We start from the raw sequence: 52,941 nt of genomic DNA, 5'->3' as shown, positions 1-52,941 counted from the left end.
ACCGAGCTGGGCACGCCCCAAACGGTGGCCGTGGCATAACTACGTCTGGGGTTTGGGGAGACTCAGTCTCAAACCGATTTATGCAACAAAGCCCATACAAAGACTAAACGCGATGTACTTCCAACTACCGATGTAGTCTTTATTGATATAACACCAGATGTTGAGAAAATGAAGCTACCGCCTTGCTTGCCACAGCCTCTCGCCAAGCCCAATTGATTTTGAGTGATTGGCATACTGGTTATTGAGAGCCGCCAACATAACCCAGCAATTCGTAGATTTGGGATTGAGGCGAGGCGTCGGGGCGCCATCAGGCAAAGCCGTAGGCAGTATAAAAGTACGACAAGGCTGTGGGCGCCCCCGACTAGGTGCCCCCAGACGAAGCAACGACGTATCAAGCGTTGAGTATGGGGCTTTACTCCAACCGAAGGACAGCATCTCCTGTAGAGCCCCTGCCTCGACTATTTCTTGAGACCTTGCAGTTTGGCAAATGCCGAGGCCATGGCGCCCTGCTGTGCTGGCTGGCTGCCGCGTTGGGGCTGGGCATAGGCGTCTCGGCCGCCACGGCCACCGCCGTAGCTGTTGCCCCGGCCCGCGCTTTCAAAGCGGTTGTCGCGCGGGCCGTCGCGCCGGGCGGGCGCGGCGTCGAGTTTCATGGTGAGGCTGATGCGCTTGCGGTCCACATCGACTTCCAGCACCTTGACCTTGACGATCTGGCCGGTCTTGACGACTTCGCGTGCGTCTTCGATGAACTTGTGGCTCATCTGGCTGACATGGACCAGGCCGTCCTGGTGCACGCCCAGGTCGACAAAAGCGCCAAACTGCGCCACGTTGCTGACCGTGCCTTCGAGCGTCATGCCTTCGCGCAGGTCTTTGATGTCTTCCACACCGTCGTTGAAGCGGGCCACCACGAAATCAGGGCGCGGATCGCGGCCGGGCTTTTCCAGCTCGCCCAGGATGTCCTTGATGGTGATGGCGCCAAACTTTTCATCGGCAAACTGCTCGGGTTTGAGCGATTTGAGCACCTCGCCACGGCCCATGATCTGGTCAATGGGCTTGCCGGTCTTGACGATGATCTGCTCGACCACCGGGTAGGTTTCGGGGTGCACGCCGGTCACATCGAGCGGGTTGTCGCCACCGCGGATGCGCAGAAAGCCCGCCGCCTGCTCGAAGGTCTTGGCTCCCAGGCCCGCCACTTCCATCAGTTGCTTGCGACTCTTGAAGCTGCCGTTGGCATCGCGCCAGCGCACCACCGACTTGGCCACCGAGCCCGAGAGGCCCGAGACGCGGGAGAGCAGCGGAGCGGACGCCGTGTTCAAGTCCACGCCTACGGAGTTCACGCAGTCTTCGACCACGGCATCGAGCTGGCGCGCGAGCTCGCTCTGGTTCACGTCGTGCTGGTACTGGCCCACGCCGATGCTTTTGGGGTCGATCTTGACCAGTTCGGCCAGCGGATCCTGCAGGCGGCGGGCAATGCTTGCCGCGCCACGCAGGCTCACGTCGATGTCGGGCATTTCCTGGGCAGCAAATTCACTGGCCGAATAGACCGATGCGCCCGCCTCGCTCACCACCACCTTGTCGATCTTCTTGTCGGCCTTGGCGGCGATCTTGATCAGGTCGGCGGCCAGCTTGTCGGTTTCTCGGCTGGCGGTGCCGTTGCCGATGGCAATCAGGTTGATGCCATGCTTTTCCACCAGCTTGGCAAGCACGGCCAGCGAGCCATCCCAGTCGCGGCGCGGCTCATGGGGATAGATGGTGGTGGTGTCGACCAGCTTGCCGGTGCTGTCGACCACGGCCACCTTCACGCCGGTGCGGATGCCAGGGTCGAGGCCGATCACGGAGCGCTGGCCGGCAGGTGCTGCCAGCAGCAGGTCGCGCAAATTGTCGCCAAACACCTTGATGGCGACTTTTTCGGCATCTTCACGCAGCCGGGAGAACAGATCACGCTCGGTCGAGAGGCTGAGCTTGACGCGCCAGGTCCAGGCCACGCACTTGCGGATCAGGTCGTCAGCCGCACGCTTGGCGTGGCTCCAACCCAGGTGCAGCGCAATCTTGCCTTCGGCAAGGCTGGGCTGGCCGGGCTCAGGCTCCACAGGGAGCACCAGCTTGGCTTCGAGGATTTCGAGCGCGCGGCCACGGAAGACGGCCAGCGCGCGGTGCGAGGGCACGCGTCCAATGGGTTCGTCGTACTCGAAGTAATCGCGGAACTTGGCAACCTCGGGGTCGTTTTCGTTCTTGGCTTCCACTTTTTTGGACTGGAGCAGGCCTTCGGCCCACAGCCATTCGCGCAGCTTCTGCACCAGGGCCGGGTCTTCGGCCCAGCGCTCGGAGAGGATGTCGCGCACGCCATCGAGCACGGCGAAGGTGGTCGAGAAATCGGGGCCAGGTTTGCCGTCGTCCAGCGTGGTGGCGGGCTTGCAGAAAGCCTCGGCCTCCTTGTGCGGATCGAGCGAGGGGTCGGCAAACAGCTTGTCGGCCAGCGGCTCGATGCCAAATTCCTTGGCAATCTGGCCCTTGGTGCGGCGCTTTTGCTTGAACGGCAGGTAGATGTCTTCCAGCTCCTGCTTGGTAGGCGCGTTGGCAATGGCCAGACGCAGCGCATCGGTCAGCTTGCCCTGCTCGTCGATGGCCTTGAGCACGGTGCCGCGGCGCTCTTCCAGCTCGCGCAGGTAGCTCAGGCGTTCGTCCAGCGTGCGCAACTGCGTGTCATCGAGGCCGCCCGTGGCCTCCTTGCGGTAGCGGGCGATGAACGGCACGGTGGCGCCGCCATCGAGCAATTCCACCGCCGATTTGACCTGCGATTCGGCAACCTTCAACTCCCCCGCAATCTGCGCAATGATCTTGTGCATGCTTGACTCTCGCTCCAATGCATTTCTGGCAAAGACGCCGAGTGTGCCATAGGCAGCAGCACCTACTGGTAATAAGCACAGGGGTTCTCACGTATTGCTGCATTTTTGATAGCTTTCAGCGCTTGTTATACATACGCAAAGCCCTCATATGGGCAGAATCGTAAAACAATGCGAATACGCGGAGCGTTGCAGTCTGCCCGGCAGGCTCTACACTCGGCGGGACCACTTTTGGATGTTTCACACCCCCTGCGCTGCCGTTTCGTCCGTATCTGCCCTCTGCCATGTCTCGCGCAACTGATTCCACGTTCGACTTGTTTGGTGACACAGGTGCTGCCGGTCACGGAGACGCGCACCTGCCCGCGCCCGCACAGCCCGGGTCTGGCATGGCCACGCCAGCCGCCCAGTCTATTGAGGAGGCTACTGCAACCGCGACCACTGCGCCGGCCACGCCACGCAGCCGCGCCCAGGCCGTGGCCCCTGCCCAGCCCCTGCTGGGCGACGGGTTGGCAGAGCGCCTGCCTGCCCTGCTGCGGCTGGGCGGCTCGTCGTGGTCGTACCCGGGCTGGCAGGGGCTGGTGTGGGCCAAGGCCTATAGCGAGCGCATTCTGGCGCAGCGGGGCCTGACCGCCTATTCGCAGCACCCACTGCTGCGCACCGTCAGCATTGACCGCAGCTTTTACCGGCCGTTGGCGGCATCGGAATACGCGGTGTACGCCGCCCAGGTGCCGGAGGATTTTCGCTTTGTCGTCAAGGCACCTTCGCTGGTGTGCGATGCGCAGGTGCGCGGTGAGGAAGGCCGGGGCCGCGAAGCCAATCCGGTGTTCCTGAGCCCCGATCTGGCGCTGGATACCTATGTGCGCCCTGCGTGCGAAGGCCTGGGCAGCAAGCTGGGCGTGCTGCTGTTTCAGCTCAGTCCCCTGCCGATGGGGCGCCTCATCCGCCTGCAGCAAACGCTCTCAGAACTGGAGCGTCTTGCGCTTGCTGTACAAGCGCAACTGGCCGGTTTGCCTGAGAATGCGCGGCCCATTGTCGCCTTCGAGGTACGCGACCCCGACTGGCTGCGCCCCGACATCGCGCCGCACTTTGCCCAGATTCTGCGCAACAGTGGCGCCACCTACTGCCTGGGCCTGCACGCCAAGATGCCACGGATTGCCGAGCAACTGCCGCTGCTACGCGCCCTGTGGCCCGGCCCGCTGGTGTGCCGCTGGAACGTGAACCCGGTCTTCGGCCCCTACGGCTATGCCGAGGCGGAGCAAAAGCTCGCGCCGTTTGACCGCATCCAGCAGCCCGACGATGCGACCCTGGAGATTCTGGCCCGCACCATTGCTGGCATCTGCAGCAAGGGCCAGCAAGCCTATGTGACGATCAGCAACGAAGCCGAGGGCTGCGCGCCGCTGAGCATGGTGCGGCTGGCAGAGGCGGTTGCCAGCCAGCAGGCGGCATAACGCATACATTGCACACATTGCACACATTGCAGGCATTGCGGCATTGCACGTATTTCCCCCAGGCCAATCTTCGGTTGCCTCTACCGCTTGCAATCACTTGCGATGTTTTGCGCAAATTTGCGGCTTGCGGGCGGCATCCGGCTCGCATGGATACCGGCGAGGCCTATGATTGCCGCTTTGGCGCTGGCTTCGGACCCGCTGCCATTGCCGTGATGGCCTGCGATGGATTGCCGGCCACCTTACTGATTGATTGCTTCATGCGTTACCGCACCCTCCCCCGCCTCGCCGCCATCGCGGCGATCTGCCTGTCACCACTGGCAGCCAGCCTGCCCTTGCTGGCGGCAGAACCCAAGATCAACAACTTTGCCGTGGCCGACGCAGTCACGAGCGTGCAGCTGTGCGGCAACCGCAACAGCGGCAGCAACAAATCTGCCCAGCCCTACCGTGTGGTGCTGGGCGAGCAGAACGGCCAGTCGGTGCTGTTTGTGCAGTGGATGAACCAGCCCGAAGGCGCAGGCAGCTGGCGTGGCGTGGCCGCCCATACCCAGGGGTTTGCCGAAATCAACGACGACAAGGCGGGCCTGACGCTGCAGAACCTGCGCTGCACAGCCCAGGGCAAGGGCATCCGCATCACCGCCAACGTGGTGGGCGGCCCCAAGACGACCAAACGCCGCCAGATGCGGCTGGATGTGGGGCCTGCGCTGGAGAAATACGAGATCACGTTCACACCAGCGCTCAAATAGCGGTGGTCTACAGAATGCCCAGCGTCTTCACATCCTTGGCCCAGCGGGTGAGTTCGGCGTCGATCATGCGCTGAAATTCGGCCGGGGTGCTGGTTTCGGGCTCCACGCCCTGCTGGGCAAACACCTCGCGCACCTCGGGCTTGGCCACGATGGCATGGATTTCCTTTGCAAGCCGCTCGATGATGGGGGCCGGTGTGCCGCCGGTGGTCAGCACGCCATACCAGGACGAAAACGCATAGCCGGACAGGCCCGACTCAGCCACCGTTGGCACATCAGGCAAGGATTTGAGGCGCTTGGCGGTGGTCACGGCCAGCATGCGCGTCTGCCCGGTGCGCACCGATGCCAGGGCAGGTGGAATGCCGGAAAACGCCATATCGACCTGGCCGCCCGAGAGATCGGTGATGGCCTGCGAGTTGCCTTTGTACGGCACATGCAGCATGTCCACCTTGGCCTGCTGCGCAAACAGGGCGCCCGCCAGGTGCAGTGTGGAGCCCTGCCCGCTGGAGCCATAGCTGAGCTTGCCTGGCTGCTTGCGGGCGGCATCGATCACGTCCTTGGCACTCTGGTAAGGGAGTTTGCTGTGGATGAGCAGTACGTTCCCCGAATCGGCCACCAGCGTGACGGCAGCCAGACCGGTGCGCGGGTCATACGGCGGCTTGGCCATCAGGCTGGGGGCCACCGTTTGCGCGCCCATCGAGCCGAGCAGCAGCGTCAGGCCATTGGCGGGCGCCTTGGCAACGATATCGCCTGCAATGAGGCCACCCGCGCCCGGCTTGTTCTCCACCACCACCGGCTGGCCCAGGCGCTGCTGCAGCTCTCTGGCGATCACGCGCGCGAGGATGTCGTTGCCGCCACCAGCTGCAAAGCCGACCACCATGCGCATGGGGCCGGAGGGAAATGCAGGCTCTGCAGCCTGCGCGCCAGCGCCCAGCACGGCAATGGCGGCGGCCAGCAGCGCGCGGCGCGTAAAAAGATTTGTCATGCCAGTGTCTCCTTGGGCTTTTTCCGTCGATGTTCTTTGTCCGTGTTCTTTCCGTGCTCTTTATTTGGCGGCTGACGCTGCAACGGCTTCGCCTTCGATCAGCTCCGCCCGCTTGGCATACCTGGCCGCGAGTACGGCGCACACCATCAGCTGCATCTGGTGGAACAGCATCAACGGCAGCACCATCATGCCCACCGTGCTGCTGGCAAACAGCACCTTGGCCATGGGCACGCCGCTCACCAGGCTTTTCTTGCTGCCGCAGAAAACGGCGGTAATTTCATCTTCCTTGTCAAAGCCCAGGCGCCGCGAAAGGAAGGTCGTCAAGAACAGCGCCAAGGCCAGGATGGTGGCGCAGATCACCAGCAGGCCCACCAGCGTGCCCACCGATACCTGCCGCCAGATGCCTTGCACGACGGCAGCGCTGAACGCGGTGTAGACCACCAGCAGAATCGAGCCCTGGTCGACCACCTTGGTGAGCTTGCCATGGGCCTTGATGAAGGGCCCCACCCAGCGCTGCAGCAGGTGGCCCAGCGCAAAAGGCAGCATCAGCTGCAGCAGGATCTTGACCACGGCATCGACAAACGAGCCACTGGCGCCATGCTCGGTCACGAAAATGCTCACCAGCAGCGGCGTGATGAACACACCCAGCAAGGTAGAAGCCGAGGCACTGCAGATGGCGGCCGGAATATTGCCCCGCGCCATCGACACAAAGGCAATGGACGACTGCACCGTGGATGGCAGCACGCACAGGAACATCACGCCGACGTAAATTTGCGGCGATACCAGCGGCGTGAGCACCGGCTTGAGCAGCCAGCCCAGCAGCGGAAACAGGGCAAAGGTGCTGAGCACGATGAACAGGTGCAGGCGCCAGTGCATGATGCCGTCGAGCACCGCCTTGCGCGAGAGCTTGGCGCCATGCAGAAAGAACAGCAACGCCACGGCGGCGGTGGTCACTTTCTCCAGGACGGACGCAACATCGCCGGTCGCAGGCAGAAAGCTGGCCAGCAGCACGACGGCCACCAGCATCAGGGTGAAGTTATCGGGGCGGAATTTCATGCCCGCATTGGACGCCAGCGGGCATCAAAAGTAAAATTAATTTATAAGATAGATTAATGATTTAAAGTCATATATAGCATCGACGCGCAAAAATGCACGAAGTTTTGCGTGCGAGCGTTCGTCTGGAAAGCCTCATTTGCTATCAAATTGATAAAACATCAACAATCCCCCTCCCCATGCACGTCACCCTCCGCCAACTCCAAGTCTTCATGGCATTGGCCCAGAGCCACAACTTCAGCCAGACAGGGCAGGCCCTGGGCCTGACGCAATCAGCCGTCAGCCGCGCGATGGTGGAGCTGGAAGGCCAGCTCAACGTGCGGCTGCTGGATCGCACCACGCGCGAAGTGCTGCTCACCCAGGCGGGCCAGCTGCTCGCCCAGCGTGTGGCGCCCTTGCTGCATGAGCTGGCCGACGTGCTGGACGAGGTAGCTGATGTGGGCCAGGCGGCGCGTGGTGTGGTGCGCGTGGCCAGCAGCCCTACCCTGTCGGCAGCGCTGATGCCTGCCTGCATTGCCGCGTGCAGCCGCGATCTGCCAGAAGTGCAACTGCAGCTGGTAGACAGGCTCCAGCAAGAGGTGCTGGCCCAGGTGCGCAATGGCGACGTGCACTTTGGCGTGGTGGTGGAGCCGCCCGAGCTGGGCGACCTGGAGCACACCACCTTGCTGCACGACCCCTTTGTGGCCGTGCTGCCCGCCAGCCACGCTCTGGTGCGGGGCCAGGCAGACAGTGCGGCCATCACACTCGTTTGGGCCCGGCTGCAAGGCCTGCCGCTCGTGCTGCTGGACCATGCCTCCGGCAGCCGCAGGCTCATGGATTCGGCCCTGCTCGCCCATGGCTGCGGGCCTGCGCATTGCCCCGTGGTGCAGGAAGTGGGCCATGTCACCACCGCCTTCCGGATGGTGGAGGCAGGTATCGGCATCAGCATCATGCCGCGCCTGGCCATTCCGCCGCAGGGCCTGCCGGGTTTGCTGGTGGCCGATCTCGTGCCACTGGTGGAACGCGCCATCATGCTGGTGCGCCGCCGCCAGCGCAGCCTGCCAGCGGCAGCACAGGCCGTGTGGGATCGGGTAGCTAACTTGTTGATACATCCCCAACGTCAATGAGCGTCAGCTAAAGCTGCAGGACTACAAATTGATAGCAGATGGCGTGTTACAAACACCAGCTAAGGCACAGCAGGCAACCTCTGCCTGTACTGCCCTTTGAGAACCGATCACCTGGAGGAAAACCATGGCACAAACAAGTATTCGATTCGCCGCCATCGCGGGCGCTGCAGCACTGGCGGCCCTGCTGAGCGCCTGCGCAAGCACCGACCGCTCCGCGCCGGTGGCAGAAGCCATCATCAAGCCGACCGAAGGCAACAACATCAGCGGCTACATCCGCTTCTACCAGGCCGGCAAAGACACCGTGCGCGTGAACGCCCAGGTAACCGGCCTGCCACCCAACAGCGAACGCGGCTTTCATATCCATGAAAACGGCAACTGCTCCGCCCCCGATGCCATGAGCGCTGGCGGCCACTACAACCCAACGGGCCACCAGCACGGCAAGGCCGGCCCGCAAGCACACGTGGGCGACCTGCCCAGCCTGATGGCCGACAGCACCGGCGTAGCCACCCTCGTCTACGAAACCAAGAACATCTCGATCGGCACGGGCCAGCCCAGCGATGTAAAGGGCCGCGCCGTGGTGGTGCACAAGGACAAGGATGATTTCACCACCCAGCCTACCGGCAACTCCGGCGCACGCATCGGCTGCGGCGTGATCCAGTAAGCCACTAAGCCACTTGCATTGCCATCGGCAGCACTCCGCATTGAGCGGAATGCCTGCGCGACATGTTCACGATGACAAAGCCTGCGTGCATTGAGCCCGCAGGCTTTTGATTTGGAGCGTGGCATCCAGCGCGCTGCCCGTCGCAAAGCGGTGCACAATCAGGCCATGAGCGAACTGTCCCACTCCATTGCCGATCTGCGCAAAAGCTACGAGCGCGCAGAGTTGAATGAATCTGCATCCGCCCCTGCCCCCATCGACCAGTTTGACCGCTGGATGAACGAGGCCGTGGCTGCGCAGGTGCCCGAGCCCAACGCGATGACCGTGGCCACGGTGGGCGCCAATGCGCGGCCCAGCACGCGGATCGTGCTCATCAAGGGTTATGACGAGCGCGGCATCGTCTGGTACACCAACTACGACAGCCGCAAGGGCCGTGAAATCGCAGGCAATCCTTTTGCCGCGCTGATGTTCCACTGGGTCGAGCTGGAGCGGGTGGTACGCATCGAAGGCCGGGTAGAAAAAGTGAGCGACGCGGAGAGCGACGCCTACTTCAACAGCCGCCCACTCGATTCCCGCATCGGCGCCTGGGCCAGCCCGCAAAGCCAGGTGATCGAGAGCCGCACAGTGCTCGTCACCAACGCCGCCAAGTATGGGGCGCAGTTCTTGCTCAAGCCGCCACGCCCGCCGCACTGGGGCGGCTTCCGGCTCGTACCCGATACCTGGGAGTTCTGGCAAGGCCGCAAGAGCCGTCTGCATGACCGCCTGCGCTACCGGCTGGAAGGCAGTGAATGGGTGCGCGAGCGCCTGGCTCCGTGATGGCGGCCCCGCCATCAGGCGAGTTGTCTGCTACTGTGCAGATCCGCTGGATTGGCCCGGAGGATGCCCCCGCGTTCCAGGCCCTGCGCCTTTCGGGCCTGCGCGAAGCGCCCACCGCCTTCGGCTCCAGCTACGCAGAAGAGAAGGACGAGCCCGTGGACGTCGTGCGGCAGCGGCTGGTTCAACCCGAGGGGCTAGCGCGGGAGCGCGGCATTCTGGGCGCCTTCATCGGCGGGCAGCTGGTGGGTACCATGGGTATACGGCGATTGACTTCCGTCAAGCAGCAGCACCAGCTGCTGATCTGGGGCGTGTATGTATCGCCCCTGCACCGAAGCGGCGGCATCGCCCGTGCCATGCTGGCAGAAGCGCTGGTCTTTGCCAGAACGGTTCCAGGCGCCTTGCTGGTCAAGCTCAGCGTCAACGCCGGCAACCGCGCTGCACTGCAGCTGTACCAGGCGGCCGGATTTACCGTCTACGGCACCGAGCCTGCCGCGCTGTGCATCGATGGCACGCTGCATGACGAGCACCTGATGCAATGGTGGCTGCATGCCGCGCCCGTTCCATAAGCGAAAGCACCATAAAGGGCACGGCATCAGCCCGTCTTGAGCATCGGCGCCAAGGCCAGCAGAATGAGCGGAATCGTTACCAGCGCAAAGCTTGTAGAAACCGCAATGCTGGCCGTCACCTCCTCGCGCCCCACCTCATAGCGCTGGGTGAATAGAAACACATTGGCTCCCACGGGCAAGGCCGCCGCGGTGGCCAGTACCACGAGCGGCATGCCGCGCAGGCCCCACAGCCATCCCACCGCCAGCAGCAGCGCCGGATGCACCAGCAGCTTGATGGCGGCAATGCGGCTTGCCTGCCGGGCATAGCGGCCCACCGCACTGTAGAACAGCGTAATGCCCACCAGCATCAGCGCAACCGGCCCCAGGGCCTGGGCCAGCATTGCCAGCGGCTTGTCGATCAGCTCGGGCAGTTGCAGCCCCGTCTGGGCAAACAGCAGGCCGCAAATGATGGGCAATGGGATGGGATGGATGATGCCGTTTTTCAGCGCCCTTCCTACCGTGACCGCCATGGATCGATAGCTGCGCGGCCCGCCGCTGGCGGCATGCTGCTGGCGCATCACAGCCAGCTCGAACACCAGGGTTGCCGCCGTCATCAGGATCAGCGCGTGCACCGAGATGATGGTGAACAGGGTTACCAGCCCCTCCTGCCCGAAGACCACGCCCACCAGCGGCACACCCACCATGATGTTGTTGCTGAAGCAATGCGCCAACGCGCGGGCAGCCCCGAGCGTGCTGAAGCCCTGCCACAGCAGGGTGGCGGCAAACAGCAGCCCGGCTGCCGTGAAGTACACCGCAATGGTCTGCAGGTTCAGATCCTGCACGCGCACCTGGCTCATGGTGCGAAACAGCAGCGCGGGCGTCAGCACCAGAAAGACGATGTTCGACAGATCGCGCACCGACGTGGCCTTGACCCAACCCAGGCGTCCCAGCAGATAACCCAGTGCAATGAGCACCACCACCGGAACCAAAGACACCATCACCGCCATTGCGCACACGCCCTTCCTGCTGCCCATCCTGTTTGCAGCGGCGATTATCGTTGCTCCCCGCAGTCATCGGGTGGTGTAGGGGTGGCGGCGGCGCCCGTCAGCCGCGGATCATTGCCTCCACCACCTGCTGCAGTGCAGCTGGGTCTTCCATGGTGGAGAGGTCGCCGGTCTCGCGCTTCTCGGCCACGGCCTGCAACGCGCGGCGCAGCAGTTTGCCGCTGCGGGTCTTGGGCAGCATGGAGACAAAGTAGACGCGCGCGGGCCGCGCCACCGCACCCAGTTGCGCATCGACGTGGTTGCAGACCGATTTTTCCAGCGCCGCGCAGGCCTGCGGGTCGCCTGCCACGTTGTTGTCGCGGGCCACGGCAAAGGCCAGCGCCACCTGGCCCTTGAGGTTGTCGGCCACGCCCACCACGGCCACCTCGGCAATGCTGGCGTGGCCGGAGATGCTTTCCTCGATCTCTCGCGTGCCCAGGCGGTGGCCAGCGACGTTGATCACGTCGTCGGTACGCCCCAGGATGAAGTAATAACCGTCCTTGTCGCGCACGCCCCAGTCGAAGGTGTTGTAGATGAGGCGGCCGGGAATGCTCTTCCAGTAGGTGTTCACAAAGCGCTGGTCGTCGCGCCAGATGGTCATCAGGTTGCCGGGCGGCAGCGGGCCTTCGATGGCGATCACGCCTTTTTGCATGGGCTCGGTCAGCTCGGCCCCCGTTTCGCCATCGATCAGTTTGACGTTGTAGCCGTAGACGGCCTTGCCCGGGCTGCCAAAGCGCGAGGCCTGCTTTTCCACGCCGTTGCACAGCGTGAGAATCGGCCAGCCGGTCTCCGTCTGCCAGTAGTTGTCGATGATGGGGCGCCCGATGGCGCTGCTGATCCAGTTGGCGGTGGGCTCGTCGAGCGGCTCGCCCGCCAGCCACAGCGCCTGCAGGCTGCTGAGGTCGTACTTGGTGAGGTACTCGGGATCGTGCTTCTTGAGCACCCGAATCGCCGTGGGCGCCGAAAACATGTGGGTGACCTTGTATTTCTCCACCAGGCTCCACCAGACGCCTGGATCGGGCCGGATCGGCACGCCTTCGTACATGATGGTGGCCATGCCATGGATCAGCGGCGCATAGATGATGTAGCTGTGGCCCACCACCCAGCCAATGTCGCTCGTGCAGAAGAAGGTCTGGCCCGGTTTGGCATCAAAGATGGCGGGCATGCTGGAGGCCAGCGCCACTGTATAGCCTCCTGTATCGCGCTGCACCCCCTTGGGCTTGCCCGTGGTGCCGCTGGTGTAGAGCGTGTAGCTGGGGTGGGTGGCATCGACCCATTCACAGGGAACCTGCGCATCCAGGTGCTGCGCGCGCAGCTCGGCCCACAGGTGGTCGCGGCCCGCCACCAGATTCATCGGCACCAGGCCGCGATCGACCAGCAGCACCGCCTGCGGCTTGTGGCTGGCCAGGCCCAAAGCTTCATCGAGCAGCGGTTTGTACGGCACCGCGCGGCCTGCGCGCGAGCCGGCATCGGCGCTCACGATGACCGTGGGTTGCGCGTCGTCAATGCGGGTGGCGAGCGAGCCGGAGGCAAATCCGCCAAACACCACCGAATGGATCGCGCCAATGCGCACGCTGGCGAGCATGGCAATCGCGGCCTCGGCAATCATCGGCATGTAGATCTGCACGCGGTCGCCCTTTTTCACCCCCAGGGCCTGCAGCGCCGCTGCCATGCGCTGCACTTCGGCATGCAGCTGGGCATAGGTGTAGGTGCGCTCAGTATTGGTTTCGGTCGATACCGCAATCAATGCGGGCTGGTCGCCACGGGCAGCTACATGGCGGTCAATCGCGTTGTGGCAGAGGTTGGTCTGCCCGCCTGCGAACCAGCGCGCAAAAGGCGGGTTGCTGTAGTCGCAAATCTGCGCAGGGGGCACTTTCCAGTCGATCAGCTGCGCCTGCGCGGCCCAGAATACGTCGCGGTCTTCGATGGACTGGCGGTGGAACTCGGCAAAACTCGTCATGGGGGCTGTCTCCAAACTTTGTTATGCACGCATTATTTCCCCGAGCCTTGCACTGTGCTGACAAATCCGCATTTCGGGGTGGCCGGGGTGAGCGTGGGGAGCACCGCCAAGCTGTGGTTTTCCCGCATACGCCAGGGCCCGGCTAGCGCCAAAGGTCCCCGTCAAAGGCCATTGCAGCCCCGTTTTGGCGCAAGCGGCCGCGCCAATCGCGCACAATCGTTGCCACGGCGCCCTGCCTCTTGCGCAGCTTTTGCCGGTTGATGAAGGATTTCACATGCTCAACGGCCTGTGGCTCGGTTTTTTTGTGGTCGCGGCGGTAGCCGCGCTGGCGCAGTGGCTCGTGGGCGGCAACAGCCAGATCTTTGCCGAAATGGTGCAGGCCCTGTTTGGCATGGCCAAGCTGTCGGTCGAGGTGATGGTGCTGCTGTTTGGCACACTCACCCTGTGGCTGGGTTTTTTGAAGATTGCCGAAAAAGCCGGCCTCGTCGACCTGCTGGCCCGCTGGCTGGCGCCCTTGTTCGCCCGCCTGATGCCCGATGTGCCGCGCGGCCACCCTGCGCTCGGCCTGATGACGCTGAACTTTGCCGCCAATGCGCTGGGGCTGGACAACGCGGCCACGCCTATTGGCCTCAAGGCCATGCGGGCGCTGCAGGACATCAACCCCTCCGCCACCTCGGCAAGCAATGCGCAGATTCTGTTTCTGGTACTGAACGCCTCGTCGCTCACCTTGCTGCCCGTCACCATCTTCATGTACCGGCTCCAGCAGGGAGCCCCGGACCCGACCCTGGTTTTTCTGCCCATCCTGCTGGCCACCTCGGCATCCACCCTGGTAGGGTTGATCAGCGTGGCCGTGGTGCAGCGCCTGCCGCTGTGGCATCCGGTGGTGCTGGCGTATCTGCTGCCGGTAGCACTGGTGCTCGCGGCGTTCATGGCCTTCCTCGCCACCTTGACGGCCACGGCCATGGCGCAGGTCTCGTCGCTGCTGGGCAATATCACCCTCTTCTCGCTGGTGGTGCTGTTTGTCGTGGTGGGGGCGCTGCGCAAGGTGCCGGTGTACGAGACTTTTGTGGAGGGCGCCAAGGAAGGCTTTGATGTAGCCAAGGGCTTGCTGCCCTACCTGGTAGCCATGCTCTGCGCCGTAGGCATCTTTCGCGCATCGGGCGCGCTGGACTATGTGCTGGAAGGCATCCGCTGGCTGGTCAGCCAGACGGGCATGGACACCCGCTTTGTCGATGCGCTGCCGACTGCACTGGTCAAGCCGTTTTCCGGCAGCGCCGCACGGGCCATGCTGATCGAGACGATGCAAAGCCAGGGCGTGGACAGCTTCCCGGCCCTGGTGGCCGCCACCATCCAGGGCAGCACCGAGACCACCTTCTACGTGCTGGCCGTGTACTTTGGCGCCGTGGGCATTCAGCGCGCCCGCCACGCCGTGCCCTGCGCGCTGCTGGCAGAACTCGCGGGCGTGGTGGCCGCCATTGCGGTGTGCTATCGGTTCTTTGGGTGAGCGCGCGCAAAATATCTCAAGGAGTTGCCATGGCCAGCAGCACACAAGCCCCAGAACCTGTTCAAAGTCTCTACGCAGCTTGGGATCGGGCCTGGCAGGATTTAGGCTTGGCTCCCCCAGCAACCGACACCTTGCCGCAGCTGCTGGCAGCGCATTCCGGGCCCGATCGCCACTACCACGGCTTGCAGCATATTGCTGAATGCCTGCAATGGCTGGAGCAGTTGCGCTCACTGGTGGCGCGCCCGGCCGAGCTCGCCTTGGCCTTGTGCTTTCACGATGCCGTCTATGACCCTAGGGCCAAAGACAATGAACTGCGCAGCGCCGAATGGGCGCAAGCGGTGCTGCAGGCGGCCGGTGCCACGCCTGATGCGGTGCAGCGCGTCTATGCACTGATCATGGCAACCTGCCATTTCCAGCCTGCGCAAGCGCAGCTGCCTGAAGACGGTGCCTGGATGCTGGATATCGACCTGTCCATCTTGGGTGCATCACCCGCCCGTTTTGCGCAGTACCAGGCACAGATCCAGGCGGAATACGCCTGGGTGCCCGCTGCAGACTATGCCCTACGCCGCCAGGCGGTGTTGCGCAGCTTTTTGCAGCGCCCGGCAATTTACCAGACGGCGACGATGCAGGCCTGGCTGGAGGCGCAGGCGCGCCATAACCTGCAGCAGTCGCTGGCAGCTGTCTGATTGAACGGTTCTACGCATCCGGCACGATGGCATCGGCGTAGTCATAGAGCAAGCCCAGCAGCTCTTCGGCGCGCTCGTCGGCGGTTTCCGACAGCTGGTCGATCTCGGCCAACATCTGCTCGGCCGTGCGGGCCCCGCCCTCGCCTTGCAGCAGGAAGGCTGCCCGCAGGGCCTGCCAGCGCGCCTGCTCGGTGGCGCTGAGCGAATCCGGAAAATTGCGCGCCCGGTAGCGGAACAGCAGTTCCTGCAGCCGCTCGTCGTCGAACCCAGGCTTGGCCAATGCCAGCTCCTGCGGGTGCATGGCGGTGAGCTGGTTCAGGCGCCTGCGGTCGGCCTGGCCGATGAAGCCGCCATACAGATCCTGGTCCACATCCACGTCCTGCAGCGCGGGGCGCTGGAACACGGCGGCCCAGGTGGCGCTCATGTCTGGCAGATCGCGGGCCACGGCGGCGTATTGCAGGGCGCGCTCCATGTCGATGTGCCAGCGCGCTGCCTGCTCGGCGCTCAGGGTACGCAGGCTGCTGACGACCATGGGCGATTTGTTCAGATGCACGGTCTTGATCGGCAGGCGCTCCACGCCTTCGGGCAGCTCGGCGCTGGCGGTGAACATGCGCAGGCGGATGTCTTCGACCGAAAGATCAGCGAGCTGGGCCGGGTCCTGCGCCAGATCCCAGGCGATCACTTCGTTTTTGTTGGTGGGATGCTGGGCGAGCGGCCACATGACGGCAATGCAGCCGCGCTCTACGCCAAACATGCCCGAGATGTGCAGAAATGGCCGTGCATGGGCGGCGGTGGCAGGAAAACCCAGCTCCTGCATCACGCGGTCCTTCTTGTGCAAGCCCAGCGCAAAGTCAAACAAACGCGGCTGCAGGCGCTTGATGAGCCGCGCCAGACCAATGGTAGCGCGCACGTCGCTGAGCGCATCATGGGCTGATTCATGCAGAATGCCGTTGGCCCGGGCCAGGTCTTCGAGCTTGAAGCTGACGGTGCCGTCTTCCTTTGTGGGCCAGGTGATGCCCTCGGGGCGCAGCGCATAGACCATGCGCACCACATCGAGCAAGTCCCAGCGGCCGCAGCCGTTCTGCCACTCGCGCGCGTAGGGGTCGCGCAGGTTGCGCCACAGCATGTAGCGCGTCACTTCGTCATCAAAACGGATGGTGTTGTAGCCCACGCCGATGGTGCCGGGGCGGCCCAGCTCTGCCTCCACCACGGCCGCAAACTCGTGTTCGGGCACGCCCTGCTCCAGGCACTGCTGCGGGGTGATTCCGGTGATCAGACAGGCCTGGGGGCTGGGCAGGTAATCAGGCGCGGGCTGGCAGAACAGCATGACGGGCTCGCCCACTTCGTTCAGATCCATGTCGGTGCGGATACCGGCAAACTGGGATGGCCGGTCGCGGCGCGGCACGGCGCCAAAGGTTTCGTAGTCGTGCCAGAAGAAGGTGGCCTGTGCGGGCTGTGGTGTCTGCATGGCCGCTAGTATGCCTGCTCTGGTGGCTGTATCGGGCCGAGCTAGAGCAAAGGCGAGAACAGTCGGGCAACCGAATCGCCCAGCCGTGGCAGAAAACGCTGCTTGCGGTCCATCTCTACCAGCCGCGCTCGGCTGATGTCGGCCATGAACTGTTCTTCGAGCCTGCTGTTGAGCGCAGGGCCATAGCCGATGGCGCAGACCTCATAGTTCAGGCGAAAGCTCCGGTTGTCGAAATTGGCGGTGCCGATGATGGCCACGTTGTCGTCCACCACCAGGGTTTTGGAATGCAGCATGCGCGCCTGGTATTCGTACACTTTCACGCCGGCATGGATCAGCTCATCAAAATAGGAACGCGCGGCGGCGGTTACCACCAGCGAATCCGATTTTTCTGGCACCAGAAGGCGTACATCGAGCCCGCGCAGGGCCGCACCCGTGAGCGCGTACATGGCCGCCTCCGTAGGCACAAAGTACGGTGTCGTGAGCCAGACGCGTTCACGCGCCGACTGGATGGCGAACACATGGGCGCGGTGGATGGGTTCCTGCGGGTTGTCTGGCCCCGAGGTGACGAGTTGCATGGGGTGAATGCCATCGGGCAAGTCTGGCAGCAGGGCATCCAGATCTTCGGGGATGTCCTGGTCGGTTTTCTGCAGCGCGTAGGCCCAGTCTTCCAAAAAGGTGGTCTGCAGCCAGGTGACGATGGGCCCGACCATGCGCAGATGCACGTCGTGATAAGCCTTGGGGTTGACGCGCCGGTCCTCCTCGTCGGTGATGTTGACGCCGCCGGTAAAGCCGACGCGGCCATCGACCACCAGTATTTTGCGGTGGGTGCGGAAATTGATCACCGGGCGCAGGCGCCGGCCGATCTTGGTGGGGTGGAACACGGCAAACTCGCCCCCCACGTCCAGAAGCGGCTGGATGAACTTTCTGTTCACCCGCTTGGCGCCGAGCGCGTCCACCAGCAGGCGCACCTGAACTCCAGCGCGGGCACGCTCGACGAGCGCGTCGCGCAGGCGGGTGCCGGTCTGGTCGGCCTCGTAGATATAGTATTCCAGATGCACGTGGTGCTGCGCACGCGAAACATCTTCGAGGATCTGGTCGAAAGTGGCAGCACCACCACTCAGCAGCTGCACGCTTTCGGCTGTAGAGATGGGAAAGCCGCTGGTCTCGTCCACCAGCTTGACCAGTTCGCGCATGTGGGATGCCAGTTGCGGCTGCGCATCGCGGATGCGGCGCGCCGTCTCCCGCACGCGGCTCTTGTTGCGGGCGCGCAGGCGTTTGATGCGCTGGCGCTTCAAGCGCTGTGGGCCGATGAAGTAGTACACGATCAGCCCCACCACGGGCAGCGCGCCCATGGACAGCAGCCAGCCCATGGTGGCGACCGGCGCGCGGCGCTGCATCAGAATCCAGATGGCTACTACAAACAGGTAGATAGGCCATACCACGGACAAAACCGCCTTGATGTTCTCCCAGGTCAAGAGCTGCGTCATCCAATCCACCGGCGAAATCTCCTATCTGTCAGGCTGCGATACCCGGGGCAAGTGTAGCCGGTCTCCATGTGATTGCCGTGTCTTCCATCACGCCCCCCGAGCCAGGAGCTGCGCAGGCGAAAAAAAAGCCGCACACCCAGGGGTATGCGGCTTTTGGCTCAGATGCCACGGCTTCAATCGGCGGCGATCTCTTCCTCTGGCTCGCCAGGGGCCTGCTTGGCCCTTTCCTTCTTGGGCGCAGGCTGGATATCCAGCTTGACCTCGGGCTTGTCCGCGTCGCTGTCGTCCCAGTCGACCGTCAGGCGGCCACCATCAACCAGCTTGCCGAACAGCAGCTCGTCCGCCAGCGAGCGGCGGATCGTGTCCTGGATCAGGCGCTGCATTGGGCGCGCGCCCATCAGCGGGTCAAAGCCAGCCTTGGCCAGGTGCTTGCGCAGCTTGTCGGTGAAGGTGACTTCCACCTTCTTCTCTGCCAGTTGCTGCTCCAGTTGCAGCAGGAACTTGTCGACCACGCGCAGGATGATCTGCTCATCGAGCGGCCTGAAGCTGACAATGGCGTCGAGCCGGTTGCGGAACTCGGGCGTGAACAGGCGCTTGATGTCGCCCATCTCGTCACCGGCCGCACGCGGATTGGTGAAGCCGATGACCGCCTTGTTCATGGTTTCGGCACCCGCGTTCGTCGTCATGATGATGATGACGTTGCGGAAGTCGGCCTTGCGTCCATTGTTGTCCGTCAAGGTGCCATGGTCCATCACCTGCAGCAGCACGTTGAAGATGTCCGGGTGCGCCTTCTCGATTTCGTCGAGCAGCAGCACCGCGTGCGGCTTCTTCGTGATGGCCTCGGTCAGCAGCCCGCCCTGGTCGAACCCGACATAGCCCGGAGGCGCGCCGATGAGGCGGCTGACCGCATGGCGCTCCATGTACTCCGACATGTCAAAGCGGATCAGGTCGATGCCCAGGATGTAGGCCAGCTGCTTGGCAGCCTCGGTCTTGCCAACGCCGGTGGGGCCGCTGAACAGGAACGAGCCGATGGGCTTGTCCACCTTGCCCAGACCCGAGCGCGACATCTTGACGGCCGAGGCCAGAACTTCCAGTGCCTTGTCCTGTCCAAAGACCACGCTCTTGAGGTCACGCTCCAGCGTCTGCAGCTTGCTGCGGTCGTCATTGCTGACGTTGGCAGGCGGGATGCGGGCAATCTTGGCGACGATTTCCTCGATCTCAGCCTTGCCGATGGTCTTCTTGCGCTTGGAAGGCGCCAGAATGCGCTGGGCCGCACCCGCTTCGTCAATCACGTCGATTGCCTTGTCAGGCAGATGGCGGTCATTGATGAACTTGGCAGACAGCTCCGCCGCAGCCTGCAAGGCAGCGAGCGCGTACTTGACGCTGTGGTGCTCTTCAAAGCGCGTTTTCAGGCCCTTGAGGATATCAATGGTTTCGGGCACGGTAGGCTCGACCACATCAACCTTCTGGAAACGGCGCGAGAGTGCCGCATCCTTTTCGAAGATGCCACGGTATTCGGTGAACGTCGTGGCGCCAATGCACTTGAGCTGGCCGCTGGAGAGCGCAGGCTTGAGCAGGTTGGACGCATCCAGCGTGCCGCCCGACGCCGCACCGGCACCGATCAGCGTGTGGATTTCATCGATGAACAGGATGGCATTGGGCTTGTCCTTCAGTGCCTTGAGCACGCCCTTGAGGCGCTGCTCGAAATCACCGCGGTACTTGGTGCCTGCCAGCAACGCGCCCATGTCCAGCGAGTACACCACGGCCTCGGCCAGCACCTCGGGCACATCGTTTTCGGTGATGCGCCATGCCAGGCCCTCTGCAATGGCGGTTTTACCCACGCCAGCTTCACCCACCAGCAGCGGGTTGTTCTTGCGGCGGCGGCAGAGGATCTGGATCGTGCGCTCCACCTCGTACTGGCGGCCGATCAGCGGATCAATCTTGCCATCCTTGGCCTGCTGGTTCAGGTTGACGGTGAACTGCTCCAGGGGCGATGCCTTTTCGGCGCGCTCGCCCCCGCCGCTGCTCGCCTCTTCGGCGTCCGAGCCCGATTCGGGCTTGGGCTGCTCGGGAGCGTCGTTCTTCTTGATTCCGTGGGCAATGTAGTTGACCACGTCCAGGCGCGTCACACCCTGCTGGTGCAGGTAGTACACGGCATGCGAATCCTTTTCGCCAAAAATGGCCACCAGCACGTTGGCGCCGGTCACTTCCTTCTTGCCATTGCCGGTGCTTTGCACATGCATGATGGCGCGCTGGATCACGCGCTGGAAGCCCAGGGTTGGCTGGGTGTCGACTTCGTCCTCACCTGCCACCTGGGGGGCGTTGTCCTTGATGAAATTGGTCAGCGACGCGCGCAGATCGTCAATATTGGCCGAGCACGCGCGCAGCACCTCAGAAGCACTCGGGTTGTCCAGCAAGGCCAGCAGCAGGTGCTCCACGGTGATGAATTCGTGGCGCTGCTGCCTGGCTTCTACAAAAGCCATGTGCAAGCTGACTTCCAGTTCCTGAGCAATCATTTGAAACTCCTTATTTGCTTGCCAAATACACTCAACTTGCTTCTAGATGAGGATCCAATTGCGTTATTCAACAGGCTCGGTGACGGCCTGCAGCGGATGCCCTGCGCCATGCGCCGCATCCATCACCAGTGCAACCTTGGTCTCGGCAATTTCATGGGAATACACGCCGCACACTCCTTTTCCATCCAGGTGAATCTTGAGCATGATCTGGGTGGCGGCCTCCCGGCTTTTGCCAAAGAAGTGCTGCAACACCTCGATCACGAATTCCATGGGGGTGAAATCGTCATTGAGCATGACGACCTGGTACATCCTGGGGGGCTCAACCCGCTGCGTAGTGCGCTCGACCACCAGCGCGCCACCGTCATCCGGTGTTTTGGGCGCGACAGGCAGGTTCGGCTTGGGGGGAACAACAGGTTTCGTGGCCATCGAGATCATTCTATAAGGCTAAATTTCCACATCGGCAAAGATGGTGATGCTTTTATGAACTTCAATCCCAGGTTCTGCGCCACCCAGCGGCAGCGCTCTTGCATCACCAAAGCTATTCTTCTCAGGCCAGGCTTTCGTAAACAATCCTGATAGCTTCGTGGCCCGCCTCCTGCGACCAGGCAGCCATGGCCTGGTCACTGGGGAAGAAGCGCGCCGCGTCGCCCAGATTGAGCTCCACACCGGCCTTGGTGCCATCCCATTGGCAGACCACCCCCAGCCGGATTTTGAGGCCATGGCGCAGCACGCCCTCTTCGGTATGCTCCTCGACTGCGGGAAACTCCTGAATCAAACGCGCAACATCGGGCTGGTGGCGGTCGGTGTTGACCAGCAGGTAGCGGCCAAAACGCGCCCGCGCTTCGGCCAGGCCCCAGATGTGCTGCGCCTTGGCGCGCAGCCCGCCGCTGAAATGGTCCAGCCCCACGCGGCCGCTGAGGATGACGAATTCATCGTCCTTGAGCAGTTCCTTGTGGCGCAGCCAGGTGGCCTCGTCCACCGAGGCCTCGATGACACCGGATTTGTCGTCCACCTTGAACAGCACCAGCTTGCCGCGCTGGCCGTTGATGATGCGCATCTCGCTCACGATGCCCGCCACGGTCTGCGTCTCGCGGCTGTCCTTAAGGTTGGCAATGGGCGTGCGCACGAACTGGCGCACTTCCAGCTCCACCTCGTCAAACAGATGGCCCGAGAGGTAGAAGCCGACGGCGGTCTTCTCCTGCACCAGCCGCTCCTTGATGCCCCAGGGCAGCACATCGGCCAGCGGCGGCTCCTGGGTGCTGGAGCCCAGCGCGTCGTCGCCCATCATGTCGAACAGCCCACCCTGGTTGGCATTGGCATGGGTGGTGGAGGCAAATTCAAACGCCACGTCGATCGATTCGAGCAGCGCGCGCCGGTTGAGGTTGATGCTGTCGAAGGCGCCGCCCTTGATCAGGGCTTCCACCGTGCGCTTGTTGAGCTTGCTGCGGTCCACGCGCAGGCAGAAATCGAACAGGCTCTTGAACGGGCCCTTGGTGTCGCCCTGGGGGCCGGTGCCCACACCTTCGCGTGCCGCCACAATGGCTTCGATGGCGGCCTGGCCCGTGCCCTTGATGGCGCCCAGGCCATAGCGGATCACCTTGTCGGTCACCGGCTCGAAACGATGGTGGCCCCGGTTCACATCGGGCATCTCGAAGCTCACGCCCATCTTGAGCGCATCTTCATACAGCACCTTGAGCTTGTCGGTGTTGTCCATTTCCACGGTCATGTTGCCGCAGTAGAACTCTGCCGTGTAATGCACCTTGAGCCAGCCGGTGTGATAAGCCAGGAGCGAATAGGCTGCCGCGTGCGACTTGTTGAAGCCGTAGCCGGCGAACTTCTCCATCAGGTCGAACACTTCGTCGGCTTTGGCTTCGTCGATGCCGATCTTGGCCGCGCCTTCGCGGAAGGTGGCGCGGTGCATGACCATCTCCTCCACCTTCTTCTTGCCCATGGCGCGGCGCAGCAGGTCGGCGCCGCCCAGGCTGTAGCCGCCCAGCACCTGGGCGGTCTGCATCACCTGCTCCTGGTAGACCATGATGCCGTAGGTCTCGGAGAGCACTTTCTCGACCAGCGGGTGCGGATACTCCACCACTTCCTTGCCGTGCTTTCGGGCCACAAAGCTGGGAATCAGGTCCATCGGGCCGGGGCGGTAGAGCGCGTTGAGCGCAATCAAGTCCTCCAGGCGGCTGGGCTTGGCCTCCTTGAGCATCTGCTGCATGCCGCGCGATTCAAACTGGAACACGGCCTCGGTCTTGCCGGCAGAGAACAGTTGGTAGGTTTTGGCGTCGTCGAGCGGAATGTTCTCGAAGGCGAAGTTTTCCTGGCCCTTGTGGCGCTTCATGATGAATTCGCGGGCAATCTCCAGGATGGTGAGCGTGGCCAGGCCCAGAAAGTCGAACTTGACGAGGCCCACCGCCTCCACATCGTCCTTGTCGTACATGGCCACGGCCGAGGTACTGCCCGGCTGCTGGTAGAGCGGGCAGAAATCGGTCAGCTTGCCCGGGGCAATCACCACGCCGCCCGCGTGCATGCCGATGTTCCGCGTCATGCCTTCGAGCTTTTGCGCCATCTCGATCAGGGTCTTGACGTCTTCCTCTTTCTCGATGCGCTCGGCAAGGATGGGCTCTTCCTTGATCGCGTAGGTGTACTTGTCGCCTTCCTTGGGCGGGTTGGGCGGGTATTTGAGCGTGACGTGCAGGCCCGGCTTGTTGGGGATGAGCTTGGAGATGCCGTCGCAGAAGGTGTAGCTCATGTCCATGACACGGCCCACGTCGCGGATGGCCGCGCGCGCGGCCATGGTGCCGAAGGTGGCGATCTGGCTGACGGCATTGCGGCCGTACAGGTCTTTCACATAATCGATCACCCGGTCGCGGTTGGCCTGGCAGAAGTCGACGTCAAAGTCGGGCATGGATACGCGCTCCGGGTTCAGGAAGCGCTCGAACAGCAGGTTGTAGTGGATCGGGTCGAGATCGGTGATCTTGAGCACGTAGGCAACGAGCGAGCCCGCGCCCGACCCCCGGCCCGGCCCCACCGGGCAGCCATTTTGCTTGGCCCAGTTGATGAAGTCCGCCACGATCAGGAAGTAGCCGGGAAAACCCATCTTCAAAATGATGCCCAGCTCGAACTCCAGCCGCTCCACATATTTGGGCCGCTCGGCCTCGCGCTTTGCTGCGTCCGGAAAGAGGAGCTTGAGGCGGTCTTCCAGCCCGTCGAACGACGCCTGGCGGAAGTAGTCGTCAATCGGCATGCCATTGGGCGTGGGGAAATCCGGCAGAAAGTACTTGCCCAGCTGCAGGGTAACGCTGCAGCGGCGGGCAATTTCGGCAGTGTTGGCAATGGCGCTGGGCACATCGGCAAACAGCGCCTCCATCTCGGCAGCGGATTTCAGGTACTGGTCCTGCGTGAAGCGCTTGATGCGTTTTTTGTTGCCCAGCGTCTCGCCCTCGGCAATACAGACGCGCGCCTCGTGCGCCTCGAAATCCGATGGCTTGCCAAACTGCACCGGGTGGGTGGCCACCACCGGCAGCTTCAGGTTGGCAGCGAGCGCCACCGCGGCGCTCACATGGGTTTCATCGTCCGAGCGGCCTGCGCGCTGCAGTTCGATGTAAAAACGGTGCGGAAACAGGCTTGCCAGGCGCAACGCGCTGCTGCGCGCCGCCATTTCGTCACCGCGCAGCAGGGCCTGGCCTACCGGGCCGGCCTGCGCCCCCGAGAGCACGATCAGCCCCGCCGAGAGCTCCTCCAGCCAGGCCCAGGTGCACTGCGGCTGCGCCTTGACGGTATCGGCCATCCACACACGCGCCAGAATCTCGGACAGGTTCAGATACCCCTGCTGGTTCTGGATCAGCACGATGATGCGCGACAGCGGCCCGCCCGACACCTCGGCCTCCATCACCAGCTCGGCCCCCAGCAGCGGCTTGACGCCCGCGCCCCGCCCCGCCTTGTAGAACTTGATGGCGCCAAACAGGCTGTTAAGGTCGGTCAGCGCCATCGCCGGTTGCCCGTCATTGGCGGCGAACTTCACCAGATCCCCAATGCGGTTGGTGCTGTCGATGATCGAGAACTCGGAATGGATGCGAAGGTGTACGAACATATCCCTGCATTGTAGGAAAGCTTGGGCCCCCTGCCCGGCAAACAACCCGCAACCCCCAGCCGCTGTTACACACAACAACCCCTCGCAACCCTTGCCTGCCCGATTGGCTTGCGCAGCCTATTACAATGGGCCGGATACAGGGCGCGACAGGTGCAGCCCTGCTGCGCAGGCGGACGATCGCCGCCGCGCGGTTTTTCCCGCTTTCCATCCATGGAATTGATGCCAAAAATGCTGTTTGCGCAACGTACATCTCAGGTTACCGCTATCGCTTCCGTAGCAACCGCCATGCTGCTGGCAGGCTGCTCCACAACCGAGGTGGATCCAACAGCAGGCTGGAGCCCCAACAAGATTTATTCGGAAGCCCGCGACGAGGCCTCGACCGGCTCGTTCGACAAGGCCGTTCCGCTGTACGAAAAGCTCGAAGGCCGCGCCGCTGGCACGCCACTGGCCCAGCAGGCCCAGCTTGAAAAGGCCTACTCCCAGTACAAGAGTGGTGAAAAAGCCCAGGCCATCGGCACGCTGGACCGCTTCATCAAGCTACACCCTGCCAGTGAAGGCGTGGATTACGCGCTCTACCTGAAGGGGCTGGTCAATTTCAATGAAAACCTGGGTCTGTTCTCCTGGGTGGCCAAGCAGGATCTGTCCGAGCGCGACCAGAAGGCGGCCAAGGATTCGTTCGAGGCTTTCCGCGAGCTGGTGACGCGTTTCCCTGAATCCAAGTACACCCCGGACGCCGAAAAGCGCATGCGCTACATCGTCAACTCGCTGGCGCAGTACGAGGTGCATGTGGCACGCTACTACTACGAGCGCGGCGCCTATGTCGCTGCCATCAACCGCGCACAGAACGCGATCAGCGAGTACAAGGAAGTGCCTGCTCAGGAAGATGCGCTCTACATCATGATGCTGTCGTACGAGCGCCTGAACATGAACGACATGGCAGCCGATGCCAAGCGCGTGCTGGAAGCCAGCTACCCGAACACCACCTTGCTCAGCAAGGGCTTCCGCAGAGAAGACAAGCCCTGGTGGAAGCTCTGGTAATCCGTTGCCGCAGGGGCGGCTGACGCGCTCCGAAGCTCCTCAATCAATAGCTGAGAGCGCCCATTAATTGGGCGCTTTCAGCTTTTTTCATGAGGAATATCTGGTGAGGCCCCAGCCTCTGCTGCTGTGCCGCGAACAGAGGCCAGGTACTGCGCAACCTCTTCTTCAGGCAGTTGCGGCATCGGCGGCAACGCGGCCAGCAGGCTGGCGCCATAACTGCGGGTAGCCAGGCGCGCGTCGGCAACCACCACCAGGCCACGGTCACCAAACGAGCGCAGCAGGCGCCCTACGCCCTGGCGCAGCTGCATGGCGGTCTGCGGCAGGGTGTAGGCCAGAAAACCGTCTTCCCCCCGATCTTGCAAGGCCGCTGCGCGCGCAGCGTGCAATGCGTCGTGGCGGGGCGGAAACGGCAGCTTGTCAATCACCAGCAGTTGCAGCGCATCACCCGGAAGGTCCACCCCCTCCCACAGCGCCATGGTGCCCACCAGCACCTGCCCGCGTCGCCCCTGGCCGGTCGCGCCACGCATGCCGGCCAGCAGATGGCGCTTGGGGGCCTCGCCCTGCATCTGCACATCGATGGGGGCAGCGCTCAGTGCCTGGCGCAGCGCCTCCGCCAGCGCCTGCATGGCTGCGGTGGATGTACAGAGCACCATGCAGCGGCCGCCCAGCTGAGTGACCGGCTCCCTCAGCCACGCTGCCAATGCCTGCGCACGCTCGGGTGCCGGTGCATCTGCTGGCGGCAGCGACTGGGGAATGACCAGCGCGGCCTGCGCTGCCCAATTGAGCGCATGCGCAAGGCGCAGACACCGCACCTGGGGTGGTGTTTGCTGCTCCTGCGGCGAAGTCTGTTGCTGTATCTGTTGCGGGTCCTGTTGGGATTGAGGCGCCGCCGCAGCCCCATCGTCCGAACAGCTGCGCCCTTGCAGGCCCATGGCGCTGGTGAACCACTGCAGTGCGTCGTCCTGCCCCAGCGTGGCAGAGGTGAACAGCCAGCGGCGTGGCTGCGCTCCCCCGGACTGGCTCTCCGCAACCGCTGGCGAAGCGGCCAGCCAGGTAGCGTTCAACACAGCGGGCTGCAAAGCCGCCAGCGCCTGCCACAGCCACGGCGGGGATTCCCGAAAGCCCTGCCGCAGGGCTCGCGCCTGCGCTGGCCCTGCATGGGGTAGGTGCTGCTGGTGCGGCAGGCTCGGGCCATCCCACCAGCGCACCAGGCCCGCAGCAGGCGGCCTGCCCCACTGGCGCAACATGGCAAGCAGACTGTTGCCCTGCTCTACCAGACGCTGTAGGCTGGCTGCACCGCCCGCCACACCTTGCAAGGCAGCTATCATTTCCGATAATCGATTGTGCAGGTACACCAAGGCTTCGGTATTTTCAGCACGGGCGGCGCTTTCTGACTCCGCCGCGCGGCCGGAGGCGGTACTGCTGACCTGGCTCGTCGCCACCCACCGCGCGAGCGCCTGGCTGCAGGCCGCAAGCAAGGCATCCCAGGGCGCAAAGCCACGCGCATGCAGGCGTGTCTGGCGGGCCACGGCCTGCACGAAATCCTGCACATCGGCCGCATTCAATCCCCTGGCCAGCACCTTGAGGCCGATGGCAGGCAACTGGTGTGCTTCGTCCATCACCACGGTATCGGCCAAAGGCACAAAGCCGTTGGCAGCGCCCAGCATCTGGCGGTGGCGCAGTTCGCTGAAGTACAGGTGGTGGTTGATCACCAGCACATCAGCCTGCGCGGCCTGCGCCCTGGCGCGGTTGGAAAAGCAGGCTGTGAACTGCGCACAGCGCTGCCCCAGGCACTCGCTGTGGCTTGCTGTGATCTGCGGCATCAGCGCGGGCAGCTCGCGCATGTCTTCCAGCTCGGCCAGGTCGCCGCTGCGCGTGCCTTGGGCCCAGCGTGCCACCTGCTGCAGTGCCTGCAGCTGATCGGCAGGCCGGTGGGTTTGCAGCGATTGCGCCACGCCATGCAGGCAAACGTAGTTCTCCCGCCCCTTGAGCACCGCCACGCGCCTGCGCATCTGCAGGTGACCCAGCAGCGCGGGAAGATCGCGGTCCACCAACTGATCCTGCAAAGCCCGTGTGGCGGTGCTCACCACAAACCGCCCACCTTGCCGGAGCGCGGCCATCAGGTAGGCATAGGTCTTGCCCGTTCCTGTAGGCGCCTCGACGGCGATGGACTCCCCGGCTTCCCAGGCAGACAGGATGGCGTCCACCATGCGCTGCTGCTGCGCGCGCAGTTGCAACGGTGCAGGTGGCGCGATCAATGGGCCGGATGGCGAAGGTGTGGCTGGTGGCAAGGACATGGGCAGGCAAGTCTAGCCGGTGGCGCCAACGGGTAGGCCGCGCAAAAGGCCCAGACCCGCAAAAGATGGCGCGCAAACATCAGTTAAGGGCCTGCAAAGGCCGTAAACACAGGCCTGGAGGCCGTCTGCGCGGCAATCTGTTCTATGATGGGTGACAACTCCATAAAAAGTATCCGCCTCGCATGAGCACCAGTTTCCGTTTGTCCGCAGCCACCGGCCTGCACAAGGGTGATCGCCCTTACCAGCAGGATCAGGTGGTGATAATGGCCCACCACCGTGTGAAAGGCTGCGTGCTGGCCGTTGTGGCCGATGGCATGGGCGGGCGCAGCGGCGGGCGCGCAGCGGCCGACCAGGTGATGATGACGGCCAAGCAGGTGTTCGAGCGTTTCGCCCCCGAAACCGACAGCCCCGAAGCCATGCTGGGCAGCATTGTGCGCGAAGCCCATCTGTTGATCCGCCTGGTGGCCATTGCCGCCGAGCAAGAGCCGCACAGCACCATTGCAGCCTTCGTCATCATGCCCAATGGCTCGTGCATGTGGGTGCATGCGGGCGACTCGCGCATTTACCACTTCCGCAATGGGCAGCTGCTGTACCAGACGAGCGACCATTCCTATGTGCAGACCCTGGTGGACCAGGGCGAGTTGACGCTGGAAGAAGCGCGTTTCCACCCCCAATCCAATATTTTGCTCAACTGCCTGGGCACGGCAGAAGACCCGCCCCTCATCCACCACCGCATTCCCGTGCTCAAGCACGGCGATGTGCTGATGGCCTGCAGCGACGGGATCTGGCACTACTTTGCACCCGAAGAACTCTCGTCGATCACCCGGCTCCTGTCGCCGCGCGAGGCCAGCCAGTTTCTGATCGAGCGCGCACAGATGCGTGCCACAGGCACGGGCGACAATATGTCGCTGGCCATTGTCAAGATCGAATCCATTCCCTCAGATAAGCCAGACAAGCCGACCAAGCCCCGCTCCGCCAGCAAAAGCGGCAAAGGCGTAAAGCCTGCAGACCAGACGCCGGGCTCCTCCTCGCCTCTCGTCTCCTGAGGGGGGCCGCAGCGTCCGGGCACGTGCAGCGGCCGGTGGGCACCGCCAGCGAAAAGTAACAAGGAATAAGCAAAAAGCCTCGCACTGCGAGGCTTTTTCTCCGAGGCGCCCAGAACGCAGACGCCCTGCGTTCAGAAACCGGCCATCACCGAGCCCTTGAACTGCACGTCCAGGAACTTGCGGATCTCTTCATTGTGGTAGGCCTTGACAAGCTTGGCCACCCAAGGCTGGTTCTTGTCGGCCTCACGCACCACCAGAATGTTTACATAGGGGTTCTTGGCGCTTTCCAGCACGATGGAATCGGTCTTGGGGTTGAGGCCCGCCGAGATGGCGAAATTGGTGTTGATGGCCGCTGCATCCAGGTCATCGAGCGAGCGAGGCAGTTGGGCCGCATCCAGCTCCACGAACTTCAGCTTCTTGGGGTTGGCCACCACGTCCAGCGGCGTGGCCTTCAGGCCTGCATTGTCCTTGAGCTTGATCAAGCCATTGGCCTGCAACAGCAGCAGCACGCGGCCTCCGTTGGTCGGGTCGTTCGGAATGCCGAAACGCGCGCCTTCCTTCAGCTCGTCGAGCTTCTTGATTTTCTTGGAATAGATACCGATCGGGAAATTCACCGTATCGGCAGCCACAGCAAACTTGTAGCCACGGTCCTTGATCTGGGCGTCCAGGTAAGGCTTGTGCTGGTAGCTGTTGGCATCGAGCTCACCCGACTGCAGCGCTGCATTGGGCTGTACATAGTCGCTGAACTCGATGATCTTGATCTTGAGGCCATCCTTCTCGGCGATCTTCTTGACCTGCTCCATGATCTGGGCGTGCGGGCCGGCGGTCACGCCAACCTTGATTTCCTTGTCCTGAGCAACAGCGGCGCCAGAAACACCCACGGCCAGCGCCAGGGCCAGAACCGATTGCAGCAATGTACGTTTTTGCACGAGCGATACCTTTCAAATTCGATACCGAACTGTAAGCCCGTTTTTGCACCGCAGCAAAGATTGTTTAGAGATTTGCTTACAACCGCGTTGCGGAGATTTGACACGATCACATTTGATGTACCGGCGCTTGCGTAGCTTAGGCCAGCAGCGGTTTTGGCCTGGCTTTCAGCCCGCCTTGCCGCCCCGCCTATTCAGGCTTCAAGGCCACGTTATTGAGCTTGTCCAGCCGCTCGGGCCAGTTGCCATTCTGCGCATGCTGCTGCAGGATGCGCGTCCACGCCACCCAGGCGTCCCACTGCACGCGCTTGTCCCAGGCATTGCCCCATTGGCTGAAAGCCTGCAGTGCGCTGTCGGCGGCGGCCTTGGCGTCTGCATCGCGCCCGGCGCTCAGGTACAGCTGGGCCAGCACCATTTGCGGCTCGCCCACCCAGGGGTTGAGCTGCACGGCCTGCTCCAGCACGCCAGTTGCCACATCCAGGTCGGTGAGCGGCTGGTCCTGCTGGATGACCGACCAGTACAGCGACGCCGCTGCCGCATCGGCCGCCGGAGCCAGGCCTTGGGTGCAATGGGCAAACACGGGCGGCACGGGCAGCAGGCCCTGCAAGCCCGGATGCTGCAGCGCCAGGCCCAGGCTGGCAATCTGCGACAGCATGCGGCCGCTCGGACGCATCGGGCCTGGCCAGAGCGAGGCCATCCAGTGCGCCTTCTGGCTGCGCTGCGGCACATTCGGGAAGCTGGAGAAAATATCGTCCTGCCAGCTGAACCACTGCTCCATGGTGTCGGCCATGCTGACAATGATGAAAGCCGCCACCGTATAAGGCTCTACCCGGCGCGGGCTGCCTTTGTGCTCCAGCACCACGGCGCCATCGGCCTCGATCTGACCAGCCAGCACCTTCTGCACAAACTGCGCACGCGAGAGCGTGCAGAACTCGAAGACCAGCTGCTCGGCCTTCTCGCCCACCACGGCGGCAAGCTTGCTGCGCTCGCTGTTCGCATCAAACTTGACGAGATCGACAAAGGCATTGCCGTACACGCTGTGCAGCAGGCCCAGGAGCTTGACGTCCTCGGGCTGCTGCCACAGCTGCAGCGTGCGCGTGACACCCAGCAGGTGGTGGCGGAAAGTGCCCGCCTTGTGCCAATCCAGCCCCACATCGCGGGCCAGCACCACAGGCAACGCGGCGGCAAGCGGGGGCTCCTGCTCGATCCAGCTGTCGTCAAGCAGCAGCTTGGCGCGCTGCCATTGAGCCGCATCAAGGCGCTGCAGCGGCAAGCCATGGGCAGGTGGCAAAGGGGCGTTCATGCAGGTCTCCTGGTTTTTCGCTGTTGCATGCATTGTAGGCAGCGGTGCAGCGATATTTGCCCCCTGGGCGACATGGAACACATGCACACCCGGCCACAGTGCGAAAACCATACTTTATTTTGCTATCAAATTTGATGCAAAAAGCGCTATCAAAACGATAGAAACCCGCAAATAATGCGGGTTTTTTGTTGCGCTAAAGAGACTTGCGAACAATGCCGGTGAAGCGATCTATTCGCCCTGTGGCAATCCCGTGAAACCGCCTCACAGTACCTTCACAGACCCCATAAGCAGCCCCAATGTCCTTCAACGGTATGCCACAGTCAGCCAACTGAATAAGCTCGTTCTGCTCCTGCAAAGAAAGCTTGCTAGGCCGACCGATGAGCTTACCCTTACGAACGGCCTCAATCTGACCAGCAATGCAACGTTCACGTATTAAGCTACGTTCAAACTCTGCAACTACGCCTAGCATGTGCAATGCCATACGGCCCATTGGCGTAGTTACATCGATAGGTTCCGTCATGCTGCGAAGCCTTGCCCCAACGCTCTCTACATGCTCAGATATTCGCACGAGATCACGCACACTACGGGCCAAGCGATCAATCTTATAGATCACAAGTTCGTCACCAGCCCGTAGCTCAGAGAGCAGCTTATCCAACTTCGGCCGAGGTTTTACCGCTGATACCTTTTCCTCAACGATGCGATCACACCGCGCAGATCGAAGAGCCGCAAATTGCAGCGATGTATCCTGATCAAGCGTGCTTACACGCGCATATCCAATTCTTGCCATAACTACTCCTGTTGATTAACAGGAAGCGCTTCCTAGTTACACGATACAACAATCCGGTCGCACGAAGCTCCCGCCCAATAACCCGCCTGCTGCATCAGGCGCGCCAGTCGCTTCGCTTTATGTCACGCCCGCTGCGGCCGCAGGCTAGACGGCCAAAAGTGCCCTTTGCCCCATCCCTGCACATCCCCCCACAAGACCCCGGCGCGGGCGAGGGGCGCTTGTGGGGGGATGTTTGATAGCAGTACTGGGGCAAAGGCCCCTTTTTGCTTGCTGTGCATGAGTTCTGCCATCCCCCCCGCCCCTTGACGCCTCCGGCCCCAAGGGGAGCGAGGAAGCGACGAGCGAGAGGATGTAAAAAGGAGCACGTCATGGCAATCGCAGCAAACTACCGCAAGCACCCCGAAGCACTGGCACTGCAAATGCCGCTGCCATTTGGGCGCATTCTGAAATGGGCCACCGCACGACCAACCACCAAGCTGATGCGCGATATTCGCGCCGCACGTGGACGCGCATTTGCAGCAGCAGGACGCATCGCACACCCCGCCAAACGCACAACGCCACAATGGGTCAAGGAAGCCACAAGGAACCTGCACATATGGCTGCAAAAGGCATTTGTGCAAATGCCCCTAGCGACTGATTAATCGGGCTTGCGCAAAGGCTCATCAGGCCCAAGCACATCATCGATAGCCGCCCCAAGCTGGACGGAGAGCCAGAACACGGCAATGGCCAACAGCGCAAGCGCCCACCAAAAACCCTTCATGCTGCTACCTCCAATGCGCGCCGTGCCGCTTGCCATGCTTCCGATTTTGCGAGCTTTGCCGCAGCCGTCACCTGGTGGTTTTTGGGCTTGAGTGCTGGCCTAACTGGAGGCGTGAAGACCCTTGGCGCAAGGCGCTGGAGCAGCGGCAGCTTTGCTTTTTCGCCCTGATAGTTCGTCACATGCCAGGGACTGAGATAGCTGTACGGCCCCATGTATGTTTCGTCTTTGAAGCCAGGATCGCCGGGCTTGCGATGCCAGTCGCGGAATATCTGCAATGTGTCGTAGGCCGCGTAGAGATCGGTGTTGCGGTACCACTCCCGATCCACCACGATACCCGGCACATCGGGCATAAAGATATTGGCGATGTGAAAGCGTGGAAGCCGCCCCATCTTGCCGAGGAATGCGCCCACCATGGGGATGCGCATCTTGTCAGCACGCACGCATTTGACGAGGTATTCAGCAAGGCCCACGCGCACTTGCTTATCAAGCATCTCAATGTTTTGCACAACGAGGTAGACGTCCCAACCCTTTTTGCGCGCATGGATCAACCAGTCGATGAGCTTGGTTCGTTCGGCGTTTTGAAAATCGCGCGAATTGAGCCACGATCCCAACTCATCCAGAACCAGTACACCCGCTTTGCTTTCGTCGTAGCGCTTGTCCGGGTTGCCGTGACCAATATCGTCCAGGTCTTGCGCCGTGGGCTTATCAGGGACGCGGATTGCGGTTTTCTTCGACCGATGGGGAAGCATGTTTTCCAGCTTGAGATCAAAGTTAGTCGCCACGCGCCGACCCTCATAGAGCGCTTGCTGAATCTTGTGCACACAGTACAACCCTTTACCCGAACCAAGCTTGCCGGAGACAACGTAAACAGCCATATGACCCCCTCAATTGGACTTGGCAAATAGATGAATCAAATCCTGCTGCCAGCGGTAGACGCCACATGCAGTCCAGATCGTGATGTACGCAGACACGCATGGAATGGCGGCAGGAGGCACAGCCATGAAGAACGCTTTGACGAACATGGCCGGCAAGCCAGAGAGCGCGCTATCGGCCATTGTCATGACGCCACGGAATACGACAAACAACCCAAACGTAAGCGCAGATGAAGCAACCACGACAGCACCGCCAAAGGCAACTTTTCGCGTGACGTACTGAGCAAACCAAGCAACGAGAGCAGTCAGCAGATTGCTAAGCAAAAGACCGAGTAAAGGCATTACTGCTTACCTCCGTTCATCGTGCCGAACACTAGGCCCGCGCACAAGCCAACAGTCGTGATGATCCAGAGGAAGGAGACGATAGGCGCGGTGTAGCCCTCAATCGTGCAGATGTCGATTGCAAGCATCGTAGGCGTAGGCGTAGGCAATGTGCCGAGGTTCCAGGGTTCACAGCCACCATGCTGCAACCAGCCGAAAGAGACGCCCCAAGACGTATCTTTATCGTCAGACTTTTTTATCCCATCGAGAGTGCCCTGACGATCCCCGTCAACCTTGTCGAGTGCCCCTTTTGAATCTCCGAAAACGTCCTTACCGTCAGGCGTTCCGGTCTCATCAATCTTGCAAGGAGGCTGCTTAGGCCCACCACAGGCGCCACCCTCATCACCTTCATCACCGCCGCCGCCACCGCCACCACCGCCCGTATTGGTACCGCCGCCGGTGTTGGTACCGCCACCTGTGTTAGTGCCGCCACCTGTGTTGGTGCCGCCGCCCGTGTTGGTCCCGCCGCCTGTGTTGGTGCCGCCACCTGTGTTGGTTCCTCCACCTGTGTTGGTACCGCCACCTGTGTTGGTACCGCCGCCCGTGTTGGTGCCGCCGCCTGTGTTGGTGCCGCCGCCCGTATTGGTACCGCCACCTGTGTTGGTGCCGCCGCCCGTATTGGTACCGCCACCTGTGTTGGTGCCGCCGCCCGTATTAGTGCCGCCGCCCGTGTTGGTGCCGCCGCCTGTGTTGGTGCCGCCACCCGTGTTGGTGCCGCCACCTGTGTTGGTACCGCCACCTGTGTTGGTGCCGCCACCTGTGTTGGTACCGCCACCTGTGTTGGTACCGCCACCTGTATTGGTGCCGCCACCTGTGTTGGTACCGCCGCCTGTGTTGGTACCACCGCCTGTGTTGGTACCACCGCCTGTGTTGGTGCCGCCACCTGTGTTGGTACCGCCACCTGTGTTGGTACCACCGCCTGTGTTGGTGCCACCACCTGTGTTGGTGCCGCCGCCGCCTCCGTTACCTTCTCCGCCGGTAGGAGCTGTACAGGTTTCACCCGTACTGGTGAAGTCGCCCGACCAAAACCAAGCGTCATCTTTTTTGAAGGCAATAGTATTGCCCGGCTTGTATTTGCAGCTAGAGACACACATGCTCTCGGGAACACCGCCGGGCTTGTCTTCATTGAAGTAAATCTTTTTGCCAGCCTCGCATTTATTCGTTGACTTAGGAACGCACTGACCGTCCTTTTCTTCAAAGCCAACATCACAAGAGCATGTGCCAGAACTTGCACCATCGGAATGCGCATTTGCTGGACAGAACGCAATTTCACCATTCCAGCTAAGGGCGTATTCCCAAACAAAATCGACACCGGGCTTTGTGGCCTTGTATTTACAACTGCCGTTAGAGGGGTTGTTAGTAACGTACCCGTTAGACGTGTAGACCTTACCCTCAGTCTCGATAGACTGCCTATAGCGAAGCCCGTCAGCGCAAGCGGCATCAATGCTCCGCTGCCACGGAGAATCCGTGTACATAGCCCTGAACCGACCAGTGGGAAACGACGCTTGAGCGCATACGGACACAAGCGACAAAAGCAGCAGGAGCAAGAACCTGATTGATCGCACTTGTTATCCCCTCACACGCTTAAAAATAGAACACAGATACACACCAAAACGAGCAGAGCGGGGGCAGCGGAACCGCTTCGCAGCCCCACCGCCCCCGCCCCGCTCGTTCATCAAGCCTTACCGCCGATGCGCTTGATGAACTTGGCACCCACAGACCAGCCCACACCGGCCAGCGCAACTGCGATGAACGCAGCACCCGCAGCGGCAACGATGCCCAGAATGGTCGTTTGCGCATCTGCAATCGCAGAGGTGGGATCAGTCGCAGCCGCAAATGCGACATTGGACAGGGCCAGGGCACCGGCAACAGCGCCGTATTTCACTTTTTGAGACAGAGTCATATTGCTCATGAAGAACTCCTATAAACACACCGGGAGCCGCCCGGCTACGGATCAGCTGATGCTGCTGAATTTCTTGATGTAGGCGACAGTGGCACCAGCCACATAGCCACCGAAGTAGGCCGCTACGAGCGCTCCCAGGAACATGGAGACGAGCATTAGCCTGCCCTCCCTTGCCGGTAGCCGAGGACGAACGCAAAGAAGAGCGCCGCCGCGATCATGAGAGCCTCGAAATCAGTCATTTGGAGACGACGACCATAGGAGCCGGACGGAGAGTGCCGGGCTCGAAATGCGGCCCCTGATATGGGGACTGGTGAACGCCGTTCCACATAAACGCGACAAAAACCAATGGGATCAAAATCATTGCAAATACTCCTGTGGCAACCAAACGAAAGGCCCGCCAGCTTCTATGCGCCGGGGGTTCTCAAAGACACGCACAAAGCGTGAAAAACCGCCGCCTGTTGGCTTGAATTCAGACCGGAGAATCTCGCCCGTTGAAGGGCTGAAATAGCCGCCGCCTTCCTTGCGTTTCCAGTCGCCCCAGATGTCAGAATTCGCCTGCACATACGCAGGCCACAGAACCCAGCGACGCACACCGCGACCAGCTTCATCGAGACCACCCACACCAGATATCCGGGCACCATGCGGAAATCTCCCTTCGCTATTGCCCTTAGAGGCGTATTTCATGAGGTAGGCCACAGGCGCATAGGCCAGAACCCGGTTTGACATGCCATGGCCCCACATGGGAGCCATCCACACGCCTTTGCTACGCCACGGCTGATCGGGCTTTGGCGGGGTCAATCCGGCGTCAAGCCAAACAACGCAGTGGTAGTGAATGACGCCGCGTTTTTGCAGCTCAGCAACCCACACGTAGCGGACTTTTTTGCTGCCGGTGCGGCTGTAGTGCCACTTGCGCAGAGCATCAAGAAAACGGCTGATGTGGTGCGGCTTCCAGTCGCGGTTTGTGCCGCGATAGGTGAGCGTGAGCATGAAGACGTTTTGCTTTTTGGAGCCCAGGTTGTGAAGCGCTTTCGCGCTGATCCCGACGCTCTTGCGCATGCGCGTCAATCGCGCCTTCTCCCTATCAATTTCAATAGTGTTTTCAGAGAAGAATTCTTCTCTGCAACTTGTTGATAGTGAGACAAGCCCGCTCGCTTCGCTCGCTGACAGCGCCATCTTTTGAGCGCGCTTGTCCAAATAGCCAGATGCAAGGCCACGCACGTATTCACGGGCACGGGCTTGAATCTCTGCTACTTCCGCAGGTACCTTGTTTGCGTTGTAGTACTCACCGTTTTTCCATGCTTCTTCGTTGAAGTGGAATTGGCGCGAGACGTCGAGAAGCGCAGCCATCAATGCGCCCCCTGACGATATGCAGCACGCGCAGACGCATCGCTTTCATAGCGACGGCCCGCAGCCTGCTCTTTGGATTTCCACGCGAGAAAGGCCCAATCCCGGAAGCCGTCTTCAATGATGGAGATGGCTTCAAGGCGGAGCTTTTCTGCGATGAGGAACTCTTGCCGATCTGCCCATGCGGAGCGCTGCATCAGCAGGCCATCGCGGGCATTGGCAAGGCGCACGAAGCACTCGGACGGCATGACCATCAGAACGCCTCGCCAGCGACCGGTACACCGCCTGCGATGTACTGGGTATCACCGAGCCACACACCACCATCGTTTTTGATGGTGATGTGCAGTTCATCGGCAGGTGCAGGATTGCCAGCGTTGAACTCATTAATGAGCGCCAGGGCGGCAGCTTCAATGAGCGCAACACGGGCCGCGTGCAGCGGCTCAAACATGGCTTAACCCTGCGCCTTGGGTTCTGCTTTCAGGGGGGTGAGGCGTGGCGAGATTTGCAAATCGCCGTTGCGGCCCACGTAGATGGATTGAGGCGCGAGGACGTATTCACCCATGGGGTAGAAGAGCGCCGCACCTTGATCGTTCTTCGGAAGGATGATCTCTACCTTTTCTGGGTAGGGATTGGGCTGGCCGTTGCGGTCAACCGTATGCATCCACACGGTTTGAAAATCCAGGCTGTATTGCTTGCCGCTGCCCTTGGCAACGCCGCTTTGGTTGCGGACTTCGGTCGACTTCACCGATACACGAATCATGGTTAGCTCCTAAACTGTGCAACGTTGCACACGGAGACCACGCACGCGAGGCTACCGTTTACAACGTCTCAAAGACCCAGGCGAAAAACATGACTACGCACCAATTACTGGACTACTTCGAACGAATCACTGCGCTTTACATCGCGCTCTCTGTACTAGGTGCAATGGCATCAATCTGGATTTCGTACGAAGTGCTAAAAGCAGCTATCAAGAACGGAATCAACGAATCCAACCTAAGCAACAGAAGATCAGCGCCTGCGACACAGTCACCAACAGCCCCTCCGGGATATCGCTGGGTACTTATCAAAGATGAAAGGACAATTGACGAATTACGTGTAGATCGGTAAGCAGATACGTGCAAAGCTACATGTTTAACGCGAGGTGAAGTTTGCAAGAATTTAACGCCGCGTAAAACAAATATTTTTCACGCCGCGTTAACATCGAAAGATGCAAACTGTGATAGGCGTGAAATGAAATCCACACTTGAGCTATTGGACAGAGCGCTAAAAACGCACAAGGCAGCAGACTGGGCGAAGCGCTACAACATCACACAGCCGACATTCAACAACGCGAGAAAACGCGGCTTTCTAAGCCCAATGCTTGCGGGAAACCTTGCTATAGATTTAGGAGAGGATGCGCAGGAATGGATGGCCATCGCTGCGATGGAAAGCGAAAGAGAAAGCCCCTTGCGCGAGAGGCTTATGGCGACATTGAACCGCAGTAAACCATAGCTGCTTGCGCTTACCTGGATTGAATTTTGGGGCGTTTTTGATTGCAGTACCAAAGCAAAAAAGCCCATGAAGGCGATGCTTCATGGGCTTTGACGTCTTGTGGTGCGCGCGCAGCGATGCTTGCCTTACTTGTGGCTCAGGCGCCGTACGGCCCAGTCACCCAGGCTTTGTACCAGTTGCACAAAAATGATCAGGATCACGACCACCGCCAGCATGATGTCCGGCAGGAAGCGCTGGTAGCCGTAGCGAATGCCCAGATCACCCAGGCCCCCACCGCCAATGGCGCCTGCCATGGCCGAATAGCCGGTCAGCGAGACAAAGCTGATGGTCAGGCCCGCAACGATGCCGGGCAGCGCCTCGGGCAGCAGCACTTTCCAGACAATCTGCCACGAGGTGGCGCCCATCGCCTGCGCCGCCTCGATGAGGCCGTTGTCCACCTCGCGCAGCGAGGTCTCCACCAGGCGGGCGATGAAGGGCGCGGCCGCCAGCGTGAGCGGCACAATGGCGGCTGCGGTACCGATGGACGAGCCGGTGATCAGCCGCGTGAACGGGATGATCGCCACCAGCAGGATGATGAAGGGCGTGGAGCGCACGGCGTTCACGATCCAGCCGACGATCTTGTTGGCTGCACTGTTTTCCAGGATGCCGCCCTGGTCGGTGAGGCGCAGAAACACGCCCAACGGAATGCCGATCAGGGCCCCGGCGACGCCGGAGATGCCCACCATGATGATGGTTTCCCACAGCGAGGTGGCAAACAGCTCCAGCATCATTTCCGAAAAATTCTCAAACATGGTCTACCTCTTGGGGGGTGATCAGGCGGCGCGGGCCGCAGTATCCACTTCCTGCACCTGCACACCGGAGGCGCGCAGCGCAGCGATTGCCGCATCCAGCTGCTGCAGCGGGCCGCTGGCGTACACGGCCAGAAAACCGAAGGTCTGGTCCTGGATCTCGTCGACCTGGCCGTTGAGGATGCTGACATCCAGGCCGAAGTCGCGGATCAGGCGCGAGAGGATGGGCTGGTAGGCCTGGTTGCCCGCGTAGGACAGGCGCAGCAGCTTGCCGTGGCCAGCTGTCAGCGCATCGTTGAGGGTGCGCACGCGCTCGATCACGCTGGCCGGCAGATCCTGCGGCACGATCTCGTCGATCAGGCTCTTGGTGATGGGCTGCTGCGGGCGGGTGAAAACATCGATCACCGAGCCCTCTTCCACCACCTTGCCCGCTTCCATCACCGCCACGCGGTCGGCAATCTGCTTGACCACCTGCATCTGGTGCGTGATCAGCACGACCGTGAGGCCCATGTCCTTGTTGATCTGCTTGAGCAGGGCCAGCACCGAGCGGGTGGTTTCCGGATCGAGCGCCGAGGTGGCCTCATCGCTCAGCAGCACCTTGGGCTCGCTCGCAAGCGCCCGGGCAATGCCCACGCGCTGCTTCTGGCCGCCCGACAGCTGCGCGGGATAGCGGTCGCTCAAGGCCGACAGCCCCACCAGATCGAGCAGCGGATCCACACGCTTTTTGATGGCAGCCTTGTCGACACCGGCCAGCTCCAGCGGCAGCGCGGCATTGTCGAACACCGTGCGGGACGAGAGCAGATTGAAGTGCTGGAACACCATGCCGATCTCGCGCCGCGCCTGGCGCAGTTGGTCGTCGTTCATGGCCGTGAGCTCATGGCCATTGACGATTACCTGGCCTGTCGTGGGCCGGTTGAGCAGGTTGATATTGCGCACCAGCGAACTCTTGCCCGCGCCGCTGCGCCCGATGATGCCAAACACCTCGCCGGGGGCAATGCGCAGGTCAACGCCACGCAGCGCCTGCACCGGGCCGTTCTTGCCCGGGTACGTTTGGGTGATACCCCGAAGTTCAATCATTGGAATAAAGAAAGCGCCCTTGTTCACAGGGCGCTTCGAGAAGCGTGAATAGATGTACTGTACGCGATGCGACAGCGGTTACCAACGAATGAAATTTTAGTTCGTTACAACCGTTGGTTATTTCGGAAGGTCTTTTGGCGCGCCCATGGCCTGGCGCACGGCGTCTGCCACTGCCTCGCGGATCGTGGTGTCGATTTCGAGCTGCAGCGACGATTGCAGCAAGGCGGTCTGCTGGTTCACCACCTTGAGCACCGCTGCCGTGAGCCGGTCATCCAGCGTATCCTGCACGCGGCGCAGCACCCGGCGCGTGATGGCGTCTTCCAGCTCCTGCGCCGTTTGTGCGGCACTGGCCACAAGGCTGGCGGTGGCCGCATCCATGGCGGTATTGGATGCGGGGCTGCCGGTAACGCCTTCGACATGCGTCGCAGTGTTCTGATCGGCGCCATCGCTGCGGCTGCCTGCTCCGTCATCGGCTGCTGCCAGAGGCTGCAGGTCGGCGGATTCAGGCCCTTCCATGGATGGCGGGTTTTCAGCAGGCGCGCTGTCCATCTGCCGGGTATCGACCACAAACCGTCCTGGATCGGCCGGGCCTGCGGAAAACTCCGGTGCCTCTACAGGCTGCGCCCAGCCGCTGTGTGTGGGCAGACTGGCAATGTCGATATCGCTCAGCGGCGCAGGCTCCGCATCCGCGTCGGCCTCGCGGCGCCTGCGCAGCACATCGGCATAGGCAGGTGCAGACGCAGCGGATGCATCATTTTTCATGGCCCCCTGCGCCTGCTGGGCGGGCACAGAGTCAGAAAAATCCTCCGAAACGGCTTCCTGCGCAGCCACTTCGGTCAGCGTGGGTACGAATTTGGGCGGGGTGCGTGGCTCCATGGGGTGGTCAGTCATCGGTCTTCATCACCAGATCGCGCCGTTCAATGGTATAGCCTTGCGCGGTGTAGTCACGCCAGCGCTGGCGGGCCAGTTGCCGGTCGTTATCGTCATCGGCACTTACCACTTCGATCACACGCTCGAACTGCGCGAAATCGCCGGGCATGTGATCGGACAGATTGAGCAGCACGCGCCTGTGCGGCAAGCCTTCATCCACCTGGCTGGCCAGCACCGTGGGCGAACGCTGCAGCACGGCAGCCGCCGCATCAGCCCGGCAGTGGGCCAGAAACTGCGGCTCGCCGCCGAACGACCACAGCGCCAGATCCAACTCGGCTACCACGTCGGGCGCGGCCAGCACCACCAGCGGCATGTCCATGCGCTGGAGCTTGCGCACCAGCTTGCAGGCATAGGTGAGCTTGCTCGGCGCGTTGAAGTGGAAGGCCACTGCGGTCTTGTCTGCCATGGTGCGGGTCGATCCGATCAGTGGCCTGCCGGACGGTCGCTGCCGTCCTGGTTGACCGCGGCCTTGCCGGGCTTGTCAGCCTTCACCGCCTTGGCTTTGCCGGGCCGTGCGTCCTTGTCTGCCTTGCCGGGCTTGGCAGCATCGGCCTTCTGCGCCGACAGCAGGTACTGCAGCAGCAGGCCGACGGGTCGGCCGGTCGCGCCCTTCCTGGCGCCGCTGCGCCAGGCGGTACCTGCAATATCCAGATGCGCCCAGGCCATGTTGCCCACAAAACGCTGCAGGAACTTGGCCGCCGTCACGGCGCCCGCCGGGCGTCCGCCCACGTTGGCCACATCGGCAAAATTGCTCTTGAGGCCATCGGCATACTCGTCATCGAGCGGCATACGCCAGCACCAGTCCTGCGCCTTGTCGCCCGCATTGTGCAGCGCCTGGGCCAGCGCGTCGTTGTTCGAGAACAGGCCACTGCGCTGGGCGCCCAGCGCAATCACGCAGGCGCCGGTCAGAGTGGCGATGTCAACCACCGCCGCAGGCTCGAAGCGCTCTGCGTAATGCAGCGCATCGCACAGCACCAGGCGCCCTTCGGCATCGGTGTTCAGAATTTCGATGGTCTGGCCGCTCATGCTGGTAACCACGTCGCCAGGCTTGACCGCGCCGCCATCGGGCATGTTTTCGCAGGCCGGAATCAGGCCCACCACATTGATGGCAGGCTTGAGCTCTGCCAGCGCACGGAAGGTACCCAGCACGCTGGCGGCGCCTCCCATGTCGTATTTCATCTCGTCCATGTCGGGCGCTGGCTTGAGCGAGATGCCGCCGGTGTCGAAGGTGATGCCCTTGCCCACCAGCACCACGGGCTTGTCGCCCTTGTCAGCGCCACTGTAGTGCAGCTCGATGAAACGCAGTGGCTCTTTGGAGCCCTGGGCCACCGCCATGAAGGCGCCCATGCCCAGCTTGGCCACGTCTTCGGGCTTGTGAATCTTGCACTTGATGCGTTTGTGTTCGCCCGCCAGGGTTTCGGCGGCATCGGCCAGCATTTTGGGCGTGGCGTAGTTGGCCGGGCGGTTGGCCCATTCGCGGGCAAAGGCCACGCCAGTGGCAGTAGCCTGGGCCACGCCAAAGGCGGCGGTCAGCTCCTGCGCGTTGGGTGCGCCAATAGTGACGCCCTGCAAGGCCACGGCCTTGGCCGATGGTTTGGAGGTGCCATACTGGTAGGCCAGTTCCGCCACGCATTGCACGGCAGCGTACAAGGCCTCTTCTGCCAGCGGGCTAGCGCTGGCGATGACGCCCTGCTTGGTGCCCTCGCGGGTGAAATTGCCCGCCGCTGCGGCAAGCGCCAGGCGCACAGACTTGGCCGAGCCATCGCCCACACCGAGCAGCAACAAATGCCGAGCCTGAATGGCGGGCACCGCGTACATGGCCAGCGACTTGCCAGCTTTTGCCTCAAAATCACCATTTTTCTGCGCATGCGCAATCAGGGTGGACAATGCGTCACTGGCCTTGGGTGCGTTGTCGCCCACCAGTACGACCAGGAGATCGCCCGGCTGCAATGCGGCCGAGGCCAGATCCAGAGTCTTGAGTTCAAAGTTCATAATCGGTGCTTTCCTTGCCGCCAATGTTATTCGATTCTTCGATCCGTAAAGAGCTATCCCGCAGCTTTGGTGCCACCTTGGTGGTGCTGGTCACCGTCGTGATGACCATGATGCTTATCAAGGTCCTGGGCCAGGCCTCGCGCGGCAGCGTCGACCCGTCCGATGTGATGCTGGTGATGGGTTATACCGTGCTCGGCCAATTGCCCACGATTTTGAGCCTTTGCCTGTTCATCGCCGTGGTGGCTACCTTATCGCGCATGTACCGCGACAGCGAGATGGCGGTGTGGTTCAGCAGCGGCCAGAGCCTGATGTCCTTTCTGCGCCCGCTGATGCGTTTTTCGTGGCCGGTGATGGTGGTGATTGCGGTGCTGGCCCTGCTGGTGTGGCCCTGGGCCAACCAGCAGATCGTGCAGCTGCGCGCCCAGTACGAGCAGCGCGGCGATGTGGAGCGCATTGCGCCGGGCGAGTTCCAGGAGTCGTCCGATGGAACGCGGGTTTTCTTCATCGACCGCGAGCGCGCATCGGACACGCAGGCCAGCAACGTCTTCATCGTGACCAACGAGGCCAAGAAGGACACCGTGACCAGCGCCAGAAGCGCCCACCTGGAAGTGCAGGACGATGCCCGCGTTGCCGTGCTCAACGATGGCCAGCGTGTTGAAAAGGACAAGAACAAGCAGGGCCTGAAGGTCAGCGACTTCAAGGAGTACGGCACGCGCATCGGCAAGGCAGGCGCAGTCGACCTCAATGACTCCTATTCAGTCAAGAACATTCCTACGCAAAACCTCGTCACCAGTGGTGAGCCACGCCTGCGCGGCGAGCTCGGCTGGCGCCTGGGCCTTGCGATTGCCGCACTCAACTTTGTGGTGCTGGGCCTGGGGCTTGCCAGCGTCAACCCCCGGGCGGGCCGCAGCAGCAGCCTGCTCTTTGCCCTCTTCGCCTTTGTCGTTTACTACAACCTGATGACTTTCTCCCAGAGCTGGGTGTCGTCGGGCAAGGTGCCCCTGTGGGCATCGTTCACCCTGGTGCATGGTGCAACTGCGGTGCTTGCCTGGGTACTGCTCTATTTCCGCAGTCACCAGCGATCACCGCTGCAATGGCTGCGCAGCAAGGGAGCCCGCGCATGAAAACCTTCCGCAAGATGATCTACCGCGACATTGCCTCGACCGTAGGCTTTGTCACCCTGGCGTTTCTGGCGCTGTTCTTCTTTTTTGACATGGTCGACGAGTTCCGCTGGGTGGGCACCGGCACCTACCAGCTCAAGCACGCCGTGCTGAGCGTGGCGCTGAACATTCCCACCCATGTCTATGAACTGCTGCCCATCACCGTGCTGATTGGCACCATTTTCGTGATGGCGCGCATGGCGCAGACCTCGGAATTCACCATTCTGCGCACGAGCGGCCTGAGCCCCTGGCAGGCGCTGGGCAGCCTGATGACCATCGGCATCGCCTTTGTGGTGCTCACCTTTGCGATTGGCGACTATGTGGCCCCTGCTGGCGAACAGGCCAGCCAATTGCTGCGCGCGCAGCGCTTTGGCCAGCTGAGCACCGGCCAGACGGGCGCCTGGCTGCGCGAAAAGCGCGACGACGGCATGGCCGCCATCAATGTGCGCTCCATCAGCCCCGAGGGCGAGCTGCAGCAGGTGCGCATCTTCAGCTTTGACGGCCAAGGCCGCATCCAGAAACAGCTCACCGCCGGCGGCGGCAGCTTTGGCGACGGCAGCTGGAAGCTGCGCCAGGTGCAGGAGCAGCACTATTTTCTGGGCGATGGCAACAAGGCGCGCGTCGAAGTGAAGAACCTGCCGGATGTAGACTGGCCCACGACGGTCACGCGCAGCATGGTGGCCGCTGCCGTGCTCAAGCCCGACCAGATGAGCACCTACGACCTGTTCCGCTATGTGAATCACCTGGAAGCCAACGGCCAGAGCGCGCAGCGCTACGAGATCGAGCTGTGGCGCAAGGTGTTCTACCCCATCAGCTGCCTGGTGATGGTGGTGCTCGCCCTGCCCTTTGCCTACCTGCACTTCCGCTCGGGCGGCATCACCGGCTACGTTTTTGGCGGAGTGATGGCCGGTATCAGCTTCTTCCTCTTGAACAATGTGTTCGGTTTTGCAGGCAACCTGCAGAACTGGCCGCCGATGTTGACAGCGGCGGCCCCGGGCATCATCTACTCGCTGCTGTCGCTCGGCGCCTTCACCTGGCTGGTGCTGCGGCGCTGACGGCGCCGCCCCCTTCTGCCGGCGCCGGCGCGAACACCGGCGCATCCGGCAGCTCGCTCCAGGGCACCATGCGCTGCCAGTTATAGACCTGGATGGGCGCACTGCTGGTGGGTGCGATCAGGTTCTTGTCTGGCTGCACCATGCGGCTCTTGACGCCCAGCCAGTTGGCGTACAGGTGGAAGAAGTCATAGCCGCTGATGGGCGTGGCATTGCGCATGGCTTCCTTGCGGCCGGTGTCGATGTGCAGCAGCGCGGTGTCGTAGGCCTCCTGGATATTGGGCTCCACGTAGATGTTCTTGTTGGGCATGTGCCATTGCTCCTTCCAGCGCTCCCAGTCGCTTGCGGGCTCGACGCGCAACGAGTGGTCAGAGACGAACAGTATCTCGTGCTGGTCGGGCCGCCAGGTCTGCAGCAGCCCGTCCAGCGCCTGCAGGAAAAGATCGAGCTTGCGCAGGCTGGTCAGGTAGCAGTCGATATGGTGGCCCTGCCCGCTTTGGAAGGCGATGGGCATGTCGGTGACGCGCTCGCAGGCGTCGGGGTGCGAGCCCATCATGTGCAGCACGATCACGGCATCCGGCGCAATGGTGCCCGGCGTCTCCAGCTGGCTGCGCAGCACGTTGAGCATTGCAAAATCATCGCGGTACGGCGCAACGGCGGGCGGCTGATCGAGAAACCGGTAGGTGTCGGCCTGCCGCGCAATCCAGGCGATCTTGGTATCGTGCTTGCCCACGCTGCCCTGGTTGGATATCCAGTGCGCGGTGTAGCCTGCGGCATGGGCCAGGGCCATCACATTGCGGTCCGGGTCAAAGCTGCCATCGGCCATGCTCGAATACGACAGGGTGCGCACCAGGCTGGTGACCGTATTGGGCGCAGGTGCGTGGTACTGCGCATAGGCAGCCACATGGGGCGACGCATCGAGAAACGGCGTGGTCTTCCAGGGGCTGCCCATGACGGACATGTAGCGCCGGTTCACGCTCTCGCCGATCACCAGCACCTTCAGGTTGCGGTTGCGCTCAACGCGCTCGATCTGCCAGTCCACCGCACCGGGCTTGGCCTCCAGTACGGCGTGTTCGGAGCGGTATTTGACGACCGATTTGATGGCCTGAACGGTAAACAGCCCGAAAACATTCAGGATGGCCAGCGCCACCCAGAGTACAGCCGAAAACCGCCGGAGCGCCTGCGGGCGCAGCCTGCCGTAAAAAACGGCCAGCGCCGCAGCGATCAGGCCCAGGGCAATATCGGTGACATCGAGGTTGAGCAGAAACTCCCAGCTCTCCTGCACGTCCGTCTCCAGGGCCGAGGCCGCGAGCACCGTCGTCGGGTAGCCATAACCACGGCCAATGCCCAGCATCACATACAGGGAAAACAGCAGGCTGATGCCGCAGGCCCATTTGGTGGCCCAGCCCCTGCGGGCGCTGTACAGGTAGAAGCCGCAGGTCAGCGCCGCCAGCAGCAGGCGGCGCATGGCGCTTTCCGCGTCGTTGATGTGCAGGTAGCCCAGCCCATACAGCATCAGGCCCGTCAGCAGCAAGGCGCTCGCCCATAACCGAAGACGCTGCTCGGTCGATTTTCCTGTTGTTATTTCTTGTGACATCCATACCTGCACGATGCGGCAGCCTGTTGTTGTTTTTTGCGGTGCGCAGTGTAACCGCATGCCTGGATGCAGAACGTTTCAGTCCCTGCCGACAAGAGCGCAAGGAGCGCGTATCCCACTCGGCCCTGCAGGCCTGACATGCCAAAGGTTCAACCAAGACAATCGTCAGCAGCTATGTTTTTTGAAGCACCTGGGTGGTATGCGCCGAGGCCAGGGACTTGGCCATCACCCGGATCAGATCGGTCTGCGTGACCATGCCCACCAATTTGCCCTGCGCATTGACCACTGGCAAATGCCGTAGATGGCCCTGGCTGAACACCGCGATCAGGTCTACCACGCGGTCATAGCCCTGCACCGTGGCAACCTCCTCGGTCATCAAATCACCCACCACCACGGCCGCCTTCTTCTTGCGCAGCACGAGGGATTTGAGGCGATCGCCAAGACCGGCAGACGTTTGCGACAGCGCCTGGTTGAGCAGATCCGTCGAAGTGACGATGCCCTTGACCTGCATTTTCTCGTCCACCACCGGCAGCGCCTTCACGTCATGCTCCTGCATGCGCTCCCAGGCCTGCTGCACCGGCGCGTCGGCGGTGGTGACGAACACCGGATGCGCCATGATGTCTTCGCAGCGCAGATCACCCAGCGTGCGCTTGAAAGCGGCCTGGCTGGCCATGTGCACCAGGGCCTCCAGATCAGCTCGGCTGACATCGAGCACGCCGTTGAAATGATCGAGCGCCGCATCCAGATCGACCCCTTCGATGCGCATGTTGCGCGCATCGCCTGCAGCAGCCGGTTTCTGGCTGTGCTGTGGCGCAGGGTAGCGCTTGCCGGTAGCGCGGCTGTACAGGGTAGCCAGCACCACCAGCAGCACCAGATTGGTGGCCACCGGATAGGCCAGCACCGATACATCGGTGCCATGCTCCAGCGCAATCCACATGGCCAGGGCCGCGCCCGGGGGGTGCAGGCAACGCATGACCACCATCACCATCACCGCCAGACCCGCCGATGCGGCGGCAGCGGCCGATGGGTCGTCGATCACCAGGGCCGCCGCGAGGCCCGCCAGGCCAGACAGCACACTGCCCCCGATCACCGGCCAGGGCTGGGCCATGGGGCTGGACGGCGTGCACACCAGCAGCAAGGCGCTCGCCCCCATGGCGGCAAACAGCCAGGGCGCATGGTGGCTCTGCCCCCACCAGCGGCTGACAAGGCCCGTGAGCAGCAGGGTCAGCCCCACCCCCACCACCATGCGCAGCAACTCTTTGCCATTCACATGCGAAGAAGACGGCCAGAAATTGCGCAGCCATTGGCGCAGGCGTTCGGCGCGGACGGGAGGTTCAGGGACGCGGTTGCTGTGGTCAGGCATGGCTCAGGGTGGAACTGCGCAATATTGACCTGCATCATAGACAAGCGCGGAGCGCCAGGCCCAGCCCGGCCCGAATGCCCGACGTACCGATGCCCGCCCATCTACGCGCCACAGCGGCCCCCAAGGGCTGCTGACCAGCATATTTGTTGCCCTCTTCGGGCTTACCCGGCGTGAAGTTGTCAAACAGATGACACAGTCTCGCTAGAATCGGCGGTTTACTGTGAATCCCTCTATGCGTGACCGACTAGCTGTACTGCCCCAATACTTGCTGCCCAAAAAGTGGATGACCGCTCTGGCTGGCAAGCTGGCATCGGCCCGCCTGGGCGGAGCCACCACATCCTTCATCGGCTGGTTTGTCCAGAAGTACAAGGTCAACATGGAAGAAGCGGCCGAGCCGGATATTGCGCGGTACGACAGCTTCAACGCCTTCTTCACCCGAGAGCTGCGCACCGGCGCGCGCCCAATTGCCAAGGCAGACCTCGTCTGCCCCGTGGACGGCGCCATCAGCCAGTGCGGCGCCATCGAGCACGACCAGATCTTTCAGGCCAAGGGCCACCACTACAGCACCACGGCCCTCGTGGGCGGCGATGCCGAGCTGGCCGCGCAGTTCAACAACGGCCAGTTCGCCACCATCTACCTCAGCCCGCGCGATTACCACCGCATTCACATGCCGCTGCGCGGCAAGCTGCAGAAGATGGTGTATGTGCCGGGCGACCTGTTTTCGGTCAACCCCCTCACCGCACGCGGTGTGCCAGGCCTGTTTGCGCGCAACGAGCGCGTGGTCTGTGTTTTCGAGACACGCATCGGCCCCATGGTGATGGTGCTGGTGGGCGCCACCATTGTGGGCAGCATGTACACGACCTGGCACGGCCAGGTCAACCCGCCGCGTTCGCGCAAAGTGCGCAGCTGGGATTACCAGACCCAGCCCATAGTGCTGGAGCAGGGCGAAGAAATGGGCCGCTTCCTGTTGGGCTCCACGGTCGTGCTGCTGCTGCCGCCCGGCAAGACCGGCTTTGCCGCCGACTGGGCTGCGGCCAAGCCCGTGCAACTGGGCGAAGCCATGGGCAGCCTTCTCTCCTGATTTTCAAAGTTTTTTGCCTTTAACGCTTGCCTATAAAGTGCCTGAAGCTCTCATTTTGGGAGCATCAGTAATTGCAAGCGGCTGCGAAAGCAATGCACCTGCCCGCTCACCGGATCGGTAAAGGCCAGCTCCTTGGCCAGCAACTGCAGCGGGCTTGAGAAATCGCCTTCAGGTGGATCGTTCACCTCCGGGTAGAACGCATCATTGCGGATCGGGATGCCCAGCGCCGCCATATGCACCCGCAACTGGTGCCGCTTGCCGCTGATGGGCTCCAGCGCATAGCGCGCCCAGACGCCATTCGATTCGATGACAGCCATCCGCGTGTGGCTGTTGGGCGCGCCCGGCACCTCGTGCATCAGAAAAAAGCGCTGGCTCTCTTCCATGCGGCTGTGGTGTTCGCGCGGAAAGGCCAGATCGGCCCGCACCGGTGCCACCGCCTCGTAGCTTTTGTGCATGGCCCGGTCGCGGAACAGCGCCTGGTAGGCGCCGCGCGTGGCCGCGTCCTTGGACAGCAGCACCAGCCCTGCGGTGTCGCGGTCGATACGGTGCAGCGGCGACAGCTCGGCATTGCCTGTGGCCCTCTTCAGCCGTACCAGCAGCGAGTTCTGCACGTATTTGCCTGTGGGCAGCACGGGCAGAAAATGCGGCTTGTCCACGAGCAGAATGCGCTCGTCTTCGTACAGCACCGCCGCTTCAAAGGGAATCGGGGTCTCCTGCGCCCATGCGCGCCAGTAGTACACACGCTGGCCCGGCACAAAACGCTGGTCGGCGCGCAGGGGCTGGCAATGGGCATCCACCACGTCGCCCGCCTGCATGCGCGCCTGCCACTCCTGCCGCGCCACCAGTGGCAGCCGCTCGGCCAGGTAATCCAGCAGCCAGCCCTCGCCCTGCGAAGGCAGCACCACGCAGCTGGGGCTCACGCCATCGCGCATCCAGGTATGCGGAGCGCCAGGGGTCGACTCATGGGCCAGAGGGTCTACAGATTCATTCATTGCACACGTCATGTCGCTGGCGATTGTAGGCCTGTGCTGTCATCCCTCGGAGCGCGCTGCACCGGTATGGCGCTGCCGCCTCAGGGGATTGGCGGCAAGGCACAATAGCGCCTTCTTCGCGCCCAGGCAGGGCCAGACTCGAACCTCCGGCGAAGCAAGACAAGACACAACAACCATGAGCAGCAACTCCTCCTCCCCCTCCAATGCAGCGCTCACGCCCGTTCAGGCAGGCGAGCGCGTATTCAGCGGCATGCATCTGGCCTCACTGTGGTTCAGCCTGGGCGTGGGCCTTCTGGTCATGCAGGTGGGCGCCTACCTGATGCCCGCCCTGTCGCCCCAGCAGGCCATGCTGGCGATTGTGGGCGGCTCCATCGTTGGCGCGGGCCTGCTCGCCTGGGTGGGCAAGCTGGGGTGCGACACCGGGCTGTCGAGTGCAGGCCTCATCCACCATGTGTACGGCCGCCACTTTGCCAAGCTGCCGGTGCTGCTCAACATCGTTCAACTGCTGGGCTGGGGCGCTTTTGAGCTGGTGGTAATGCGCGATTCCACCGTCGCCATTGGCCGCCAGGCGGGCAGCATGCAGTCCGATTACTGGCCCTGGGCCGCCACCTTGCTATGGGGTGGCCTGCTGATGGCGCTGATGCTGGGCTCGATGGTGCACCTGGTGCGCCGGCTCATCTCGCGCATTGCGCTGCCGCTGGTGGTGCTGTCGCTGCTGTGGCTGACCTGGCAGTTCACCCATATGGCCAGCGTGCAGGGCTTTTCGGCACTGTGGAGCCGCCCCGGCGCAGGCGGAATGGGCGTGATGCCCGCGCTGGATCTGGTGGTGGCCATGCCCATCTCGTGGCTGCCGCTCGTGTCTGATTACTCGCGCTACGGCAAAAGCGGCCGCTCGGCCATGGCCGGAACCTGGCTGGGTTTTGGCATTGCCAATGTATGGTGCTACGCGCTGGGCGTGCTGGTGGCCCTGGTGCTGCCCAGCAAGGATCTGGTCGCCGCCCTGCTGCTGGCCCAGGGTGGCCTGATCGCCCTGTCGCTGGTGCTGCTGGACGAAGTGGACAACGCCTATGGCGACGCCTACTCCGGCGCGGTATCGGCCCACAGCGTGCTGCCTGCCTGGAGCGTGCGCGCCTGGGGCTTGGTGGTGGCCGCCGCCTGCACCCTGCTCGCGCTGGTGCTGCCCATGCATAGCCTGGAGCCCTTCCTGCTGTTGCTCAGCTCGGTGTTTGTACCGCTCTTTGGCGTGATTTTGGGCCGCCTGTCGTTTGGCGGCTACCAGCGCGCGGCTGTGCAGGCGCCGATCCACTGGCTGCCGGTATGCATCTGGCTGTGCGGCATTGCGCTCTACCACGCACTGGCCGCCTGGGCGCCGGTGGCAGGTTCTGCCATTCCTACGCTGGTGGTGACGTTTGTGGTGGCGTTTGCTACGCGGGCAAAGGGCTGAGTACGGAGTTTGCAGATTGTTGGCAACTGCCCGGCCCCGCTCAAGGCAGGGGTGGGCAGAGAACATCCAGCGCAATTGTCCCGATGGTGTTAGACTGTCTTTCGATCTGGGCATGCTTGCCCCCTGATCGCTCTCACCTGTGCCAGGCCTCTCACGCCCTCTCCGCGCACTATCCTAGGCAAGCTATAAGCCACAATAAATTCCTAGGTTCGGCTTTTCCCGTATTTCTGTTTTTATTTCTGGCGCACAGAGCTCCACTGGTATGCATGTGGAGGGCTTTGTTGCACAAATCCGGGCCGCAGCGGTAGTAGGCTCGGATGATGAGTGAGACGAACTGGGGTCGGCGCAAGTACCGCACCACAAACT

General features: G+C 62.3%; 47 protein-coding genes. 16 read left to right on the top strand and 31 right to left on the bottom strand.

Going from position 1 to position 52,941, the window contains the following annotated elements; all coding sequences use genetic code 11:
- Positions 1-458: 458 nt before the first annotated feature.
- Entirely contained in the window at positions 459-2,846 is a 2,388-nt protein-coding gene (locus HNP33_RS17045; RefSeq protein WP_184710551.1) for a Tex family protein, read from the bottom strand.
- A gap of 383 nt (positions 2,847-3,229) precedes the next feature.
- Here HNP33_RS17045 and HNP33_RS17040 point away from each other — a divergent pair, with 383 nt between their 5' ends.
- Together HNP33_RS17040 and HNP33_RS17035 are read left to right on the top strand one after the other, a co-directional pair.
- On the top strand, positions 3,230-4,291 hold the full coding sequence (locus HNP33_RS17040; protein ID WP_184710630.1) for a DUF72 domain-containing protein: 1,062 nt from the start codon (positions 3,230-3,232) through the stop codon (positions 4,289-4,291).
- Positions 4,292-4,548: 257 nt separating this feature from the next.
- A complete protein-coding gene (locus HNP33_RS17035; protein ID WP_184710553.1) occupies positions 4,549-5,034 on the top strand; it encodes a hypothetical protein in 486 nt (161 codons plus the stop codon).
- Between the two features lie 7 nt (positions 5,035-5,041).
- Here the strand turns inward: HNP33_RS17035 and HNP33_RS17030 are convergent, their stop codons facing one another.
- Both HNP33_RS17030 and HNP33_RS17025 read right to left on the bottom strand, forming a co-directional pair.
- The gene (locus HNP33_RS17030; protein WP_184710555.1) at positions 5,042-6,016 is read right to left on the bottom strand and encodes a Bug family tripartite tricarboxylate transporter substrate binding protein; all 975 of its coding nucleotides are present in this window, start codon (positions 6,014-6,016) and stop codon (positions 5,042-5,044) included.
- Between the two features lie 60 nt (positions 6,017-6,076).
- On the bottom strand, positions 6,077-7,072 hold the full coding sequence (locus tag HNP33_RS17025) for a bile acid:sodium symporter family protein (RefSeq protein ID WP_184710557.1): 996 nt from the start codon (positions 7,070-7,072) through the stop codon (positions 6,077-6,079).
- Positions 7,073-7,248: 176 nt separating this feature from the next.
- On the opposite strand from HNP33_RS17025, the gene HNP33_RS17020 reads away from it, so the two are divergent.
- The 4 genes from HNP33_RS17020 (at position 7,249) to HNP33_RS17005 (ending at position 10,215) form a co-directional block, all read left to right on the top strand.
- On the top strand, positions 7,249-8,175 hold the full coding sequence (locus HNP33_RS17020; protein ID WP_184710559.1) for a LysR family transcriptional regulator: 927 nt from the start codon (positions 7,249-7,251) through the stop codon (positions 8,173-8,175).
- A 124-nt stretch (positions 8,176-8,299) separates the two neighbouring features.
- Positions 8,300-8,836: a superoxide dismutase family protein gene (locus tag HNP33_RS17015; protein WP_184710561.1), complete on the top strand. Its 537-nt coding sequence runs from the start codon at positions 8,300-8,302 to the stop codon at positions 8,834-8,836.
- Positions 8,837-9,001: 165 nt separating this feature from the next.
- Complete coding sequence (gene pdxH, locus HNP33_RS17010) at positions 9,002-9,649, top strand: pyridoxamine 5'-phosphate oxidase (RefSeq protein ID WP_184710563.1); 648 nt, start codon at positions 9,002-9,004, stop codon at positions 9,647-9,649.
- Positions 9,649-10,215, top strand: a complete 567-nt coding sequence (locus HNP33_RS17005; protein ID WP_184710565.1) for a GNAT family N-acetyltransferase — start codon at positions 9,649-9,651, stop codon at positions 10,213-10,215. The genes pdxH and HNP33_RS17005 overlap by 1 nt, the downstream gene beginning before the upstream one ends.
- A gap of 26 nt (positions 10,216-10,241) precedes the next feature.
- On the opposite strand, the gene HNP33_RS17000 is transcribed toward HNP33_RS17005, so the two are convergent.
- Together HNP33_RS17000 and HNP33_RS16995 are read right to left on the bottom strand one after the other, a co-directional pair.
- The gene (locus tag HNP33_RS17000; RefSeq protein ID WP_184710632.1) at positions 10,242-11,201 is read right to left on the bottom strand and encodes an AEC family transporter; all 960 of its coding nucleotides are present in this window, start codon (positions 11,199-11,201) and stop codon (positions 10,242-10,244) included.
- A gap of 97 nt (positions 11,202-11,298) precedes the next feature.
- Positions 11,299-13,197 carry a propionate--CoA ligase gene (locus HNP33_RS16995; RefSeq protein WP_184710567.1) on the bottom strand — a complete coding sequence of 633 codons (1,899 nt, stop codon included), beginning with the start codon at positions 13,195-13,197 and terminating at the stop codon, positions 11,299-11,301.
- 274 nt (positions 13,198-13,471) lie between these two features.
- Here HNP33_RS16995 and HNP33_RS16990 point away from each other — a divergent pair, with 274 nt between their 5' ends.
- Both HNP33_RS16990 and HNP33_RS16985 read left to right on the top strand, forming a co-directional pair.
- Positions 13,472-14,701: a nucleoside recognition domain-containing protein gene (locus HNP33_RS16990; protein ID WP_184710569.1), complete on the top strand. Its 1,230-nt coding sequence runs from the start codon at positions 13,472-13,474 to the stop codon at positions 14,699-14,701.
- A 107-nt stretch (positions 14,702-14,808) separates the two neighbouring features.
- A complete protein-coding gene (locus HNP33_RS16985) occupies positions 14,809-15,387 on the top strand; it encodes an N-methyl-D-aspartate receptor NMDAR2C subunit (RefSeq protein WP_325064950.1) in 579 nt (192 codons plus the stop codon).
- Positions 15,388-15,397: 10 nt separating this feature from the next.
- Here HNP33_RS16985 and sbcB read toward each other — a convergent pair whose 3' ends face one another.
- From sbcB to dnaE, 5 genes are all read right to left on the bottom strand, one after another.
- Complete coding sequence (sbcB, locus tag HNP33_RS16980; protein ID WP_184710572.1) at positions 15,398-16,855, bottom strand: exodeoxyribonuclease I; 1,458 nt, start codon at positions 16,853-16,855, stop codon at positions 15,398-15,400.
- Positions 16,856-16,896: 41 nt separating this feature from the next.
- A complete protein-coding gene (gene cls / locus HNP33_RS16975) occupies positions 16,897-18,351 on the bottom strand; it encodes a cardiolipin synthase (RefSeq protein WP_184710574.1) in 1,455 nt (484 codons plus the stop codon).
- Positions 18,352-18,515: 164 nt separating this feature from the next.
- The gene (clpA, locus tag HNP33_RS16970) at positions 18,516-20,858 is read right to left on the bottom strand and encodes an ATP-dependent Clp protease ATP-binding subunit ClpA (RefSeq protein WP_184710577.1); all 2,343 of its coding nucleotides are present in this window, start codon (positions 20,856-20,858) and stop codon (positions 18,516-18,518) included.
- A gap of 63 nt (positions 20,859-20,921) precedes the next feature.
- Complete coding sequence (gene clpS, locus HNP33_RS16965; protein ID WP_184710578.1) at positions 20,922-21,293, bottom strand: ATP-dependent Clp protease adapter ClpS; 372 nt, start codon at positions 21,291-21,293, stop codon at positions 20,922-20,924.
- Positions 21,294-21,405: 112 nt separating this feature from the next.
- The gene (gene dnaE, locus HNP33_RS16960; protein ID WP_184710580.1) at positions 21,406-24,951 is read right to left on the bottom strand and encodes a DNA polymerase III subunit alpha; all 3,546 of its coding nucleotides are present in this window, start codon (positions 24,949-24,951) and stop codon (positions 21,406-21,408) included.
- 219 nt (positions 24,952-25,170) lie between these two features.
- On the opposite strand from dnaE, the gene HNP33_RS16955 reads away from it, so the two are divergent.
- A complete protein-coding gene (locus tag HNP33_RS16955; protein ID WP_418903856.1) occupies positions 25,171-25,989 on the top strand; it encodes an outer membrane protein assembly factor BamD in 819 nt (272 codons plus the stop codon).
- A gap of 77 nt (positions 25,990-26,066) precedes the next feature.
- Here the strand turns inward: HNP33_RS16955 and HNP33_RS16950 are convergent, their stop codons facing one another.
- Positions 26,067-28,286, bottom strand: a complete 2,220-nt coding sequence (locus HNP33_RS16950) for an ATP-dependent DNA helicase (RefSeq protein WP_184710582.1) — start codon at positions 28,284-28,286, stop codon at positions 26,067-26,069.
- Positions 28,287-28,468: 182 nt separating this feature from the next.
- Between HNP33_RS16950 and HNP33_RS16945 the strand changes: the two genes are divergently transcribed.
- Positions 28,469-29,332 carry a PP2C family protein-serine/threonine phosphatase gene (locus HNP33_RS16945; protein ID WP_184710584.1) on the top strand — a complete coding sequence of 288 codons (864 nt, stop codon included), beginning with the start codon at positions 28,469-28,471 and terminating at the stop codon, positions 29,330-29,332.
- A gap of 131 nt (positions 29,333-29,463) precedes the next feature.
- Here the strand turns inward: HNP33_RS16945 and HNP33_RS16940 are convergent, their stop codons facing one another.
- The 3 genes from HNP33_RS16940 to HNP33_RS16930 form a co-directional block, all read right to left on the bottom strand.
- The gene (locus HNP33_RS16940) at positions 29,464-30,261 is read right to left on the bottom strand and encodes a MetQ/NlpA family ABC transporter substrate-binding protein (RefSeq protein WP_184710586.1); all 798 of its coding nucleotides are present in this window, start codon (positions 30,259-30,261) and stop codon (positions 29,464-29,466) included.
- A gap of 187 nt (positions 30,262-30,448) precedes the next feature.
- Positions 30,449-31,561 (bottom strand): DUF6817 domain-containing protein, encoded by a 1,113-nt coding sequence (locus HNP33_RS16935; protein ID WP_184710588.1) that lies wholly within the window; start codon positions 31,559-31,561, stop codon positions 30,449-30,451.
- Positions 31,562-31,754: 193 nt separating this feature from the next.
- Positions 31,755-32,348 (bottom strand): recombinase family protein, encoded by a 594-nt coding sequence (locus HNP33_RS16930; protein ID WP_184710590.1) that lies wholly within the window; start codon positions 32,346-32,348, stop codon positions 31,755-31,757.
- A gap of 368 nt (positions 32,349-32,716) precedes the next feature.
- On the opposite strand from HNP33_RS16930, the gene HNP33_RS16925 reads away from it, so the two are divergent.
- Positions 32,717-32,989 (top strand): hypothetical protein, encoded by a 273-nt coding sequence (locus tag HNP33_RS16925; RefSeq protein ID WP_184710592.1) that lies wholly within the window; start codon positions 32,717-32,719, stop codon positions 32,987-32,989.
- On the opposite strand, the gene HNP33_RS21200 is transcribed toward HNP33_RS16925, so the two are convergent.
- From HNP33_RS21200 to HNP33_RS16885, 9 genes are all read right to left on the bottom strand, one after another.
- Entirely contained in the window at positions 32,986-33,108 is a 123-nt protein-coding gene (locus tag HNP33_RS21200; RefSeq protein WP_267906722.1) for a hypothetical protein, read from the bottom strand. The genes HNP33_RS16925 and HNP33_RS21200 overlap by 4 nt on opposite strands.
- Complete coding sequence (locus HNP33_RS16920) at positions 33,105-33,983, bottom strand: zonular occludens toxin domain-containing protein (RefSeq protein ID WP_184710594.1); 879 nt, start codon at positions 33,981-33,983, stop codon at positions 33,105-33,107. The genes HNP33_RS21200 and HNP33_RS16920 overlap by 4 nt, the downstream gene beginning before the upstream one ends.
- A gap of 9 nt (positions 33,984-33,992) precedes the next feature.
- Entirely contained in the window at positions 33,993-34,322 is a 330-nt protein-coding gene (locus HNP33_RS16915) for a DUF5455 family protein (protein WP_184710596.1), read from the bottom strand.
- Entirely contained in the window at positions 34,322-35,455 is a 1,134-nt protein-coding gene (locus tag HNP33_RS16910; protein ID WP_184710598.1) for a hypothetical protein, read from the bottom strand. Before HNP33_RS16910 ends, HNP33_RS16915 begins: the two co-directional genes overlap by 1 nt.
- Positions 35,456-36,036: 581 nt before the next feature.
- Complete coding sequence (locus tag HNP33_RS16905) at positions 36,037-36,273, bottom strand: hypothetical protein (RefSeq protein WP_184710600.1); 237 nt, start codon at positions 36,271-36,273, stop codon at positions 36,037-36,039.
- Positions 36,274-36,621: 348 nt separating this feature from the next.
- Entirely contained in the window at positions 36,622-37,611 is a 990-nt protein-coding gene (locus HNP33_RS16900; protein ID WP_233464578.1) for a rolling circle replication-associated protein, read from the bottom strand.
- Positions 37,611-37,862, bottom strand: coding sequence for a hypothetical protein (locus tag HNP33_RS16895; RefSeq protein ID WP_184710602.1), 252 nt, complete (start codon positions 37,860-37,862; stop codon positions 37,611-37,613). Before HNP33_RS16895 ends, HNP33_RS16900 begins: the two co-directional genes overlap by 1 nt.
- Positions 37,862-38,056 carry a hypothetical protein gene (locus HNP33_RS16890; protein ID WP_184710604.1) on the bottom strand — a complete coding sequence of 65 codons (195 nt, stop codon included), beginning with the start codon at positions 38,054-38,056 and terminating at the stop codon, positions 37,862-37,864. The genes HNP33_RS16895 and HNP33_RS16890 overlap by 1 nt, the downstream gene beginning before the upstream one ends.
- Before the next feature lie 3 nt (positions 38,057-38,059).
- A complete protein-coding gene (locus HNP33_RS16885; protein WP_184710605.1) occupies positions 38,060-38,368 on the bottom strand; it encodes a single-stranded DNA-binding protein in 309 nt (102 codons plus the stop codon).
- A gap of 470 nt (positions 38,369-38,838) precedes the next feature.
- On the opposite strand from HNP33_RS16885, the gene HNP33_RS16880 reads away from it, so the two are divergent.
- Positions 38,839-39,099 (top strand): hypothetical protein, encoded by a 261-nt coding sequence (locus HNP33_RS16880; RefSeq protein WP_184710607.1) that lies wholly within the window; start codon positions 38,839-38,841, stop codon positions 39,097-39,099.
- 125 nt (positions 39,100-39,224) lie between these two features.
- Here HNP33_RS16880 and HNP33_RS16875 read toward each other — a convergent pair whose 3' ends face one another.
- The 5 genes from HNP33_RS16875 to HNP33_RS16855 all read right to left on the bottom strand — a co-directional run bounded on the left by HNP33_RS16875 (position 39,225) and on the right by HNP33_RS16855 (position 43,886).
- The gene (locus HNP33_RS16875) at positions 39,225-39,890 is read right to left on the bottom strand and encodes a methionine ABC transporter permease (RefSeq protein ID WP_184710609.1); all 666 of its coding nucleotides are present in this window, start codon (positions 39,888-39,890) and stop codon (positions 39,225-39,227) included.
- Positions 39,891-39,911: 21 nt separating this feature from the next.
- Positions 39,912-40,964: a methionine ABC transporter ATP-binding protein gene (locus HNP33_RS16870; protein WP_184710611.1), complete on the bottom strand. Its 1,053-nt coding sequence runs from the start codon at positions 40,962-40,964 to the stop codon at positions 39,912-39,914.
- A 117-nt stretch (positions 40,965-41,081) separates the two neighbouring features.
- On the bottom strand, positions 41,082-41,855 hold the full coding sequence (locus tag HNP33_RS16865; protein ID WP_184710613.1) for a hypothetical protein: 774 nt from the start codon (positions 41,853-41,855) through the stop codon (positions 41,082-41,084).
- On the bottom strand, positions 41,848-42,300 hold the full coding sequence (locus tag HNP33_RS16860) for a DNA polymerase III subunit chi (RefSeq protein ID WP_184710615.1): 453 nt from the start codon (positions 42,298-42,300) through the stop codon (positions 41,848-41,850). Before HNP33_RS16860 ends, HNP33_RS16865 begins: the two co-directional genes overlap by 8 nt.
- Before the next feature lie 17 nt (positions 42,301-42,317).
- The gene (locus HNP33_RS16855; protein ID WP_184710617.1) at positions 42,318-43,886 is read right to left on the bottom strand and encodes a leucyl aminopeptidase; all 1,569 of its coding nucleotides are present in this window, start codon (positions 43,884-43,886) and stop codon (positions 42,318-42,320) included.
- A gap of 23 nt (positions 43,887-43,909) precedes the next feature.
- Here HNP33_RS16855 and lptF point away from each other — a divergent pair, with 23 nt between their 5' ends.
- Both lptF and lptG read left to right on the top strand, forming a co-directional pair.
- Positions 43,910-45,010: an LPS export ABC transporter permease LptF gene (lptF, locus tag HNP33_RS16850; RefSeq protein ID WP_184710619.1), complete on the top strand. Its 1,101-nt coding sequence runs from the start codon at positions 43,910-43,912 to the stop codon at positions 45,008-45,010.
- Entirely contained in the window at positions 45,007-46,101 is a 1,095-nt protein-coding gene (gene lptG / locus HNP33_RS16845) for an LPS export ABC transporter permease LptG (RefSeq protein WP_184710620.1), read from the top strand. Before lptF ends, lptG begins: the two co-directional genes overlap by 4 nt.
- On the opposite strand, the gene HNP33_RS16840 is transcribed toward lptG, so the two are convergent.
- Together HNP33_RS16840 and HNP33_RS16835 are read right to left on the bottom strand one after the other, a co-directional pair.
- A complete protein-coding gene (locus HNP33_RS16840; RefSeq protein ID WP_184710622.1) occupies positions 46,076-47,695 on the bottom strand; it encodes a phosphoethanolamine transferase in 1,620 nt (539 codons plus the stop codon). The two genes, lptG and HNP33_RS16840, sit on opposite strands and share 26 nt — an antisense overlap.
- 172 nt (positions 47,696-47,867) lie before the next feature.
- The gene (locus HNP33_RS16835) at positions 47,868-49,058 is read right to left on the bottom strand and encodes an HPP family protein (RefSeq protein WP_184710624.1); all 1,191 of its coding nucleotides are present in this window, start codon (positions 49,056-49,058) and stop codon (positions 47,868-47,870) included.
- A 232-nt stretch (positions 49,059-49,290) separates the two neighbouring features.
- Between HNP33_RS16835 and asd the strand changes: the two genes are divergently transcribed.
- On the top strand, positions 49,291-50,139 hold the full coding sequence (asd, locus tag HNP33_RS16830; RefSeq protein WP_184710626.1) for an archaetidylserine decarboxylase: 849 nt from the start codon (positions 49,291-49,293) through the stop codon (positions 50,137-50,139).
- A 50-nt stretch (positions 50,140-50,189) separates the two neighbouring features.
- Here asd and HNP33_RS16825 read toward each other — a convergent pair whose 3' ends face one another.
- Positions 50,190-51,131, bottom strand: coding sequence for a pseudouridine synthase (locus HNP33_RS16825; RefSeq protein ID WP_233464577.1), 942 nt, complete (start codon positions 51,129-51,131; stop codon positions 50,190-50,192).
- 175 nt (positions 51,132-51,306) lie between these two features.
- On the opposite strand from HNP33_RS16825, the gene HNP33_RS16820 reads away from it, so the two are divergent.
- Positions 51,307-52,575 (top strand): purine-cytosine permease family protein, encoded by a 1,269-nt coding sequence (locus HNP33_RS16820; protein WP_184710628.1) that lies wholly within the window; start codon positions 51,307-51,309, stop codon positions 52,573-52,575.
- The last annotated feature ends 366 nt before the right edge of the window (positions 52,576-52,941 follow it).

The sequence above is a fragment of the Comamonas odontotermitis genome (assembly GCF_014207855.1).
Lineage (GTDB): Bacteria > Pseudomonadota > Gammaproteobacteria > Burkholderiales > Burkholderiaceae_C > Comamonas > Comamonas odontotermitis_A.
This window is presented reverse-complemented; position numbering and strand designations above follow the sequence as displayed.

Bases quoted from the DNA above. Each gene is read 5' to 3' on its own strand.
- HNP33_RS17045 (WP_184710551.1), bottom strand. From the start codon at position 2,846: ATGCACAAGATCATTGCGCAGATTGCGGGGGAGTTGAAGGTTGCCGAA.
- HNP33_RS17040 (WP_184710630.1), top strand. From the start codon at position 3,230: ATGGCCACGCCAGCCGCCCAGTCTATTGAGGAGGCTACTGCAACCGCG.
- HNP33_RS17035 (WP_184710553.1), top strand. From the start codon at position 4,549: ATGCGTTACCGCACCCTCCCCCGCCTCGCCGCCATCGCGGCGATCTGC.
- HNP33_RS17030 (WP_184710555.1), bottom strand. From the start codon at position 6,016: ATGACAAATCTTTTTACGCGCCGCGCGCTGCTGGCCGCCGCCATTGCC.
- HNP33_RS17025 (WP_184710557.1), bottom strand. From the start codon at position 7,072: ATGAAATTCCGCCCCGATAACTTCACCCTGATGCTGGTGGCCGTCGTG.
- HNP33_RS17020 (WP_184710559.1), top strand. From the start codon at position 7,249: ATGCACGTCACCCTCCGCCAACTCCAAGTCTTCATGGCATTGGCCCAG.
- HNP33_RS17015 (WP_184710561.1), top strand. From the start codon at position 8,300: ATGGCACAAACAAGTATTCGATTCGCCGCCATCGCGGGCGCTGCAGCA.
- pdxH (WP_184710563.1), top strand. From the start codon at position 9,002: ATGAGCGAACTGTCCCACTCCATTGCCGATCTGCGCAAAAGCTACGAG.
- HNP33_RS17005 (WP_184710565.1), top strand. From the start codon at position 9,649: ATGGCGGCCCCGCCATCAGGCGAGTTGTCTGCTACTGTGCAGATCCGC.
- HNP33_RS17000 (WP_184710632.1), bottom strand. From the start codon at position 11,201: ATGGCGGTGATGGTGTCTTTGGTTCCGGTGGTGGTGCTCATTGCACTG.
- HNP33_RS16995 (WP_184710567.1), bottom strand. From the start codon at position 13,197: ATGACGAGTTTTGCCGAGTTCCACCGCCAGTCCATCGAAGACCGCGAC.
- HNP33_RS16990 (WP_184710569.1), top strand. From the start codon at position 13,472: ATGCTCAACGGCCTGTGGCTCGGTTTTTTTGTGGTCGCGGCGGTAGCC.
- sbcB (WP_184710572.1), bottom strand. From the start codon at position 16,855: ATGCAGACACCACAGCCCGCACAGGCCACCTTCTTCTGGCACGACTAC.
- clpA (WP_184710577.1), bottom strand. From the start codon at position 20,858: ATGATTGCTCAGGAACTGGAAGTCAGCTTGCACATGGCTTTTGTAGAA.
- clpS (WP_184710578.1), bottom strand. From the start codon at position 21,293: ATGATCTCGATGGCCACGAAACCTGTTGTTCCCCCCAAGCCGAACCTG.
- dnaE (WP_184710580.1), bottom strand. From the start codon at position 24,951: ATGTTCGTACACCTTCGCATCCATTCCGAGTTCTCGATCATCGACAGC.
- HNP33_RS16955 (WP_418903856.1), top strand. From the start codon at position 25,171: ATGCCAAAAATGCTGTTTGCGCAACGTACATCTCAGGTTACCGCTATC.
- HNP33_RS16950 (WP_184710582.1), bottom strand. From the start codon at position 28,286: ATGTCCTTGCCACCAGCCACACCTTCGCCATCCGGCCCATTGATCGCG.
- HNP33_RS16945 (WP_184710584.1), top strand. From the start codon at position 28,469: ATGAGCACCAGTTTCCGTTTGTCCGCAGCCACCGGCCTGCACAAGGGT.
- HNP33_RS16935 (WP_184710588.1), bottom strand. From the start codon at position 31,561: ATGAACGCCCCTTTGCCACCTGCCCATGGCTTGCCGCTGCAGCGCCTT.
- HNP33_RS16930 (WP_184710590.1), bottom strand. From the start codon at position 32,348: ATGGCAAGAATTGGATATGCGCGTGTAAGCACGCTTGATCAGGATACA.
- HNP33_RS16925 (WP_184710592.1), top strand. From the start codon at position 32,717: ATGGCAATCGCAGCAAACTACCGCAAGCACCCCGAAGCACTGGCACTG.
- HNP33_RS21200 (WP_267906722.1), bottom strand. From the start codon at position 33,108: ATGAAGGGTTTTTGGTGGGCGCTTGCGCTGTTGGCCATTGCCGTGTTC.
- HNP33_RS16920 (WP_184710594.1), bottom strand. From the start codon at position 33,983: ATGGCTGTTTACGTTGTCTCCGGCAAGCTTGGTTCGGGTAAAGGGTTG.
- HNP33_RS16915 (WP_184710596.1), bottom strand. From the start codon at position 34,322: ATGCCTTTACTCGGTCTTTTGCTTAGCAATCTGCTGACTGCTCTCGTT.
- HNP33_RS16910 (WP_184710598.1), bottom strand. From the start codon at position 35,455: ATGTGTGTCTCTAGCTGCAAATACAAGCCGGGCAATACTATTGCCTTC.
- HNP33_RS16905 (WP_184710600.1), bottom strand. From the start codon at position 36,273: ATGAGCAATATGACTCTGTCTCAAAAAGTGAAATACGGCGCTGTTGCC.
- HNP33_RS16900 (WP_233464578.1), bottom strand. From the start codon at position 37,611: ATGGCTGCGCTTCTCGACGTCTCGCGCCAATTCCACTTCAACGAAGAA.
- HNP33_RS16895 (WP_184710602.1), bottom strand. From the start codon at position 37,862: ATGGTCATGCCGTCCGAGTGCTTCGTGCGCCTTGCCAATGCCCGCGAT.
- HNP33_RS16890 (WP_184710604.1), bottom strand. From the start codon at position 38,056: ATGTTTGAGCCGCTGCACGCGGCCCGTGTTGCGCTCATTGAAGCTGCC.
- HNP33_RS16885 (WP_184710605.1), bottom strand. From the start codon at position 38,368: ATGATTCGTGTATCGGTGAAGTCGACCGAAGTCCGCAACCAAAGCGGC.
- HNP33_RS16880 (WP_184710607.1), top strand. From the start codon at position 38,839: ATGAAATCCACACTTGAGCTATTGGACAGAGCGCTAAAAACGCACAAG.
- HNP33_RS16875 (WP_184710609.1), bottom strand. From the start codon at position 39,890: ATGTTTGAGAATTTTTCGGAAATGATGCTGGAGCTGTTTGCCACCTCG.
- HNP33_RS16870 (WP_184710611.1), bottom strand. From the start codon at position 40,964: ATGATTGAACTTCGGGGTATCACCCAAACGTACCCGGGCAAGAACGGC.
- HNP33_RS16865 (WP_184710613.1), bottom strand. From the start codon at position 41,855: ATGACTGACCACCCCATGGAGCCACGCACCCCGCCCAAATTCGTACCC.
- HNP33_RS16860 (WP_184710615.1), bottom strand. From the start codon at position 42,300: ATGGCAGACAAGACCGCAGTGGCCTTCCACTTCAACGCGCCGAGCAAG.
- HNP33_RS16855 (WP_184710617.1), bottom strand. From the start codon at position 43,886: ATGAACTTTGAACTCAAGACTCTGGATCTGGCCTCGGCCGCATTGCAG.
- lptF (WP_184710619.1), top strand. From the start codon at position 43,910: ATGTTATTCGATTCTTCGATCCGTAAAGAGCTATCCCGCAGCTTTGGT.
- lptG (WP_184710620.1), top strand. From the start codon at position 45,007: ATGAAAACCTTCCGCAAGATGATCTACCGCGACATTGCCTCGACCGTA.
- HNP33_RS16840 (WP_184710622.1), bottom strand. From the start codon at position 47,695: ATGTCACAAGAAATAACAACAGGAAAATCGACCGAGCAGCGTCTTCGG.
- HNP33_RS16835 (WP_184710624.1), bottom strand. From the start codon at position 49,058: ATGCCTGACCACAGCAACCGCGTCCCTGAACCTCCCGTCCGCGCCGAA.
- asd (WP_184710626.1), top strand. From the start codon at position 49,291: ATGCGTGACCGACTAGCTGTACTGCCCCAATACTTGCTGCCCAAAAAG.
- HNP33_RS16825 (WP_233464577.1), bottom strand. From the start codon at position 51,131: ATGAATGAATCTGTAGACCCTCTGGCCCATGAGTCGACCCCTGGCGCT.
- HNP33_RS16820 (WP_184710628.1), top strand. From the start codon at position 51,307: ATGAGCAGCAACTCCTCCTCCCCCTCCAATGCAGCGCTCACGCCCGTT.